Below are 57,084 nucleotides of genomic sequence, written 5' to 3' on the forward strand. Positions count from 1 at the left end.
GCGCGCGGCATTCAGGCAACGGCAACGTCAAAAGCTGCAGGGTTGCTGGGTCGGCGGGGCGGGGTGGCTGTGCAGGACACGCCGTGAATCCGTCCATGGCGGCTCGCTTTTCGCATCCCTGCGAAAAGACGGTCCTGCACAGCCACCCCGCCCCACCTTCGACAGGTCTGCGGGGGCCTTGGTAGCGCCGACCCATGGTCGGCGGAATGTTTCCGCCAACGGCCCGCTGCGCTCGCCGACCATGGCTATGCCGGTCGTCCTGACCGGCACCCTGCGGGCCGTCGCAAGCGACGTTGGCAGCGGCTCCTGCCGCTGCCTTCGGCGCTACCAGGGCGCCGTGCCATTTCGGGTGGAGGGAGCGCCTGAGTCAGGGGCGGCCGCGAACCGGCGGGGTGTGGGTGATGGTGAGACGGGGCCCGCGGTTTGCGCAGCAAAGCGTGGGAGCGGCAGCGCGAATGCGATGGCGTGGACCCGCCATGGATGGCGCGAAACGAGGCCCGCAGGAGCGGCTCTTGCCGTCCCCCGCACAGCCCCACCGGCCGGCCCAGACCAAGCCTGCTGTTGGAAGCCACCCGCGAGGGGGTCTCACCCGTTCGACCCCACCTCACGCCCCGCCGGCGAACCCGTGCTGGCGCCATGCCTCGTACATCACCACTGCCACCGTGTTGGACAGGTTGAGGCTGCGGTTGCCGGGCCGCATGGGCAGGCGCAGGCGGCGGCCATCGGGCAGCGTATCCAGTACGTCCTGCGGCAGGCCGCGGCTCTCCGGGCCGAACAGGAACGCATCACCGTCTTCAAACGGCACGCTGTCATGGCGGACGCTGGCGCGGGTGCTCAGGGCAAACAACCGGTTCGGTGCGATGCGGGCCAATGCCGTTTCCAGGTCCGGATGAACCTGCAGGCGGGAATACTCGTGGTAGTCCAGGCCGGCGCGCTTGAGCTGCTTGTCGTCCAGTGCGAAACCCAAGGGTTCGACCAGGTGCAGCTGCGCGCCGGTGTTGGCGCAAAGACGTATGACATTGCCCGTGTTGGGCGGAATTTCGGGCTGGAACAGCACGACGTGGAACGTGGGAACCTGGCTCATCAACGCAGTGTAATGCGCGGCGCGGTGCTTGGCGGCCTGCCGGGTCCTTGCGGGTAAGGGGACCCGGCGTTCAGGGGTATGTCGAGGGGTGTATCACAACGATCAGCATGTGCAGCTCGCTCACGGACGCACCAGGACCGAAGCGGTTTCCAGCGCCAGTGCCTGCAGGTCGGCCTGGGTCGGACGCACATGCACCACCGGCAGGTTGACGATGACGTTGTTGGCAAACGCGGTGGCTGCGTTGGTCAGGGCAACGGTGTAGCGCTCGGTCTGCAGTTCGGCGGCCAGGGCGACCTTCTGCTCCAGGCTCGGGCGGACTTCAACGGCGGCCAGGGTGGTTACCGGCATCGCCGCAGAAGAGGCGATGGCCTGGCCGTTGATCCCGGCCAGCTGGTCGGCGCTGGGGCGTACCTGCACCGCAGCCAGCGTCGGGATGCGGCTGCTGCGCTCCCAGGCCTGCTGGGCCAGCTGTTCGGCGTCCGGGCGGACCTGCACGGTCTGCAGGGTGCTGATGGAAGGGGCGGCCTGCACCGGCGAAACAACCGCAGTACCGGCGATCAGGGCGATGGCGATGGCGAGGATCTTGGTGTTCATGGCAGGGCCTGTTTAGTGTGTGTGGGCGGTGGTGTGGTAGTAAGGTAGTACACCAAAACTGGGCTTGCAAGAACAATCTTCAGTTTCCCAGTTTGGTTCAGCGTGCAGTCAGTTTCATTTCGGTCGCTTCGGGTTGCGGGGTAAATGGAGCAATCGCCGTGCCAATTTTTAAAGCTTATGATTCAATGATTTAGAAAGACCCGCAGTGTCCGTGTCCGGACACTTGTCCGCGCCGATGCGACCGGACAAAAGCTGGCCATGCGGAAGATCCCGGGTTCGGTCGCTTTCAGCGCGTGACGCTTGGCCGATGCTGCCGTGCGGGCGCACACGGTAGGATCGGCCTCCACCTGGATGACCAAGGATCAGCAATGACCTCCCCTCTGCGCCCGCGCACTGCCCTGCTTGCACTGGCCCTCGCCACCGCGCTGGGCGGCCTGGCGCCCGCGCCCCTGCTGGCCAAGCCTGCCGCAGCGGCCAAGGTCGACATTCCTTTCGAGCAGTTCACCCTGCCCAATGGCCTGCGCGTGGTGGTGCACACCGACCGCAAGGCGCCGATCGTGGCGGTCAACGTCTGGTACCACGTGGGCAGCAAGGACGAACCCGCCGGCCGCACCGGATTCGCGCATCTGTTCGAACACCTGATGTTCCAGCGCAGCGAAAACCACGACGGCGAGTACTTCGAACCCTTCAAGCAGGTCGGTGCCACCGGCCAGAACGGCACCACCAATACCGACCGCACCAACTACTTCGAAAACGTGCCGACCACTGCGCTGGACATGGCGTTGTGGATGGAGTCCGACCGCATGGGTCACCTGCTCGGTGCGATCGACCAGGCCGCGCTGGATGAGCAGCGTGGCGTGGTGCAGAACGAAAAGCGCCAGGGCGAGAACCAGCCGTACGGGCAGGTGTGGACCCAGCTCAACCGCGCGCTGTATCCGAAGGGCCATCCGTACCACCACAGCGTGATCGGCTCGATGAACGACCTCAACGCGGCCTCGCTGGATGACGTCAAAACCTGGTTCCGGACCTGGTACGGCCCCAACAACGCGGTGCTGGTGCTGGCCGGCGACATCGACCTGGCCACGGCCAAGGAAAAGGCAGCGCAGTATTTCGGCAGCATCCCGGCCGGGCCGAGCATGGCGCAGCCGAAGGTGGACGTGGCGCAGCGCGCCGCCGACAGCCGCGAAGTGATGACCGACAAGGTGCCGCAGGTACGCATCTACCGCGCCTGGAACGTGGCCGAAGTCGGCACCCGCGACATCGACGAACTGCAGCTGCTGGGCCAGGTGCTGGGCGGGGCGAAGTCATCGCGCCTGGGCAAGCGCCTGGAGCACGAAGAGAAGCTGGTGGACAACATCAGCGCCGGCGCCTATGCCTCGCAGCTGGGCTCCAACTTCATGGTGATGGCCACGGTGAAGCAGGGCGTCGACCCGGCGCGCGTGGAAGCGATCATCGACGAAGAGATCGACCGCCTGGTCGCTGAAGGCCCGTCGGCCGACGAACTCAGCCGCGCCAAGACCGCCTTCCGTGCCAGCTTCATCCGCGGCATCGAGCGCATCGGCGGCTTCGGCGGCAAGGCCGACGCACTCGCGGAGTGCACCGTCTACACCGGCGACCCGGGCTGCTTCCGCGATTCGCTGAAGAACATCGATGGCGCCAGCGTCGCTGACCTGCGCGCGGTGGGCGGCAAGTGGCTGGGCACCGGCAGCCACACCCTGGTGGTGGAACCGGGCCCGCGCGTGGCGCTGGAAGAAGAAGCCTCGCAGAGCCCGAAGCCGTTTGAAGTGCCGGCCGTGGATCCGAAGTACACCACCCTGCCGGCCCAGGTGGACCGTGGCACCGGCGTGCCGCAGACCCGGCAGTTCCCTGAACTCAAGTTCCCCGAACTGCAGCGCGCCACGTTGAAGAACGGCACGCGGGTGATCTTGGCCGAGCGCCATGAAATCCCTGTGGTGCAGTTCAGCTATCAGTTCCCGGGCGGCTTCAGTGCAGACCAGGACCGCAAGCCGGGCACCGCCAACTTCGCGATGGGGCTGATGACCGAAGGCGCCGGCAAGCTCGGTTCGCTGGCCTTCGCCGACGCCGCCGACGCGCTGGGTGCGGACCTGAGTGCGTCGGCCGGGCTGGACTTCAGCACCGTGGACCTGTCCGCGCTGAAGGAGAACCTGGCGCCGTCGCTGGGCCTGTATGCCACGCTGCTACGCCAGCCGCGCTTTGACCAATCGGAGATCGACCGGGTCAAGGGCAGCTGGATCGCCGGCATCGCGCAGGAAAAGGCCAATCCCACTGCGTCGGCGATGCGCGTGCTGCCGCCGCTGCTGTACGGAAAGGGTCACCCGTATGCCATCCCGTTCACCGGCAGCGGTGACGAGGCGGCCATCGCGAGCCTGACCCGCGATGAGCTGGTCGATTTCCACCGCGACTGGCTGCGCCCGGAAGAGGGCACCCTGATCGTGGTCGGTGACACCACGCTGAAGGAAATCGTGCCGCTGTTGAACCGCCAGCTGGGCGACTGGAAGAGCGAAGGCCCGGCACCGAAGGTCAAGGCGGCCGTTGATGTTGCCGTGCCGACCAGCCCGCGCGTGTTCCTGATCGACCAGCCCGGTGCCGTGCAGGCGAACCTGTTCGCCGGCCAGGTGGTGCCGTCTTCGGTGGATCCGGGTTCGGTCCGCTTCGACATCGCCAACGGCGTACTGGGCGGCGACTTCACCTCGCGCCTGAACATGAACCTGCGCGAGGAAAAGCACTGGTCCTACGGCGCCCGCAGCAGCGCCAGCAGCACCGTCGGCCAGCGGCCGTGGATGGCCATGGCGCCGGTGCAGATCGACAAGACCGGTCCGGCGCTGGCGGAAATGCGCAAGGAAATCGCCGAGTTCGCCAGCGGTCAGAGACCGGCTACCGCCGCTGAAGTGCAGCGCATCCGCAACATCCAGACCCTGAGCCTGCCCGGTGCGTATGAAACGGCCAGTTCGGTGCTGGGTACGATCGGCAGCCTGGTGCAGTTCCAGCGTCCGGACGACTACGTGTTCCAGCGCAAGGCGGCCATCGAAGCGATGACCCCGGCGCAGGTGCAGCAGGCAGCCGCGGCGATCAAGCCGGAATCGTTGACCTGGGTGGTGGTCGGCGACCTGAAGCAGACCGAAGCACCGGTCCGCGCGCTGAACCTCGGCGAAGTCAGCATCATCGATGCCGACGGCAACCCGGTGAAGGCAGCCAAGTAAGGGCGCGCGCCCCGGTAGTGACGGCCGCTGGCCGTCACCCGGGACGACCCCGCACCTGGTGGGAGACGACCGTTGGTGGGGGTGGTGACGATCGTTGGTGTTGGTGGGTGACGACCGTTGGTGTTGGTGGGTGACGACCGTTGGTCGTCACGCTCTGCAGCAGGAAGCGTGACGACCAACGGTCGTCACCCACCTACGGTCACACACCGTTACTTCTTCGTCGGCTCGTTGACGATCGCTTCCAGGTCCTTCTGCAGGTCCGCGAACAGCGGCTGCATGCGCGCCTGGATGGCCACCATCACGTTCTGCATCAGCGCCGGGGTCTTGTCGAGCAGGCTCTGCCCGGCCGAACTCTCGTAGAACTCGGCCATCGCCAGCACGTCTTCCTTGCTGAAGGTCTGCTTGTACAGGTCCACGTACATCGGCCGCAGCTGCTGCCAGGACAATGCCTGGCGCAGGGTCTGCGCGGTGCGCGCCTGGATCCGCTGCAGCTGCTCCTGCTGCTGCGGGGTCAGCTGGCGTTGCTGGGTGACCTGTTCGAACTGCTGGCGCTGCATGGTCTCGATCTGCGGGAGCATCGAATCCAGCATGGCCTGCGCGCGCGAGGCCGAAAGCAGTCGGTTGATGTCGCCGTCGGTGGGCGGTGCGGCCAGCGCAGGAACGGACGCAAGGGCAAGCGCCAGCAGCAGGGCGGTGCGGTGCAGGCGGCGGGAAATGCGGATCATGCGGACGTCCTTTGGGGATGATGCCGCCAGCATACCGCCCGCGTTGGCGAAGGCGACGTGTTGGGGACCTGATCGTGGTGGAACGGCTCGCGATACCGACAGCCAACCGTCACCGGCTACCGTTACAATGGGCCCATGGGTATTGGTCCAGTGGTCATCTCCGCACAGCTTGTGATCCCCGACGATGAACTCGTCGAGCGGTTCGTGCGTGCCAGTGGCGCCGGCGGCCAGAACGTCAACAAGGTATCGACGGCGGTGGAGCTGCGTTTCGATCTGGCCGGCTCGCCGTCGCTGCCCGAGCCGTTGCGTGCGCGCCTGCTGGTGCGCCGCGACCGGCGCGTGACCGGCGAAGGCGTGCTGGTCATCGACGCGCAGCGTTTCCGTACCCAGGACCGCAATCGCGAGGATGCGCGCGAGCGGCTGGCCGAGTTCATCCGGGCAGGGCTGAGCGTGCCCAAGCCACGCAAGGCCACCAAACCAACCTACGGGTCGACCCTGCGTCGCCTGGACGCCAAGAAAGGCCGCGCGCAGGTCAAGCGCGGCCGCACAACCCGCAACTGGGAGTAAGCCTTGAACCATCCTTCGCCGCTGCTGCCACCCGTGCCGCCGAACATGCCGCAGGTCAAGCCGAATGCCTTCATCCGCTGGATCGCGCGCAGTGCGCTGCGCCTGCGCGGCTGGAAGGTGGTCGGCACCCTGCCCGACGTGCCCAAGGTGGTGATGATCATCGCCCCGCATTCGTCCAACTGGGATGGGTACTGGGGCATGGCGGTGAAGCTGGCGCTGGGCCTGGACGTGCGCGTGCTGGGCAAGGCCTCCCTGTTCTGGTGGCCGTTGGGCCCGCTGCTGCGCAAGCTGGGGGTGATCCCGCTGGACCGCAGCTCGCCGCAGGGCACGGTGGAACAGGCGGTGGCGGTGATCCGTCGCTCGGAAAAGATGTGGTACGCGATCACCCCGGAAGGCACCCGCAAGAAGGTGACCCACTGGAAGGCCGGCTTCCTGAAGATCGCGCGGATGGCCGACGTGCCGATCCTTGCCGCGTATTTCCATTACCCGGACAAGACCATCGGCTTCGGGCCGCTGTTCCATGCCACCGGCAACGACGCGGCCGACATGGCCAGCATCCGCGAGTACTACCGCCCGTGGATCGGCAAGACCCGCGGCACCGTCTGAGCGGCCACAGCGCGGCAGCGCAGGCGCCACGTCCGGCACATGCCGCCGCAGCGCCGTGGGAGTAGGCTGGAAGGCTGGCGGTCAGTCCTGATCGCCCCCCGAGGAGCCTTTTGCATGTCGCGTACCGTCATCCTGGCCGCCGCCATCAGCCTGGCGCTGGCTGCCTGTTCCGGCAAGGAGTCCACCCCCGTGTCCGAAGCCCAGAACGCCCCGGCCCAGCAGCCGGCCGATGCCTCCACCAACCCGCTGCTGAGTGCCAGCACGCTGCCGTTCCAGGCGCCACCGTTCGACAGGATCCAGGACAGCGATTACCTGCCGGCCTTCGAAGAAGGCATGCGCCAGCACCTGGCCGAAGTGCGCGCCATCGCCGGTTCCAGCGAGCCGGCCACCTTCGACAACACCATCGTGCCGATGGAGCGTGGCGGTGAAACGCTGACCCGCGTCTCGCGCATCTTCTTCGGCCTGGTGCAGGCCGATACCAACGATGCGCGGCAGAAGATCCAGGAAGAAGTGGCGCCGAAACTCGCCGCCCACCAGGACGAGATCAACCTGGACCCGAAGCTGTTCGCACGGGTGAAGTCGCTGTACGACCAGCGCGCCTCGCTCGGCCTGGATCCAGTGCAGACCCGCCTGGTGGAGCATTACTACGACGGCCTGGTGCGCGCAGGTGCGCAGCTCAACGACGCCGACAAGGCCAGCCTGCGCAAGCTCAACGTGGAAGAAACCACGCTGTCCACGCAGTTCCACACCCGCCTGGTCGCCGCCACTGCCGCCGCCGCCGTAGTGGTGGATGACAAGGCCAAGCTGGCCGGACTGAGCGAAGACGCCATCGCCACCGCCGCCGCCGATGCCACCGCGCGCAAGCTGGAAGGCAAGTTCCTGCTGCCCCTGCAGAACACCACCCAGCAGCCGGTGCTCGGTTCGCTGAGCAACCGCGAACAGCGCGCCGCCGTGCTGGAAGCATCGGAAACCCGTGCCCAGCGCGGCGATGCCAACGACACCCAGCAGACCGTGCAGCGCCTTGCCCAGCTGCGTGCGCAGAAGGCCAAGCTGCTCGGCTTCGCCACCTACGCCGATTACAACCTTGGCGACCAGATGGCCAAGACCCCGGCTGCCGCGCTGAAGCTGCTGACCGACACCGTGCCGGCCGCCACCGCCAAGGCACGCGCAGAAGCAGCGGACATCCAGAAGGTCATCGATGCGCAGCATCCTGATGCAAAGTCGGGCGGCTTCAAGCTGGCCGCTTCGGACTGGGACTTCTACGCCGAGCAGGTGCGCAAGGCCAAGTACGACCTGGACGAGTCGCAGATCAAGCCGTATTTCGAACTGGACAACGTGCTGCAGAACGGCGTCTTCTACGCCGCCACCCAGCTGTATGGCATCACCTTCAAGCCGCGCACCGACATCCCGACCTACCACGCGGACATGAAGGTGTATGAGGTGTTCGACAAGGACGGTACCTCGCTGGCGCTGTTCTACACCGACTACTTCAAGCGTGACAGCAAGTCCGGTGGCGCCTGGATGGATGTGTTCGTCGAACAGGACGGCCTGACCGGTGCCAAGCCGGTGGTCTACAACGTGTGCAACTTCACCAAGCCGGCCGCGGGCCAGCCGGCGCTGCTGAGCTTCGACGACGTCACCACGCTGTTCCATGAGTTCGGCCACGCGCTGCACGGCATGTTCTCCAACGTGAAGTACCCCTCGATCGCCGGCACCGCCACCTCGCGCGATTTCGTCGAGTTCCCCTCGCAGTTCAACGAACACTGGGCGCTGGACCCGAAGGTCTTCGCCAACTACGCCAAGAACTACAAGACCGGCGAGCCGATGCCGCAGGAACTGGTCGACAAGATCCTCAAGGCACGCAGCTTCAACCAGGGCTACGCCACCACCGAATACCTGTCGGCGGCGCTGCTCGACCTGGCCTGGCACACCCAGAAGGCCGATGCACCGCTGCAGGACGTGGGCAAGTTCGAAGCAGCGGCGCTGAAGAAGTTCAACGTGGACCTGGCCCAGGTACCGCCGCGTTACCGCACCAGTTACTTCGATCACATCTGGGGTGGCGGTTATTCGGCCGGTTACTACGCCTACTTCTGGGCTGAAGTGCTGGACCACGATGCGTTCCAGTGGTTCAAGGAGAACGGTGGCCTGACCGCCGCCAACGGCCAGCAGTTCCGCGACAAGGTGCTGTCGCGCGGCAACAGCGTGGAGCTGAGCCAGCTCTACCGCGATTTCCGCGGCAAGGACCCGTCGGTGGAACCGCTGCTCGAGTTCCGCGGCCTGAAGTGAGTTGAACGAACGGCGGGGGAAACCCCGCCGTTCTGCTTTCCGTTCCGGCACCGCGGTGCCTGACGCAGGCCGCGCTTGGCGCTCGCCGAGCATGGCTCGGCGCTACCGGTTTCCGTGCTGGCACTGTGATTCGGTGCCGGCTCTGGTAGCGCCGAGCCGTGCTCGGCGGCTTTCCGTTCCGGCACCGCGGTGCCTGACGCAGGCCGCGCTTGGCGCTCGCCGAGCATGGCTCGGCGCTACCGGTTTGCGTGCTGGCACTGTGATTCGGTGCCGGCTCTGGTAGCGCCGAGCCGTGCTCGGCGGCTTTCCGTTCCGGCACCGCGGTGCCTGACACAGGCCGCGCTTCGCGCTCGCCGCGCATGGCTCGGCGCTACCGGTTTCCGCGCTGGCACTGTGATTCGGTGCCGGCTCTGGTAGCGCCGAGCCGTGCTCGGCGGCTTTCCGTCCCGGCACCGCGATGCCTGACGCAGGCCGCGCTTGGCGCTCGCCGCGCATGGCTCGGCGCTACCGGTTTCCGTGCTGGCTCAAGTTCCTACGTGCACGCGCTCGGCGCGCTCGGCCAGGCCCAGGTGATCCAGCGCGATGTCCAGCGCAAGCACGTAGCTCTGTGCCCCGTACCCGGCTGCGATTCCCAGCCGCTGGCCTATGCCATCGGGCAACCACGGCTCCGCCACAGCGCCGTCGTCGTGCACTTCCACATATGCGTTATGCAGGTGCGGCAGCAGCCGCTGCAGCCGCATGCTGTGCGCGCACGCACCCGGATCCAGCAGCGTCACCTCGCCGCGTGCATGGTCGGCCACGCGCAGCGCATCCAGCAGTTCCTGCTCGGACCCGCAGGCACGGATCGCCACGCTGGTACCGGCATCCACCGCGCGGTGCACCAGCGTTTTAAGCACCAGTGCGGGCAGCGGCTCGGCGGTGCGGATCAAGGCACCGGATGCTTCCGGGCCACGAATGATGAAGATCGACATGGCGCAGCAACCACAAGCAAGCGCCCGAGGCGCGGTAGGCACACGATGCGCGCACCGCCCGTAAAGCCTCCATGGCGTGCGCCGCGACCGCACGTAAAATCTCCGTAGCGACCGTGAGGAACCGAACCGAACTTCCCACGGTCTTACTGCCCACACTTCCCGGAGCTTCGCCATGGATGCCATCGCCCGCCCTCCCGTTACCCAACGCGCGCTGCACTGGCTGAAGAAAGAAGCACTGCCGCTGCTGGTGATGCTCGGCCTGCTGGCCGCCGCGCGCGACACCCTGGCCAACCACTACGTGGTACCCAGCGGGTCGATGCAACCCACCCTGGAACCGGGTGACCGCGTGGTAGTGGACATGCGCGCCTATGGCCTGCGCCTGCCGTTCACCCAGCACCCGCTGCTGGACGTGGGCGCGCCGCAGCGTGGCGAAGTGGCGGTGTTCGACTCCCCCGCCGATGGCACCCGGCTGATCAAGCGCGTGGTGGCCGTGGCCGGCGACCGCGTGGACGTGCGCAACGGCCACCTCAGCATCAACGGCCAGCCGCTGCAGCAGGCCGGCAACCCGGCCGCCGAACAGTTCGGCAGCCGCGTCGCGCAGCTCGGCCTGGACATGGGCGGCGGCCCGGACGTGGACGGCGTGGTGGTGCCGCACGGCAAACTGCTGGTGATGGGCGACCATCGCGGCAACAGCTTCGACGGCCGCTTCTTCGGCTTCGTCGATGCTGACAAGGTCTATGGCAAAGCCGTGGCCGTGTACTACCGCCGCGGCGAAGGCCTGGAGTGGCTGAACCTGTAAGCACTGGTGGGTGACGACCGTTGGTCGTCACGCTCTCACTCCAGACTATCCATACGCCAAACATATCAATCCGTACCCATCAGGTTATGGATCGACTCGATGGAGGGGGCTAGCCTGACCCCATCCCCACACCCCGGCCGCCTCCCCCCGGCCCTCCCGATCCGATGAACGGCGATACCGCAGCCGCCCTCGAGCGCCGCATCCCCCCAGGCCCCCCGACCGCCACCCCAACCGCCGCAACCCACATCGAACAGGGCACGCCCGCGTTCCGGCGCACCGCGGTGGCGCTGTTCCTGGCCGGCTTCTCCACCTTCGGCCTGCTGTACACCGTGCAGCCGCTGCTGCCCGAGTTCAGCCGCCACTTCGGCGTGTCCGCCGCCAACAGCGCCCTGGCGCTTTCGCTCAGCACCGGCCTGCTGGCGGTGATGATGCTGATCGCCGGCCTGGTGTCCGACCGCGTCGGCCGCCGCAATGTGATGATCACCGCGCTGCTGGCGTCCACCGTGCTGTCCGCCGCCAGTGCGCTGGTGACCGACTGGACCACGATGCTGGTGCTGCGCGCGCTGCTCGGCGTGGCGCTGAGCGGCGTGCCGGCCGTGGCGATGACCTATCTGGTCGAAGAGATGGACAGCCGGGCGATGGGCCTGGCGATGGGCCTGTACATCGGCGGCAACGCGGTGGGCGGCATGAGCGGGCGCTTGATCGCCGGCATCATCGCCGACCACTGGGGCTGGCGCTGGGGCATCGGCGTGGTATCGCTGATCGCCGTTGCCAGCACCCTGCTGCTGTGGATGCAGCTGCCGCCCTCCCGGCACTTCCAGAGCCGTCGTGGCGGGCTGCGCCAACTGCCCTCGCGCTGGCGCCAGCTCTTCGCCGATCCCGGCCTGCCGTGGCTGTTCGCCACCGCGTTCCTGCTGATGGGCGTGTTCGTCACCACCTACAACTATCTGGGCTACCACCTGCTGGCACCGCCCTATCGGCTCAGCCAGACCGTGGTCGGATTGATCTTCAGCGTGTACCTGGTAGGCACCTTCAGTTCGGCCTGGATGGGCCAGCAGGCGATCCGCCATGGCCGCGGCCGCGTACTGTCGATCAGCTACGCCCTGATCATCGCCGGTATCGTGCTGCTGGTGATGCCGTGGCTGTGGACGATGGCGCTCGGCATCGCGCTGGTCACCTTCGGCTTCTTCGGCGGCCATTCGGTGGCCAGCAGCTGGGTTGGCAGCCGTGCCGGCGCGATCCGCGCCGAAGCATCGGCGTTGTATCTGTTCTCGTACTACCTCGGTTCCAGCGTGCTGGGTGCGGTGGGCGGATTGGCCTACACCGCGTGGGACTGGGCCGGCGTATGCGCGTTCACCGGCATGCTGACCATGATCGGTGCCGGCATCGCCTGGCGCCTGTGGCGCCGCTTGCCAGCCGTCACTACCGTTCAAACTCCGCCTGCAACAGCGCAGTGAAGTTGCGGATCAACGGCGTCACCCCTTCCCGCCGCCACACCAGCTGCACTTCCGAATGCGCGCCCTGATCCCCCAGCGCCACGAAGCACGCGCCCTCGATCTGGATGTGGTCACATGACGAGGGCAGGATCGCCGCACCCAATCCCGCCGCCGCCAGGCTGATGAGCGTGGACGCCTCACCGGCCTCCTGCACGATGCGCGGCGTGAACCCTGCCGCCGTACACAGCGCGATCATCTGGTCGTGGATGCCGGCGCCCACGCTGCGGTGGAAGCCCACGAACGGTTCGTGGGCGAACTGCTGCAACGGCAGCACCGTGCTGGCCGGATCACGCCCGCGCAGGGCAGGGTGGTCGCGGTGCAGCACCAGCGCCAGCGGATCGGTAAACAGGCTGTGCGCCACCAGTTCCGGCGGCAGCACGCGCTTGCGGATGATGCCCACGTCCAGCCGGTTTTCCAGCAGCGCATCGATCTGCTGCAGGGTGTTCATCTCGCGCAGCTGCAAGCGCACCTGCGGGAAGCGCTCGCGGTAACCAAAAATGGCGCGCGGAATCTGCGGCACCAGCGGCGTGGCGCGGGTCAGGCCGATGTGCAGCTCGCCCTGCTCGCCGCGCTGCACCCGCTGCACCTCGTCCACCGCTGCGTCCACCTGCTGCAGGATCGCGCGGGCCTTCGCCTGCAGCAGCGCACCGGCCTCGGTCAGCTGCACCCGCCGATGGCTGCGCACGAACAGCTGCGCGCCAAGCAGGTGTTCCAGCTGGCGGATCTGCTGGCTCAGCGGCGGCTGTGACATGCCGAGCCGCTCGGCGGCCTGGCCGAAGTGCAGCGTGTCGGCCACGGCGAGGAAGTAGCGGAGATGGCGGAGTTCGATCGACATGGGGGGATTGTAGAGAGGGACGAGAACAGCCAGGACGAAGGGTGTAATGACTTGACGGCCAGCGGCCGTCACTACCGTCAGCGTTCGGAGTGGCCGCTCTGGTCGTATTCGCGGGGCGAGAACAGTTCGGGCTGGATCATTTCGACGAAGGCGCGGGCCTGCGGGGACAGGGCTTTGCCGCGGCGTACGATCACCCCGTAGCTGCGCTCCGGGAACCATTCGCGCATGGAGCGCGCGACCAGCTTGCCGGGGTCGGCATCGTTGAGGCACAGCGCTGGCACGATGGAGATGCCCATGCCCATCGCCACGTACTGCTTGATCACTTCCCAGCCGCCCACTTCCAGTGCCACGGTGTAGGGCAGGCGGTGGCGCTGGAATACCTGGTCCACCAGCCGGTAGGTTATCTGGCGCTTCGGCGGCAGCACCAGCGGGTGCCTGGAGATCGCCTCCAGGCTCAGTGTGCCGCGCGCCAGCGGGTGGTCGTGCGGGGTGATCAGCATCTGCTCGAAGCGATAGGCCGGAGCGTAGCTCAGGTCGGCCGGCACGTCGGTCATCGATCCCACCGCCAGGTCGGCGGCGTCATCGCGCAGCAGGTCGGTGCCGTCGGCGCTGATGGCATTGTGCAGGGTCAGCCGCACGTCCGGGTGCAGCTGCCGGAAGCGCTCGATGATGCGCGGCAGCAGGTACAGGATGGTGGAACTGTTGGCCGCGATGTTCAGCTCGCCGGCGTCCATGCCGCTCACCTTGTCGCGGAAGCGTGCCTCCAGTCCGTCCAGGTCCTCCACCAGCGGCTGCGCCATCTCGAACAGCAGCTGGCCCTCGCGGCTGGGGACCAGGCGCCGCCCGCTGCGTTCGAACAGCACCACCCCCAGCTCCCGCTCCAGGGCCTGCAACTGCTGGCTGATGGCCGGCTGGCTGACAAAAAGTGCCTCCGCCGCACGTGAAACCGAGCCCAATCGCACCGTCTGGCAGAACGCCCGCAACGGCTTCAGCCGATCAGATTTGTAGGAAAAACGGGGACTTGGCGGCGGGCGTGTGGGCATGGTGTAACGAGTATAAGCAAAACTTATAAAATGCATTGAAATAACTGCTTTGTCAAATACCTGGGCCGGGAAGCACGGTAGGGTCGTCCCTCGCTGCTGGAGTGTCCCGATGTCCGCCGTTGCTTCCGCCATTCCTTCGCCGTCCGCCAAGCCCACCCCGGGGATCACCCTGACCACCCAGGTGGCCGGCCAGTCCGCGCTGCTGCCGGCCCCGCTGCTGGCCCTGCTGGTGTCCCTGCACCGTGCGGTGGAACCCGGCCGCCAGGCCCGCTTGGCGGCCCGCGTGCAGCGCCAGGCGTTCTTCGACCAGGGCGGGCTGCCGGACTTCCGCGCCGATACCGCGCCGATCCGCGCCGAGGACTGGAAAGTGGCGCCGCTGCCGGCGGCGCTGCTCGACCGCCGCGTGGAGATCACCGGCCCGACCGACCCGAAAATGGTCATCAACGCGCTGAACTCCGGGGCGAAGGTGTTCATGGCCGACTTCGAAGACGCCACCGCGCCGACCTGGCGCAACCTGCTGGCTGGCCAGCAGTCGCTGATCGGTGCGGTGCGTGGCGACCTGCAGTTCACCGCCCCGGCCAGCGGCAGCAAGCCGGCCAAGCACTACACGCTGCGTCCGTACGAAGAACGCGCCGTGCTGATCGTGCGCCCGCGCGGCTGGCACCTGGACGAAAAGCACGTGCTGGTGGATGGCCAGCGCCTGGCCGGCGGACTGTTCGACGCGGCGGTGTTCGCGTACCACAATGCCCGCACGCTGATGGCCAACGACCGTGGCCCGTACTTCTACCTGCCCAAGTTGCAGAGCATGGAAGAGGCGGCGCTGTGGGAAACCGCGCTGTCGCACATCGAGGGCATGCTCGGCCTGCCGCACGGCCAGATCAAGGTCACCGGGCTGATCGAAACGTTGCCGGCGGTGTTCGAGATGGACGAGATCCTGCACGCGCTGCGCGATCGCATCGTCGGGCTGAACTGCGGGCGCTGGGATTACATTTTCTCGTACCTGAAGACCTTCCGCCGGCATGCCGACAAGGTGCTGCCCGAGCGTGGCCAGGTGACCATGACCCAGCCGTTCCTGAAGGCCTATTCGGAACTGCTGATCCAGACCTGCCACCGCCGTGGCGCACATGCGATGGGTGGCATGGCGGCGCAGATCCCGATCGGCAACGATGCGGCCGCCAACGAACAGGCGATGGCGCGGGTGCGCGCGGACAAGCTGCGCGAAGTGACCGCCGGGCATGACGGCACCTGGGTCGCGCACCCGGCGCTGATCCCGGTGGCGATGGCGGTCTTCGACGAGCACATGCCCGGTGCGAACCAGCAGCACGTGCTGCGCCAGGACGTGCGCGTGGACCGCGACCAGCTGATCGCAAGGCCGCCGGGCAGCATCAGCCGCGCCGGCTTCGAAGGCAACGTGGAAGTCTGCGTGCGCTACCTGGCGGCATGGCTGGATGGCAACGGCTGCGTGCCGATCCACAACCTGATGGAAGACGCGGCCACCGCCGAGATCAGCCGTAGCCAGCTGTGGCAGTGGCTGCATACCCCCGGCCAGCAGCTGGACGACGGCACCGCCATCGATGCCGCGCTGCTGGACAACGCCCTGGCCCAGCTGCCGGCCCGCCTGGGCGACCGCGCTGCACTGCCCGGTGGCGGCCGCGTGGACGAAGCGATCGCCCTGCTGGCCGAGCTGAGCGGCGCCGACGAACTCAACGATTTCCTGACCCTGCCGGCCTACGCACGCATCGACTGACGCCTGCGCCGGCCCGCTTTTTCATCCTGCTGTAGTACTGACGAACTGGAGATAGACATGAGCACGCTGCCCACTGCCGAACAGATCCAGCACGACTGGGACACCAACCCCCGCTGGCAGGGGATTGAACGCAACTACACCGCTGCCGACGTGGTGCGCCTGCGCGGCACGGTCCACGTGGAGCACTCGCTGGCCCGGCTGGGCGCGGAAAAGCTGTGGACCTACCTGCAGGAAAAGGACTTCGTGAATGCGCTGGGCGCGTTGACCGGCAACCAGGCCATGCAGCAGGTGAAGGCCGGCTTGAACGCCATCTACCTGTCCGGCTGGCAGGTCGCCGCCGATGCCAACCTGGCCGGCCAGATGTACCCGGACCAGTCGCTGTACCCGGCCGATTCGGTGCCGGCGGTGGTCAAGCGCATCAACAACACCCTGCTGCGCGCCGACCAGCTGCACCATGCCGAAGGCAAGGACGAGATCGACTTCCTGCAGCCGATCGTGGCCGATGCCGAGGCGGGCTTCGGCGGCGTGCTGAACGCCTTCGAGTTGATGAAGGCGATGATCGAAGCCGGTGCGGCCGGGGTGCACTTCGAAGACCAGCTGGCCTCGGTGAAGAAGTGCGGCCACATGGGCGGCAAGGTGCTGGTGCCCACCCGCGAAGCCATCGAGAAGTTGAACGCGGCCCGGCTGGCGGCCGACGTGCTGGGCGTGCCGACCCTGCTGGTGGCGCGTACCGATGCCGAGGCGGCCGACCTGCTGACCAGCGACATCGATGCCAACGACCAGCCGTTCGCCACCGGCGAGCGCACCACCGAAGGCTTCTACAAGACCCGCAATGGCCTGGACCAGGCGATCAGCCGCGGCCTGGCCTACGCCCCCTACGCCGACCTGGTGTGGTGCGAGACCGGCAAGCCGGACCTGGAGTTCGCGCGCAGGTTCGCCGAGGCCATCCACGCGAAGTTCCCGGGCAAGCTGCTGGCCTACAACTGCTCGCCCAGCTTCAACTGGAAGAAGAACCTGGACGACGCCACCATCGCCAGATTCCAGACCGAGATCGCCAAGTACGGCTACAAGTTCCAGTTCATCACCCTGGCCGGCTTCCACGCGTTGAACTACTCGATGTTCAACCTGGCCCACGGCTATGCGCGCCGGCAGATGAGCGCCTTCGTGGAGCTGCAGGAAGCCGAGTTCGCCGCCGCCGACCGCGGCTTCACGGCGGTCAAGCACCAGCGCGAGGTGGGCACCGGCTACTTCGATGCGGTGACCCAGGCGATCCAGCAGGGCCAGTCCTCCACCACCGCCCTGACCGGGTCCACCGAGGAAGAGCAGTTCAGCGCCGGCCGCGCGGCCTGATGTGAAAGGGGGACGGGCACCGACCCTGCCCCGGTGGGGGACGACCCTCGCTTTTGGTAGGTGACGACCGTTGGTCGTCACGCCCTCGCCCGGAGCGGCCGCCCCCTGGCCGCCCGCCGCCGCAGGCCGCGTTCAACCCCCTGATATTTCACGCACGGATGCAGGAAAATGGGACGCAGCGCACAGTTGCAAGCGGTGATATGCTCCGCACCTCAGGATGGGAAGTCTGATCGGCAGGGCAGGGGAATGACTGGCAGGGGTGCGGTCGTAGACGTGGTGGAACGATCAGGCATTGCCACCACGGCGATGGCTGAGATCGTGCACGCCGTCCTCAGCCCGGAAGAGTTCGACCTGTTCGCCCGCTTCGCCCACCGTCGCACCCTGCGCGCAGGCGATTGCCTGTTTCGTCGCGGCCACCGCGGCAGCAGCATGTTCGTCATCGCCGAAGGCGAGATCGAACTGGATTTCGGCGAAGACCTGGTGCTCAAGCGCCTGGCGGGCAGCGAGTTCTTCGGCGAGCTCGGCCTGCTGATCGGTGACCACCTGCGCAGCGCCGATGCGCGCGCCACCTGCGATACCGACGTGCTGGAACTGGGCCATGTCGATTTCCATCGGCTGGTGGAAACCGAGCCCGGCCTGATCGCCTATTTCCTGCGCCGTACCATCATGCGCGTGGTGGGCAACGAACAGGCGCTGATCAGCCAGCTGCGTCGCCGCAACCATGACCTGGAAACCGCGCTGGACAACCTGTACGTCACCACCCACCAGCTCCGCGATACGCGCGAACTGGTGCGCACCGATGAACTGACCGGCTTGCACAACCGGCGCGGACTGGCGCTGTACCTGCAGGAATGCCGGGCGCACGAAGACGGTCCGGCGCAGGGCCTGCTGCTGATCGACTGCGACCGCTTCAAGCAGATCAACGACGAGTTCGGCCACCAGGCCGGCGACCGCGTGCTGCAGAGCGTGGCCAACATCCTGCGCTCGATGGCCGGCGCCGATGACCTGGCCTGCCGGCTGGGCGGTGATGAGTTCTGCCTGCTGCTGCGCCGTGCCAACACGGAGATCGTGCAGCATGCCGCCGAGTTCGTGCTGACGGCCGTGCACGGGCTGATGGAACGCAGCCACGGCACCCCGCACGTGTGCTTGCTGAGCATCGGCGCCAGCCTGGTGCATCCCACCGCCGACTGGAGCGAGTGGTACGCCAACGCGGACCGTGCGCTGTACCAGGCCAAGCGGGATGGCGGCGACCGGCTGTGCTGGCCGCACGACGTCGTCGAAACCGGCTGAGCGGAGATTCCCATGAACGGTGGCACGGAAGCGACCTCCCACGTCCCGCAGCTGCGCGCGCTGCTGTTCACCGACCTGTGTGATTCCACCACGCTGGTGGAGCGTATCGGCGATGCAGCCGCCGCCGAACTGTTCCAGCAGCACGACCGCCTGGTGCTGGCGATGCAGCAGCGCTGGCGCGGCCAGCAGATCGACCGCTCCGACGGCTTGTTCGTGCTGTTCGAGCGGCCGGTGGATGCGCTGGGCTTCGCGCTGGATTACCAGCAGGCGCTGCGCCAGCTCGGCCAGGCCAACAAGGTGCCACTGCTGGCGCGCGCTGGCCTGCACGTTGGCGAAGTGATCCTGTGGAACAACAGTGCCGAAGCGATCGCGCTGGGGTCCAAGCCGGTCGAGGTGGAGGGCCTTGCCAAGCCGATGGCCGCGCGCCTGATGCAGCTGGCGCGGCCGGGACAGGTGCTGTTGTCGGCCACCGCCGAATCGATGGTGCGCCGGGTTGCCGACAGCCTTGGGGAGGTCGGCAAGGGGCTGAAGTGGAAGTCGTTCGGGCGCTGGCGCTTCAAGGGCGTGGCGCAGCCGATGGACGTATATGGGGTCGTTTCCGAGGACGTCCCGGCGGTGGGCCGCCCGCGCCCCACGCCCAAGGCGATCCGCGATATCCCGTTCTGGCGCCGGCCGATGGCGATGGCCGCCGAAGCGATGTTCGCGGTGATGCTGGTGCTGGGGGGCTGGCTGCTGCTGCGGCCGCAGCCGGCGATCGCCTTCGCCGAGCGCGACTGGGTGGTGCTGGCCGACGTACGCAACATGACCGGCAACAGCCTGCTGGATGATTCGATGGACCTTGCCCTGCGGGTCAGCCTTGAACAATCCCGCTACGTCAACGTGCTCAGCGACCTGAAGGTGCGTGACACCGAAGCACGCATGCGCCGCAATCCCGATGCTCCGCTGGACAGGAGGGCGGCAGTGGAAGTGGCGATCCGCGAGGGCGCCCGTGCCGTGCTGATTCCTTCCATCGCCGAGGTCAACGGACGCCTGCGCGTGGCGGTGGAAGTGGTGCAACCGCGCGATGGGGTCACGGTGTTCACCGAGTATGCGGACGGACGTGGCCTGGAGTCCGCACTGCGTTCCACCGATACCGTCGTCGCCTCGTTGCGCACGCGCCTGGGTGAAGCCCTTTCCGACGTGCACAGCAATGCCCGGCCGCTGCCGCAGGTCATCACGCCGGACCTGGATGCACTTCGTGCCTACGCCGAAGGCAGCAACGCACTGGCAGACCGGCGTTACAGCGAGGCACTGCAGTTCTTCGAGCAGGCGCTCAAGCTCGACCCGGAATTCGCCTTCGCCCACGTCGGCAGGATGCGGATCCACATGGCGCGCGGCGAGGTCAACCAGGCCATGGCGTCGTACCGCAGCGCAGTGGCGCTGCGCGAACGGCTGCCCCCGCGCGACGCGTTGTACCTGGAAGCCTGGGGAAAGCAGCTCGACGGTGCGCCGATCAGCGAGGTTGCCGCGAAATGGAAAATGCTGACCGATCTGTACCCGGACTACTACGCCGGGTATATGAATCGCGCGCGCGCACTGTACTCGCTGGGCGACTACACCAATGCCCTGAACGCGGCCCGTCGCCTGCTGGCCACGCAGAATCCGATGCGATCGGTGGCCCATGATTTCGTCGGCCGGATCGAACTGGCTATCGGCCGCCACGACACCGCGCGGCGGCATTTCCGCACGGCCAATACGCTGGCCGGACGTACCGCAAGCACCCGCCTGGGGATCGTGTACGCGGTGGAGGGTGACATGCCCGCCGCGCTGGCCAACATCAAGGACGTGCAGCCCTCCAACATGGGCCAGCAGCTCGAACGCGCTGCGGTGCTGGTGGACGCCAACGATGCGTCCAGTGCGATAGCGGGCCTGCAGACCCTGCGCGATGGCTGCGGCGAAGAGGTCATGTGCACCCTGGTCGACGTGGTGGTGAAGAACCTGCAGGGCATAAGCGGGGTGCAGCACCGCGGGTATCGGCAGGACATCCTGAAGCTGCTGCACGAACTGGATGGCGAGGTGGCCGTTCCGGACCAGCAGGAAGTGGCGTTCATCGTGGCGGCAACCGCCTACGTGGCACAGCGAGGCGACCACTCACCCGGCAACCTGCTGCCGCTCATCAAGCGGCAGATCGCCGCGCGCGGCGGTGATCGCTCGGCGCAGATGCTGGTGATCGTCGAAGCAACGCAGGCCCGCCTTGATGGCCATCCGGAGCGCGCGCTGGCGATGCTCAAGCCGATGGTCGACGGACGCGAGCTCTACCAGGTGCATGCCGCGTTGCGCGACGCCTACCTTGCGATGGACGATGCCGCCAGCGCGCTGGTCGAACAGAAATGGCTCGCGCGCCATCGTGGCCTGGCCTATGCCGAAGACAACGGCAACTACATCCTGCAGGCACTGAACGTGCGCGACAGTCACGACCCACGCGGACAGCCGGCCCGTGGGCCGGCCGCGCTGGCCGTGGCGGCTCAGCCTTCCAATGCTTCCTGGACCTTGCCGGCTTCGAAGCAGTAAGGCACATCGAACGAGCCGCGCAGGGCGACGTGTGCCTGCAGCTGCTGCGATACCGAAGCGAACTCTTCCTTGCTGGCCAGCGCCTGCACCGGATCGCACACCGGTCCGGTGAGGTCGGCGACAACACCGAGGCCAGCAAGTGCCTCGGTCGGGCTTGCCGCGAACGCGGAACGGAACGCGTCATCGTTCTGCAGGCGGTCCAGCAGCGTGGCGGCCTGTGCCGGCGTGAGCGGGGTACGTGCGGGGGGAGTTGCCATGGTCGTCGTCCTGGTTGGGTTGGCTCAAGTAGGCTATAGCGGCATATCCGTGCAGAGGTTTAGCAGAGGATGGCTGCATCGGCGCGATGCGTTGCAGCCTAGAATTGTGCAAGCCTCCTGCTGGACATCTTCATGCGCTTCCGCCGCTGTTCCATCCTCATGATGCAGGTCAAGGAAGACCGTGGACTGGATCTGCAGGCCGTGCTGCAAGGGCGCGCCGAACTGCAGACCTTCCTGGCCTGGCAGGCGTTGGCCGGCCACCTGGATGAGCCGGTCGTGCTGAGCGAAGAAGAGGTCAGCGCCTTGGGCAGGATTCCCCAAGGCGAGTGGAGCGAAGCCGATGCGTACGAAGGCTGCAACCAGATCCTGCACGGATTGATCCTCAAGGGCCTGGTGATCAGCGATGAACAAAGCGCCGCTGGGTTCGGCGACGCCGATGCGCGCGTGCGGGCCTTGAACGGGTGGCCGCTGACCGCGCTGGCACATCGCGCGGGGCGCTGGAGGGGCGTGGACAGCGCCCATGAAATGCGCAGCAACAACCTGGTCACTGCGGTGGAACTGCATGGCCGTTACGGCCCGCCCCCAGCGGCGGTCAGCCAGCACGAAGGCACGCCCATCCCGTTGCCGGTCGCCGCAGACGAGGACTTCGATGAACTGATGTCGCGCAGGGTCACCTGCCGCAATTTCGATCCGGACCGCCCCCTGCCGCTGCAGACCGCAGCGCGGATACTGAAGCGCACCATCATGGCGCACGCGGTGATACAGCCGGCCCAGGACATGCAGATCCTCAAGAAGAACATTCCCTCCGGCGGTGGCCTGCATCCGCTGGAAACCTATGCCGTGGTACGCAATGTGGAGGGCCTGGAAAACGGCATCCACCACTACGATCCGACCAGCCACTCACTGCGCCGCCTGCCCGACCAGCCGGACGACCTAGATGCCCGCGTCCGGGTGATGCTTGCGGGCCAGGACTGGTTCGTCGATGCCGCGTTGCACCTGATCCAGGTGGCGCGTTTTCCCAGGAATTTCTGGAAGTACCGCAGCCACCCCAAAGCGTACCGGGCGATCCTGCTCGATGCCGGCCACCTGTCGCAGCAGCTCGCGATAAGTGCGACCCTCGAGGGGGTCGCGTCCTACGTAACGGCCGCGATCAACGAGTTCGACATCGAGGACACGTTGAAACTGGACGGGATAGCGTCCAGCCCGGTGATGATGTGCGGCATCGGCTGGCGGGCGCAGCAGCTGACCACCACCGAATTCGATCCCGCAGAACGCATCTGGAACAACGGCAGGCAGCACCGGTAACCGTAGCGCCGAGCCATGCTCGGCGGCTCTCCTGCCGAAGGTGGGACGGGGTGGGTTGGCGGGGGCGTTGAGCGGCATGGATGGCGCGAAACGAGGCCCGCAGGAGCGGCTGTTGCCGTCCCCCGCCAACCCAGCCCGCCCCGCCAGCCCACAGCCCGCCAGCCCCCCACCCTGGCCGCAACGCTACGCCGCCTCGAAATCCACCAGCACCGCGCCGTCGCCCACCTGTTCCCCGGCCTTCGCGCGATAGCCATGCACGGTACCGTCGGCCGGCGCGGCCAGCGTGTGTTCCATCTTCATCGCCTCCAGCACCACCAGCGGCGTACCGCGGCTGACCTTGCTGCCCGGTTCCACCAGCGTGGCGACGATCCTGCCCGGCATCGGCGCCAGCAGGCTGCCAGCGTCCGCCGTGGCCTGCTCGGATTCGCCTACCGGGTCATGCACCGTGAAGCGCTGCTGCCCCTGCGCGGTGAACAGATATACCTGGCTGTCATCGCGCAGCACGCCTGCACGCCAGCGCTGCCCATCCAGCGTCACGTCCAGTTGGCCGTCGGCGAAGCGGCCACTGACCTGCTGCGCCGGTTCGGCATCACGCTGCACCTGCCAGCCATCCGGCTGCGTCCACACCCGCAGCGTGTGCTGGCGCTCGCCCTGCTGCAGCGGCAGCAGGCGCGAGGCTGAAGCCCCGATCCGCCAGCCATCCTGTGCCTGCCACGGTGAGCGCGGATCGCGCGCATCAACCGCTGCGCTCGCCGTGGTCACCGTGGCGGCAACCGCCGCCAGCGTCCACAGCGCTTCATCGCCCGCCGCCGGTGCGCCCAGCACGTCCTGCTCGCGCTCGATCAACGCGGTGTCCAGCTTCGCCTGCGAGAACGAAGCGGTGCCCACCAGCCGCCGCAGGAAGCCGGCATTGGTGGTCACGCCCACCACCTGGCAGGCGGCCAACGCCTGCTGCATGCGCCGCAACGCCGCCTCGCGGTCCACGTCCCAGACGATCAGCTTGGCAATCATCGGATCGTAGAAAGGCGTAATGGTGTCGCCCTGCTCAACGCCTGTATCCACGCGCACGTGCGCGCTTTCCAGCGGCAGGCGCAGGTGGCGCAGCGTGCCGGTGGAGGGCAGGAACCCCTTGTCGGCGTCCTCGGCATACAGCCGCGCTTCCAGCGCATGGCCGCTGATCGCCAGCTCGTCCTGGCGCTTGGGCAGCGGCTGGCCGGCAGCCACGCTCAGCTGCCATGCCACCAGGTCGGTGCCAGTGATGAACTCGGTCACCGGGTGTTCCACCTGCAGCCGGGTGTTCATTTCCATGAAGTAGAAATCGCCCTCCGGGGAGGCAATGAACTCCACCGTGCCGGCGCCCACGTAACCCACCGCGCGCGCGGCATCCACCGCGGCCTTGCCCATCGCAGCGCGACGCTCGGCGGTCATGCCCGGGGCCGGTGCTTCTTCCAGCACCTTCTGGTGGCGGCGCTGCACCGAGCAGTCGCGCTCGAACAGGTGCACCACGTTGCCGTGGCCGTCGCCGAACACCTGGATCTCGATGTGGCGCGGCCGCAGTACGTACTTTTCGACCAGCACGTGGTCATTGCCGAAGGCCGAACGCGCTTCGCGCTGGCAGCTGGCCAGCGCCTCGATGAAAGCCGCGCTGTCGTCCACCCGGCGCATGCCCTTGCCGCCGCCACCGGCGCTGGCCTTGATCAGCACCGGGTAGCCGATCGCATCGGCTTGTTCGCGCAGGAACTGCGGGTCCTGGTTGTCGCCGTGGTAGCCGGGGGTCAATGGCACGCCGGCCTGCTGCATCAGCGCCTTGGCCGCGCTCTTGTCACCCATCGCGCGGATGGCGCTGGCCGGCGGGCCGATGAACACCACGCCGACAGCCGCGCACGCGTCAGCGAAGGCCGCGTTCTCAGACAGGAAGCCGTAGCCGGGATGGATCGCCTGGGCCCCACTGCGGCGGGCCGCTTCCAGGATCACATCGGAACGCAGGTAGCTTTCCGCAGCCGGTGCCGGACCGATCGCGATGGCTTCGTCGGCCAGCCGCACATGGCGCGCGTTGCGGTCGGCATCGGAATACACCGCCACCGTGGCGATGCCGAGTCTGCGGCAGGTTGCAATGACGCGGCAGGCGATCTCGCCGCGGTTGGCGATCAGGATCTTGGTGAACATCAGGGAGGGCTCGGTCATGGCGCAGGTCACATGCGGAACACGCCGAAGCGTGTCTCGCGGGCCGGGGCGTTGAGGCTGGCCGACAAGGCCAGGGCCAGCACGCGGCGGGTGTCGGCAGGATCGATGATGCCGTCGTCCCACAGCCGCGCGCTTGCGTAGTAGGGGTGTCCCTGGCGTTCGAACTGGTCGCGGATCGGCGCCTTGAAGGCGTCTTCCTCTTCAGCGGCCCAGGCACCGCCCTTGGCTTGGATGCCATCGCGCTTGACCGTGGCCAGCACGCTGGCGGCCTGCTCGCCGCCCATCACCCCGATGCGTGCGTTCGGCCACATCCACAGGAAGTTGGGCGAGTAGGCGCGGCCGCACATGCCGTAGTTGCCGGCCCCGAACGAACCGCCGATCACCACCGTGAACTTCGGCACCTTCGCACACGCTACCGCCATCACCAGCTTGGCGCCGTCCTTGGCGATGCCGCCCTGTTCGTACTTGCGGCCCACCATGAAGCCGGTGATGTTCTGCAGGAACACCAGCGGTATGTTGCGCTGGGTGCACAGTTCGATGAAGTGCGCGCCCTTCAGCGCGGACTCGGAAAACAGGATGCCGTTGTTGGCGATGATGCCCACCGGATACCCATGCAGGTGGGCAAAGCCGGTGACCAGGGTGCTGCCGTAGCGCGGCTTGAATTCATCGAACCGCGATCCATCCACCAACCGGGCGATCACCTCGCGCACGTCGAACGGCTTGCGCGTATCGGCCGGGATCACGCCATACAGCTCATCTGCCGGGAACAACGGCGCTTCCACCGGCTGAAGCGCCATCGCCGGCTCCGGCTTGCGCCAGTTTAGCTGGGCGATGATCGCGCGCACCCGCGCCAGCGCCTGCAGGTCGTTGTCGGCCATGTGGTCGGCCACGCCGGAAAGCCGCGTGTGCACGTCGGCACCGCCGAGGTCTTCGGCGCTGACCACTTCACCGGTGGCGGCCTTCACCAGCGGCGGGCCGCCGAGGAAAATGGTGCCCTGCTCGCGCACGATCACTGTTTCATCGCTCATCGCCGGCACGTAGGCGCCGCCGGCGGTGCAGCTGCCCATCACGCAGGCGATCTGCGGGATGCCCTGCGCGGACAGGTTGGCCTGGTTGTAGAAGATGCGGCCGAAGTGGTCGCGGTCCGGGAACACCTCGTCCTGCAGCGGCAGGAAGGCGCCGCCGGAATCGACCAGGTAGATGCACGGCAGGCGGTTCTGCTCGGCGATCTCCTGCGCACGCAGATGCTTCTTCACCGTCATCGGGTAGTACGTGCCGCCCTTGACCGTGGCATCGTTGGCCACGATCACGCATTCCACCCCGCTCACCCGGCCGATGCCGGCCACCACGCCGGCGCAGGGCACGGCGTCTTCATACATGCCGTGCGCCGCCAGCGGGGCGATTTCCAGGAAAGCGCTGCCGGCATCGAGCAGCGCATCGATGCGCTCGCGCACCAGCAGCTTGCCGCGCGCGGTGTGCTTGTTGCGTGCCGCCTCGCTGCCGCCCAGCGCGGTACGCGCCAAGGTGGCATGCAGGTCATCGACCACCGCCTGCATGGCGCTGCGGTTGCTTTCGAAGGGTTCGCTGCCGGCGTGCAGCTGGGTGTTCAGAATGCTCATGGAAGGCCCTTACAGCGTGCGCTGGAACAGTTCACGACCGATCAGCATGCGGCGGATTTCCGAGGTGCCCGCGCCGATTTCATACAGCTTGGCATCGCGCCACAAGCGGCCGGTGGGGTATTCGTTGATGTAGCCGTTGCCGCCCAGGATCTGGATCGCCTGGCCGGTCAGCCAGGTGGCTTTCTCGGCCGCGTACAGGATGGCGCCGGCCGAATCCTGGCGGGTGGTGCGGCCCTGGTCGCAGGCGCGCGCCACCGCATAGACGTAGGCACGGCACGCGCCGAGGCCGACGTACATGTCGGCGATCTTGGCCTGGATCAGCTGGAAGCTGCCGATGGCTTCGCCGAACTGGTGGCGCTCGTGCACATAGGGCATCACCACGTCCATCGCCGCGGCCATCAGCCCCAGCGGGCCGCCGGACAGCACCACGCGCTCGTAATCCAGCCCGGACATCAGCACGCGCACGCCACTGCCTTCCTGGCCGAGCACGTTTTCCGCCGGTACTTCGCAATCCTGGAACACCAGTTCGCTGGTGGGCGATGAGCGCATGCCGAGCTTGTCCAGCTTCTGCGCGGTGCTGAATCCCTTCATGCCTTTTTCCACCAGGAAGGCGGTGATGCCCTTGGCGCCGGCGTCCGGATCGGTCTTGGCATACACCACCAGCACGTCGGCATCCGGGCCGTTGGTGATCCACATCTTGTTGCCATTGAGCACGTAGCGGTCGCCACGTTTCTCGGCCCGCAGCTTCATCGATACCACGTCCGAGCCTGCTCCCGGCTCGCTCATCGCCAGCGCGCCGACCAGCTCGCCGCTGCACAGGCCGGGCAGGAACCGCTGCTTCTGCGCTTCGGTCCCGTTCTTGCGCAGCTGGTTCACGCACAGGTTGGAGTGCGCGCCGTAGGAAAGGCCGATGCCGCCGGAGGCACGCGAGACTTCCTCCATCGCCACCACGTGGGCCAGATAACCCATGCCGGTGCCGCCGTATTGCTCTTCCACGGTCATGCCGAGCAGGCCCTGCTCGCCCAGTTTGCGCCACAGCGCGAGCGGGAACTGGTTGGTTTCATCGGCGTGCGCGGCCAACGGCGCGATCTCGGCGGCGGCGAACTGGGCCACGCTGTCGCGCAGCAGGTCGATGTCTTCGCCAAGGTCGAAATTCAGGGATGGAACGTGCATGCGGGCGACTCCACGGACAGGCGGCGGGTAGGGGGCGCACCGGAGGGGAGCAGGCAAGGCACCTGCGCGGGCGATGGCCCAGACTAGCCCGGATCGGGCAAAAAGTGAACACAAGTTCAAAAATTGAATCTACAATCACCCCATGGCTTACAAGCGCTCACCGCTGATGGAAGAACGGATGGCCGGAGCGCGCGAGCGGATCCTGCTGGCGGCCCGTGAACTGGTTGCGGCGGGCGGTTATCGCAATGCCCCGGTGACCGCCGTGGCGGCCCAGGCGGGGGTGTCCACCGGGCTGATCTACCGTCACTTTCCGTCCAAGGCCGAGCTGTTCGTGGAGGTGTTGAGCGCGGCGGTGGAGCACGAAGTCGAGATCCTGGAAGGCATCGCCGCCGGCCCCGAACCGGCACCGCAGCGGCTGCGGCTGGCGATCACCGCCTTCGTGCGGCGTGCGCTGGCCGGGCCCGGGCTGGCGCATGCCTTCATCGTCGAACCGGTCGACCCGGAAGTGGAAGCCGAGCGCATGCGCGGGCGGCGACGCTTCGGCGACGTGTTCCGCCGGCTGGTGCAGGACGGCATCGCAAGTGGGGCGTTCCCCGCGCAGGACGCAGACGTCACCGCCGCCTGCATCGTCGGTGCCTTCACCGAAGCCTTGGTCGGCCCGACCGCGCCCAGCCGCCAGGCCCATCGCGACGAGCACGCCCTGGCTGACTCGATCAGCGCGTTCTGCCTGCGCGCCGCCGGCGGCTGATCACCGTATGGCGGGTGACGACCTTCCTGGTGGGCAAGACCCTCTTGGCGGGCAAAGACCCTCTTGGTGGGCAAAGACCCTCTTGATGGGTGACGACCGTTGGTCGTCACATGCCTGCAAAGGGCACTGGCAGGAGCCGCGGCCCGGCCTCCGCTATCCATGCTGCACTGCGCTGTTGTCCCCGGCGAGGCCCGTTCTATACTCGGGCAGCAGGCTCATACGCTCAGCCGTGGTCCATCGACTATCAGCCAGGGGTAACGAAGAGTGCGGAATCACGATCTTGAGTTCCTGAAACGCTTTTCCATGGTCATCGGCCTGCTGGCCGTGATCACCTTGGGGTTGATCTTCCTGGCCGCCTGGCTGCACACCCGGATTCCCGCCGAGGTATCGCCCACGGCGGTGCTGCGGACCGGCCAGCGCATCGCCCCGTCCGGCGCGGTCTATGCCGGCAGCACCGGCGCGTCGGCGCAGGCGGCAGCCCAGGCGGCCGCGCTGGCGAAGGCCGCCTCGCAGGTGGCCTACGGCGGCACCACCGACGGCAAAGTGATCTACGACAACCTCTGCACCGCCTGCCACACCACCGGTGTCGGCCTGGCCCCCACGCTGGATCATTCGCACTGGGATGCGCGCATCGCGCAGGGCAAGGAAACCCTCTACAAGCATGCCATCGAGGGCTACACCGGCCCGGACGGCGGCATCATGCCCCCCAAGGGCGGCAACCCAGCGCTCAGCGAAGAGCAGATTCACGCCACGGTGGACTGGATGATCGGCAACCTGAAGTAAGGAGAAGGGCGCTGAGCCCTTCCTCTTTGCCGCTTGCGGCCACCGGCGGTGCGACGCATCAGGCTTTCATGATTTGTGGTTACAGTGGCGGCGTACCCCTTCCGTTGCCCCTGTAACCGTCTGGAGCCGTTGTCGATGCGTCGTTGCCTGCTTGCCTTTGCCGTGGCCCTGTCCGCTTCTCCCGCCTTTGCGCAGCCGCAGCCGCAGCCGCAGCCACAGGCCATGCCGGGCCAGCTGGCCAGCCCGCAGGGGGCCACCGTTACGTTGGCCCGTGCGCCCAGCGACTGGCGCGCGCTGGATGGCAAGTATGTCCGCATCGCCGCTCCGCTCACCCTGGCCGGTACCGACGGCCTGGAGCGCTTCGGCCAGCTCACCGTGGCCTTCGAAGGCCGCCTGTGGCAACCCACCGAAGTGGCCATGCCCGGCAGCGCCGGCTACAGCCAGGTGGCGGCGGACAACCAGCGCCGACGCTTGTTGCTTGACGATGGCAGTGATGCCCGCGATCCGCAGCAGGTGCCCTACCTGGCCACCGACGCGGTGTTGCGTACCGGCATGCAGCTGCGTGGCGTGGAAGGCCGCGTGCACGTGGATGCACAAGGCCGCCCCAGCCTGCAGCTGGGCCGCGCGCTGGCCCTGCCTTCGCTGCAGCGCCCGGCGGTGCCGCAGCTGGACGGTTCGTTGAGGGTGGCCGCCTTCAATCTCGAAAATTTCTTCAATGGCGACGGCAAGGGCGGCGGCTTCCCCACCCTGCGCGGCGCCAGGACGCTGGAAGAGCACCACGCGCAGCTGAAGAAGCTGATCGCCACCATCGCCCCGCTGGACGCTGACGTGGCCGCGCTGATGGAGCTGGAGAACGATGGCTACGGCCCGCAGTCGGCCATTGCCACGCTGGTGGATGCGATCAATGCCGCCCCCGGCAGCCACGCCGACTGGCGCTTCGTCGATGCCGGCAAGGGCCCGGGCGAGAATCCGATCCGGGTCGGCATCATCTACCGGTCCAGCCGGCTGACCGCGCTCGGCAAGCCGGCCACGCTGGAAGGCGGTACCTTCGTCGAACACAGCCGGGTGCCGCTGGCACAGGCCTTCCAGGCCAAGGGCGGTGCGCCCTTCATGGTGGTCGCCAATCATTTCAAGTCCAAGGGCTGCCGCGATGCCAGTGGCGCCGATGCCGACCACGAGGACGGGCAGGGCTGCTGGAATGCCACGCGGGTAACATCGGCCCAGCAGCTGGACACCTGGATGCAGGGCGATCCGACCGGCACCGGCACGCGGGATGCGGTGCTGCTGGGCGACTTCAACGCCTATGCGATGGAAGATCCGATCCGCGCGCTGCGCAGCGCCGGCTGGCAGGACGCTTTCGCGCTGGCCAAGGTGGAGCGTCCGTACAGCTATGTCTACAACGGCTACAGCGGCCGGCTGGACCACGCGCTGCTCAACGCCGGCATGGCCAAGCGACTGTCAGGCGCGGCCGAGTGGCACATCAATGCCGACGAAATGGATGCTGGCGGCTACCAGAAGCGCAACGCCGGCGGCCCGTGGCGCAGCTCGGACCACGACCCCCTGCTGCTCGGCTTCGATCGTTGAACCTGCACGCCGGCCGTTGACCGCATGCCTCAGCCGGCGGCGATCAAGCCGATCGCCAGCACCGCCAGCGCCAGGCCCGCACGGTTCCACGCGCTGGTGCGCTCGCCGAAACCGAACACGCCGACCAGCGCACCCAGCACCACCACGCCGATGTTCATGCCGGCGAAGACGGTGGCCGGACTATTGGGCAGGGCCTGGTGTGCGTGCACGTAGAACAGGATGTTGCCGCCGTTGAGCAGGCCCAGCAGCGCGCCTGCGCCGAGGTTGCGCCACGCCAGCCGGGTGCGGCCCCGCGCATGCCGCCATAGCTGCAGGGCCAGCATCAGGATGAAGGCCAGGCAGAAGCACAGCAGCAGCGCGGCCATCGACGGGGTGCCGGACAGGGCGACCTTCTTCAGCAGGATGTCCACCGCAGCAAAGCCGACCCACACGCCGAGCAGCCAGCGCCAGCCTCCTGTGGGGGCCTCCGCGGCCGGCCCGCGCGGGCGCACGCTGATGGCCAGCATCGCTACCAGCCCCAGCCCCAGCCCAACCAGCTTCCACGGCGTGGCGGTCTGGCCGAAGAACGCGAACGCGGCCAGCAGCGAAAGCAGCAGCGACAATCGCTGCGCCACGTCACTGCGTACGATGCCGGCCACCGCCACCGCGCGGCCCAGCACCAGGAAGATCGCCGGCAGGATCACCGCCAGCGCCAGCAGCGCGGCCCACGGGGCGTGGCTGGAGTGCAGCGAGGCCAGCGGTGGGCGCAGCACCAGCCCGGTCATCGCCGCGGCCACCAGGTAATTCCAGGTGACCATCTGGCCTACGTCCAGCTGCTGGCGACGTGCGAGCTTCAGCATCACCGACACCAGCACGCTGCAGATCACCGCGAAGACGAGGAAGTACATGGGGGCCGGGAGCAGGGGAGGGGTGGGGACGCTATCATGTTGCCATGCGCAATCCTCCTTTCCCCCTGCAGTCGGATACCCTCGTGCTTGCCGGACCGGTCGGTCCGCTGGACGCAGCGGTTGATCTGCCCAAGCCGGAGGTGCCGGCCCAGCCGGTGACCGCCATCGTCTGCCACCCGCTGTCCACCGAGGGCGGCACGATGCACAACAAGGTGGTCACCATGGCCGCCAACACGCTGCGCGACCTCGGCGTGGCGACGGTGCGTTTCAACTTCCGCAGTGTCGGCGAATCGGCCGGCCGCTTCGACCACGGCAACGGCGAACAGGACGACCTGAAGGCCGTGGTGGCCTGGGTGCGCGAACAGCGCCCGGACGATCAGGTGTGGTTGGTGGGCTTCAGCTTTGGTGCCTTCGTTTCGTTGAAAGTCACCGCCGAGGTGCAGCCGCAGGCGCTGGTGTCGATCGCCCCGCCGGCCGGCCGCTGGGACTTTGGCGGCATCCAGCCACCGGCGCAGTGGCTGGTGATCCAGGGCGACCAGGACGAGATCGTCGATCCGCAGGCGGTGTATGACTGGCTGGAGACCGTGGACGCGCCGCACGAGCTGGTGCGCATGCCCGACACAAGCCACTTCTTCCACCGCAAGCTGATCGACCTGCGCGGGGCGATCACCCACGGGGTGAAGCGCTGGCTGCCGCTGCAAGCGGATCCGGCGGCATGAGCGAGGCGGTGATGACCCCATCGCGGCGCTATGCCGAGGGCGTGGCGCGCGGCGAATGGCAGGACGACCCGGCCCAGCATGCCGCACTGGCCGAACTGGACCGCATCCACCTGGCGTTGCTGGAAGATGCCGACGACGGCTGGCTGGACCGGTTGTCGTCGTTCTTCAAGAAGCCCGAAGCGGTCAAGGGCCTGTATTTCTGGGGTGGTGTCGGCCGCGGCAAGACCTTCCTGGTGGACCTGTTCTACGACGGATTGCCGATCCAGCAGAAATACCGCACGCACTTCCACCGGTTCATGCGCGGCATCCATGAACGCCTGCGCGAACACCAGGGGCAGAGCGATCCGTTGGCGAAGATCGCCCAGGAGTGGCGCAGCAAGCTGCGCGTGCTGGTGCTCGACGAATTCTTCGTCACCGACATCGGCGATGCGATGCTGCTGGCGCGCCTGCTGGAGCGCCTGTTCGCCGAGGGCGTGACCTTGGTGACCACCTCCAACACGGCGGTGGAAAACCTGTACCTCAACGGCCTGCAGCGCGACAGCTTCCTGCCCGCCATCGACCTGCTGCAGCGCTACTGCGTGGAGTTGTACGCCGAAGGCACCGAGGACTACCGCATGCGCGCGCTCACGCGTTCGCCGGTGTACCGCGCGCCACTGGCCGCCGACAGCGATGAGTGGCTGGCCAGCCGTTGGATCGACCTCAGCGGTGGGCAGCCGGCGAAGGCCGGCAACATCGAGATCGAGGGCCGCAAGATCCCGGTGCGCGGGCGCGGCAAGAGCATCGCCTGGTTCGATTTTACGGCGCTGTGCGAAGGCCCGCGCGGGCCTTCGGACTACATCGAGATCGCGCAGGAGTTCAACACCGTGCTGCTGGGCGGCATCCCCGCGTTCGACCGCAACAACGAAGACGCCGCGCGGCGCTTCGTCAACCTGATCGACGAACTGTACGACCGCCACGTCAACCTGGTCTGCACCGCCACCACCTCGCCGATCGAGCTCTACACGGGCAACCGCCTGCAGGGCGCCTTCGAGCGCACCGCCTCGCGCCTGATCGAAATGCAGAGCGCCGAATACCTGGGCACCGCGCACAAAGCCTGAAAAAGGGGACGGAGGGGATTAAGGCGCAAACGACCCGAAGGCGGCCGTTTGCGCCTTAATCCCCTCCGTCCCCTTTTTGGCTGCCCAGCCAGCTTCGTGCAGGCCGCGTGAGGGTCAGTGTTGCGTTGATCGTGACCCGCTGTCACATCAAAAGAGTGCTCTGCGGCCTTGACTGCGCACCCGTTTCTGGCGGGTAGCGCCCCTGCGGGGCGGGGCAAAAACCGCTGGTCCTTGCGCCACAAGGGATTAGGAGAAATCCCTACATTTGGCGTTGACGGACCCCCTTACCCCCACTATCTTGTGGCCGTCGGTGTCTTCGACCACAAGTCGAGGGCACGGACGGGAAGCCTGGACCCCTGCATGCAGGGACTCCGGCACTGCCCCGCAACGGTACTTTCGGGAGCCTTTCCGTCTTGCCGACAGCCGCATGTGCACATGTGCGGCGCTGGCTGCGTGATCTCTGATCGGATGACAGGTTTTGCAGGGTGCGGTGTGCGGGCTTTCCGTCACTGTCGCGCCGTATGCGACACATCTCTTTCATCCTTGGATTGATCCGCACCGGAACGTGCCTGCCCAGGCGCGCCGTGCATCCCATCTCACGCCCAGAGGACCACCGCCGTGACCACCGAAAACAGTGCCACCATCGACAAGGAAAGCGAGTTCCTGCTTACGTCGCCGCCGACTGCCAACACCATGAGTGTGACCAAGCGCAACGGTACGACCGAGCTGGTGGACCTGAACAAGATCGTCCGCGCGGTGCAGCGTTCCTCGGAAGGCCTGCATTCGGTCGATCCGATGCGCGTGGCCACCCGCACCATTTCCGGCCTGTACAACGGCGCCACCACGCAGGAGCTGGACGAGCTGTCCATCCGCACCTCCGCCCTGCTGATCGGTGAAGAGCCCGAGTACGGCCGCCTGGCCGCGCGCCTGCTGGCCAACTTCATCGCCAAGGAAGTGTCCAACCAGGAGATCCACGCGTTCTCCCAGTCGGTCGGCCGTGGCCACGAAGTGGGCCTGATCAACGACCGCCTGCTGGGCTTTGTGCAGATCAACGCGCGCAAGCTCAACGATGCGATCGATCCCACGCTCGACCTGAACTTCGATTACTTCGGCCTGCGTACCCTGTACGACCGCTACCTGCTGCGCCATCCGCACACCCGCAAGGTGATCGAGACCCCGCAGCAGTTCTTCCTGCGCATCGCCAGCGCGCTGAGCGAAGACGTGGCCGAGACCCTGGCGCTGTACAAGCGCATGGGCAACCTGGATTACCTGCCGTCCTCGCCGACACTGTTCAACTCGGGCACCACCCACGAGCAGCTGTCGTCCTGCTTCCTGCTGGATTCGCCGCAGGATTCGCTGGAATCCATCTATTCCAAGTACGGCGACATCGCCCAGCTGTCCAAGTTCAGCGGCGGCATCGGCGTCAGCTACACCCGCGTGCGTTCGCGTGGCTCGCTGATCAAGTCCACCAACGGTCATTCCAACGGCATCGTGCCGTGGCTGAAGACCATGGATTCCTCGGTTGCCGCGGTGAACCAGGGCGGCAAGCGCAAGGGCGCGGCCTGTGTGTACCTGGAAAGCTGGCACGCCGACATCGAGGACTTCCTCGAGCTGCGTGACAACACCGGCGACGAATCGCGCCGTGCGCACAACCTGAACCTGGCCAACTGGATCCCGGACCTGTTCATGAAGCGCGTCGAGGCCGACCAGGAATGGTCGCTGTTCGATCCGCGGGTGGTCCCCGAGTTCACCGATCTGTTCGGCGACGCCTTCGAAGCGGCGTACCTGCAGGCCGAAGCGCAGGGCAAGGCCAACCGCACCATCTCCGCACGCAAGCTGTACTCGCGGATGATGCGCACCCTGGCCGAGACCGGCAACGGCTGGATGACCTTCAAGGACAAGTGCAACCGCGCCAGCAACCAGACCCTGCGTCCGGGCAACGTGATCCACCTGTCCAACCTGTGCACCGAAATCCTGGAAGTCACCTCGGCCGAAGAGACCGCGGTGTGCAACCTGGGCTCGATCAACCTGGGCAACCATTTCGATGCCCACGGCGAGTTCGATTTCGACAAGCTGGCCGACACCGTGCGCCTGGCGATCCGCCAGCTGGACCGCGTGATCGACCTGAACTTCTACCCGATCGAATCGGCACGCCGCGGCAACCTGCGCTGGCGTCCGGTCGGCCTGGGCTGCATGGGCCTGCAGGACGTGTTCTTCCGCAAGCGCCTGGCCTTCGACAGTGCCGAAGCCCGTGCGCTGTCGAAGAAGATCGCCGAAAGCATCTACTTCCATGCGCTGGAAACCTCGGTCGAACTGGCCCAGGAACGCGGCAAGCATCCGTCCTTCGCCGACACCCGTGCGGCCAGCGGCGAGCTGCAGTTCGATGCCTGGAACGTGGTGCCGGAAGACACCGCGCGTTGGGACGCCCTGCGTGAGCGCATCAAGGAACACGGCCTGCGCAACTCGCTGATGATCGCGATCGCCCCGACCGCCACCATCGCCTCCATCGCCGGCTGCTACGAGTGCGTGGAACCGCAGGTGTCCAACCTGTTCAAGCGCGAGACCCTGTCCGGCGACTTCCTGCAGATCAACCGTTACCTGGTGACCGAGCTGAAGAAGCTGGGCCACTGGACGCCGGAAATGCGCGATGCGATCAAGCTGGCCGACGGTTCCATCCAGGGCATCGCACAGATCCCGGAAACGCTGCGCCACGTGTACCGCACCGCATGGGAACTGCCGATGCGTTCGCTGATCGACATGGCCGCCGATCGTGGCGCCTTCATCGACCAGTCCGCCTCGCTCAACCTGTTCATGGAAAGCCCGAACATCGGCGCGATGTCGTCCATGTACATGTACGCCTGGAAGCAGGGCATCAAGACCACGTACTACCTGCGTTCGCGTCCGGCCACCAAGATCGCCAAGACCACCGTCAGCAGCCACGTGGCCGCCGTCGATCCGGTCGATGCCGTCGCCTGCTCGCTGGAAAATCCGGAAAGCTGCGAGGCGTGCCAGTAACACGCAGCAATGATGTAGCGCCGGGCCCTGCCCGGCGTTTTCACCCGTAAACCAGGAATCACCATGGCTGATAAACCCACCCAGATGCTGCTCGACCCAGGTTTTGAACTGACCCTGCGTCCGATGCGCTACTCGCAGTTCTACGAGATGTACCGGAACGCGATCAAGAACACCTGGACGGTGGAAGAGATCAACTTCCAGATCGACATCAGCGACCTGCATTCGAAGATGTCGCCGGCCGACCGCCACCTGATCCACCGCCTGGTCGCGTTCTTCGCCACCGGCGATTCGATCGTGTCCAACAACCTGGTGCTGAACCTGTACCAGCACCTCAATGCGCCCGAAGCGCGCATGTACCTGTCGCGCCAGCTGTATGAAGAAGCGCTGCACGTGCAGTTCTACCTGACCCTGCTGGACAACTACCTGCCGGATCCGGACGAGCGCGTCAAAGCCTTCGCCGCGGTGGAGAACATCGACTCGATCAAGAAGAAGGCCGACTTCTGCTTCAAGTGGATCGACTCCATCCAGGACCTGCGCCGCATCGAAACGCGCGACCAGCGTCGCCAGTTCCTGCTCAACCAGATCTGCTTCGCTGCCTGCATCGAAGGCCTGTTCTTCTTCGCCGCGTTCGCCTACGTGTACTACTTCCGTTCGCGTGGCCTGCTCAACGGCCTGGCGTCGGGTACCAACTGGGTGTTCCGCGATGAAAGCGCGCACATGGAGTTCGCCTTCGAGTGCGTGGACGTGATCCGCGAAGAAGAGCCGGACCTGTTCGACGATGCGATGAAGCAGCAGGTGTACGACATGCTGGCCGAAGCGATCGAGTGCGAAGTGCAGTTCGCCGAAGACGTGCTGTCCGGCGGCGTGGCGGGTATTTCCACCCGCGACATGCGCCAGTACCTGCAGCACTGCGCGGACAACCATTTCCACCGCCTGGGCATGGAAAAGAAGTACAACGTGCGCAACCCGCTGTCCTTCATGGAACTGCAGGACGTGCAGGAGCTGACCAACTTCTTCGAACGCCGCTCCTCGGCCTACCAGGTCGGCGTGAAGGGCGAAGTCGCCTTCGACATGTCCTTCTGATCGGGCAGTGACGGCCGCTGGCCGTCAACCCAACGTCAACGCGTGACACTGAAAAAGGGACGGATGCGACATAATCGCTCCGTCCCTTTCTCATGCCGGTACCCCCATGACCGACCAGCCCGAAACCGTGCCACTGAGTGCCCACGGTCGGTGACCTGCCGACGCCAGACCTTGTGCTAGATTCGCGAAAGTGGAACTGGTGCGAGAGGTGCATTCATGGATACATGGGTCGAGAGGTGCGCTTCTTCATCACCAGGCGGACGTCGGGGCCGCCCCTCGCAAGCCGCGTGTCGCTGCCTCACACTGGCGATTGCGGCGTTGGTACTGTCAGCGTGTTCGAGCGGTAGGCCCCCAACCCCCTCGCATCATTTGAACCAAGGACAGTCCGTCAAATCGGGGAGTGAAACGGGTATGGAGCGATTCAAGAACGACATCGAGCGTTTGTCCAGCGTGCGTTTTGATGATGTCGATGCATTGAGTAAACAGCTTCACACGCACCTGGGAGAACCGACGCGACAGGAGCTTATGCACGAGCGGACCGCAGAACGCGGAGTGTTGGGCGACCTTGAGCTCCGGAACATCAAGATGAGAAGTGCTGCTGACGATCCTGCGCATGCGAGGCTGATCTTTGAGGTCGCGCCACCGAGCATTGCGCTCGACGAGATCATCTGGGAGGACTCCACCATAGATCCACCTCACCCTGATGCGCCTGACTCCCGCGCCTCCTGGTCAGCGCGGGTGAATGGTGCCAAGGTCGTGCTCGGGCTCGCCGCTGACAACGTGACGCTGACTTACGTATCGATCAGCCAGCGCTGACCTTCTGTCATGGCCAGGGAGCCGCAGCATGGAGCGCACTGAAGCATTTGGACTGCCGCAGCAACAAGAGGATGGTCGCCCGGGAGACGCACGTCGTCCGGCTTTGCCACTGGTTGATTCCTCGTTGGCGCCACTTCTGGCGAAATCCCCAACTCTTCAAGCGGGTCTCTCGCAGGCGAGACGCGACGGTATAGTTATCGAGTGGGGGCCAGCCGGTAGAGGCACCTATCTTGTTCCCGGTGTGAAGATCGTTATTGACGAGAACGCGATCGGGCAAGGCCCCAGGAGACTCTCAGCAATGTCCAGGTCCAGCGCGAAATTGTCGCAGCTGGGGGCCCGGATATTGGCGTGTCGGGGACGGGGAGTCGGCCACAGCAGTATGGAGCCATTGCGGTGGAACTCCAGGCCGGGCGGATCAATCGTAGCCAAGCGCTCGAACAGATCGCCGAGGTGTTCAAGACGGAGGCTCCCTCTGTTGGTCCTCACGCGACATACGAGCTTTACTATGGCGCGTGCTATGACCAACACTTAGCACCTTCGCAGCGGGGGCGTAGGCCGGAGCCAGAATCTGACGCCGAGCGCACTGCGGTTGCTGAGCGAGTTGCCACTGTCACCGACGAGTCACCGTCGCTGCATCGCGTGTCCTCTCCAACAGCTGGACTTGGTGATGCTGACCGTGCTCTCTACATGCAGATAAGGGCTGGCGTGGAGCGCCTGGATGCCGAGCATGGCAAGCCGTGGGATGAGTCGAGCCAGCGCATGACGGCGAGCCTGTTGGTATTGGCGAAGGAGCAGGGACTTTTGCGGGTTGACCATATTGTGCTCAACAACCCGACCGAAACCCTGGCTCGTGGTGAGAGGGTCTTCATAGTGGAGGGAGCAATGGATGATCCCGCCCATCGCCGAGGACACATGAATACGATGGATGCGCTTCGTGCGACGGAAGCGGAGTCGCTGCATCGTGCTGATGCGTTGAGTCAATCGCAAGCAGCGAGCCTTGAACAACAGCCGGCACAGCACGTCCATACGCAGGACGGCCCATCGTTCTTGCGATAGGGGTATCGCTACGCCTGCACGCCCCCTGCCTTAGAATCCGCTTCCCCCCCCACCCGACCCGTCCCCATGATCCCCATCCCCGAAAACGTGCCACCCATCGAAGTGCGCATGGCGGAGATCGTCTTCCCCAACCACACCAACCACATGGGCACCCTGTTCGGTGGCCAGGCGCTGGCATGGATGGACAAGGCGGCATTCCTGGCCGCCGCGCGTTACTCGCGCCGCACCGTGGTCACCGCGCGCAGTGATCAGGTCGATTTCAAACTGCCGATCCGCATTGGCCAGATGGTTGAAACCATCGGCCGTATCGTGGAAGTTGGCCGCAGTTCGATGAAAGTGCAGGTGGAATTGATCGCCGAGGACCTGCACAACGGCGAGCGCAAGCTGTGCACCCGCGGCCACTTCGTGATGATCGCACTGGACGACGAAGGCCATCCCACTGCCGTCCCGGCATTGCCCGAGGCCACGCCGGACGCCTGAGCCGGCGCTTGCACGGTGGCCGGGTTGCCCCCATCTGAGCCGGTATGAGCCAGCCGCTGACCGATTTCATCGCGCGCGCCCGCCGCCTGTTCGTGCTGACCGGCGCCGGTTGCAGCACTGCCTCCGGCATTCCGGATTACCGCGATGCCGATGGCCAGTGGAAGCGCACCCCGCCGGTGACCTACCAGGCCTTCATGGCCGAACCGGCGACCCGCCAGCGCTACTGGGCACGCAGCCTGGTCGGCTGGCCGCGCTTCGGCCACGCCGTGCCCAATGGCACCCATCACGCGCTGGCCGCGCTGGAAGCCAGCGGCAAGCTGGAAGTGCTGCTGACCCAGAACGTGGACGTGCTGCACCAGCGTGCCGGCAGTGCCAACGTGATCGACCTGCATGGCCGTCTGGACCGCGTGCGCTGCATGGGCTGCGAGCAGCGCAGCGGCCGCGAGGACCTGCAGCAGCGCCTGATGGCGGCCAATCCCGGCTGGGACGCGCTGGATGCTGGCATCGCACCGGATGGTGACGCCGATCTGGAGACCGATTTCTCCGCCTTCAACGTGCCGGACTGCCTGCACTGCGGTGGCCTGCTGAAGCCGGACGTGGTGTTCTTCGGTGAAAACGTGCCGCGCGAACGTGTCGCGGCCGTGCATGACCACCTGCAGCGCGCCGATGCGGTGCTGGTGGTGGGCTCATCGCTGATGGTGTACTCCGGCTTCCGCTTCGTGCAGGCCGCGGCCAAGGCCGGGCTGCCGGTGGCCGCGCTGAACCGTGGCCGCACCCGCGCCGATGAACTGCTCGCCTTCAAGGACGAGCGAGACTGCGCCGAAGCGCTGGCACCGTGGCTGGCAAGGTAGCGCCGAGCCATGCTCGGCGGGCCGACGCGTGCGGACAGATTCCGCCGAGCGTGGCTCGGCGCTACCAGCACGATCCTGTGATCCAACACAGCGCTTGATCTCCAACCCCATCGGCGCTGCAATAGCCCCCTGTCTTTTCCCCTGCGAATCCCCCACGTGAGCCAGCTGCTGTCGCCCGTCACCTTCGGGCCCCTGACCCTGCCCAACCGCATCGTGATCGCGCCGATGTGCCAGTACTCCGCCGAAAACGGCCAGGCCACCGATTGGCACACCATCCACCTGGGCAACCTGTCCCAGTCCGGCGCCGGCCTGCTGATCCTGGAAGCCACCGCCGTGGAGCCACGCGGCCGCATCAGCCATGCCGACCTGGGCCTGTGGGACGACGCCACCGAAGCCGCGCTGGACAAGGTGCTGCAAACGGTGCGCCGCTGGTCGACGATGCCGATCGGCATCCAGCTCGGCCACGCCGGTCGCAAGGCCTCGGTGTCGCGTCCGTGGGAAGGCGGCAAGCAGATTCCTGCCGATGATGACAACGGCTGGACGCCGGTCGCGCCGTCGCCGCGCCCGTTCCACGCCGGCAACCCGGCCCCGCATGAACTGACCGAAGCGGAGATCGCCGGCATCGTCGAAGCCTTCGCCGAAAGCGCACGCCGTGCCGAGCGCCTGGGTATCCAGCTGATCGAACTGCATGCCGCGCACGGTTACCTGCTGCACCAGTTCCTGTCGCCGCTGAGCAACCAGCGTAGCGATGGCTACGGCGGGCCGCTGCCGAACCGCATGCGCCTGCTGATCGAGGTGTACGACGCGGTGCGTGCGGCGGTATCGCCGTCGATCGCCGTGGGCGTGCGTATTTCGGCCAGTGACTGGGTCGCCGGCGGCTGGGACATCACCCAGACCGAGACCGTGGCGATGATCCTGGAATCGCGCGGCTGCAACTTCCTGCATGTTTCCAGCGGTGGCCTGGACGAACGCCAGAAGATCGAGATCGGCCCGGGCTACCAGGTGCCTTTCGCTGCGGCGATCAAGGCCAAGGGCCGCATGCCGGTGATTGCCGTGGGCCTGATCACCGAGCCCGACCAGGCCGAGTCGATCCTGCGCCACAACCATGCCGATGCCATCGCCCTGGCACGCGGCATCCTGTACGACCCGCGCTGGCCGTGGCACGCCGCCGCCGCACTCGGCGACAGCGTGGTGCCGGCCCCGCAGTACCTGCGCTGCGAGCCGCGCGAAGCCCGCGGCGTCTTCGAAACGCGCTGATCCGGCAGTGACGGCCGCCGGCCGTCATACCCTAGCCCTGGCGCCTGGTGGGTGACGACCGTTGGTCGTCATGCCCTTGCCCTGGCGCCTGGTGGGTGACGACCGTTGGTCGTCACGCTCACCTTCCCGGTGACGGCCGCTGGCCGTCCGCCCGTTGACCCTCACCCCGCCGGCACCTGCCATGCCACCGGCAATCCCGCCTGCAGGTGCTCGAACAGCACGCGGATGCGCGCGGTGAAATCGCGCCGGTCGCTCAGGCAGAAGAACATCTCCATCGGCTCCGGCCGCCATGCCGGATCATCGGCCAGCACGGCCTGCAGGCGGCCGTCGCGCAGATAGGGCTCGGCGACGAACGCAGCCAGCCGGGTGATGCCGCCGCCGGCCGCGGCCAGTTCGGCCAGGGCATCGATGTCGTCGCAGATCATTCCGGGCTGCATCGTCGCCTCTACGCGACCGTGTTCGCCCACCAGCCCCCAGCGCAGTGGACGGCCGTCGGCGGGGAAGCGGAACAGCAGCGCGCGGTGACTTGCCAGCTGCTCCGGTGAGGTCGGGGTGCCCGCCCGTTCCAGATAGGAAGGGGCGGCGCAGAACACGAACGGGATGCGAGCCAGCGGGCGTGCCACCAGCCCATCCTGCAGCTGTGCGCCGATGCGGATGCTCACGTCCACCGACTCTTCGGCGTGGCGCACGGCGCGGTCGGACAGGCGCAGTTCCAGCTGCAGCTGCGGATACCGGCGCTGCAGCGCGGGCAGCATCGGCGCCAGCACGTGGCGCCCGAACGCGCGGCTGCAGCCGATGCGCAGCGGGCCGACCGGTTCGATGTCGCCGCTGCTGACCGCAGCCTGCGCGCCGGCCAGCTCCGCTTCGATGTGCTGCACCTTGGACAGGTACAGCGCGCCGGCTTCGCTGAGGGACAGCGACCGGGTGCTGCGGTTGAACAGGCGCACGCCCAGATGCGCCTCCAGCCGGCTGATGTTCTGGCCGACGGCCGTGGCGCTGATACCGAGTGCGCGCGCGGCGCCGGCGATGCTGCCGGCTTCGGCGGTGCGGGTGAAGGTGCGGATGAGCTGGAGCAGGTTCATGACCGCACAGCCTGCCATGGCCGGGGGCAAAGTTCTGCTTCGGACTGCCCCAAGCATGCAGGGGCTGCAGCCGGGATGCGCGTCGGGCATGCTGGAAGGCTGTTCCTGCACGCCCCCTTTCATGACTGATTCCACTGTATTGCCGGCCCGTCGCGGGCTGAAGTTCGGCCATCGCGCCACGCCCTATGTGTTTGCTTTTTTCATGGCCGGCATCATGGCGATGCTGATGTGCCTGGTGATCACCGCCGCGCACGCGGGGGTGGACGAGGCCTATCTGGGCCGGGTGCTGGAGGCCTATCTGCTGGCAATGCCGGTGGCATTCTGCTGCGTGCTGGTGGTGCGCCCGCTGGTGCTGCGGCTGGTAGCACTGACGGTGCATCCGCCGGGCTGAGGAAAGAGACGGCCGCTGGCTGTCATGTCGGGCGCAGCCAGTAGCGCCGAGCCGTGCTCGGCGAGCGCAGCGGAAGGCAGGAGCGTGACGACCAACGGTCGTCACCCACCGAAGGTCACCAACGGTCGTCACCCACCGAAGGTCACCAACGGTCGTCACCCACCGAAGGTCACCAACGGTCGTCACCCACCGAAGGTCACCACTGAAGGTCACCCACCTACGGAAGAGGCATGACGGCCAGCGGCCGTCACTACCGGTCGATGCAGTTGCATCTGAGAGCATTTATTCCGCAGCGCAGCAGGCTGGCCTAGACTTGGCCGGATGCGACCCGACTCCATCCTCACCCTGTCCTGCCCGGACCGCACCGGTATCGTCTACCGCGTGTCCGGCCTGTTGTACGACCACGGCTGCAACATCCTCGACGCCCAGCAGTTCGGCGACGAAGAGAGCGGGCGCTTCTTCCTGCGCGTGCATTTCGACCGTGATGCCGGCCTGCCACTGGACACGGTCCAGGCGTCGATGCAGGCGCTGGCAAGCGACTTCGGCATGGACTGGCAACTGCACGACGGCCGCCGCCGCGCCCGCCTGCTGGTGCTGGTCAGCAAACAGGGGCACTGCCTCAACGACCTGTTGTTCCGCGCCCACAGCGGCCAGTTGAAGGTGGATATCGCGGCGGTGGCCTCCAACCACGCCGACTTCGCACCGCTCGCAGCGTCGTACGGCATTGCGTTCCATCACCTGCCGGTGAGCGCGGAAACGCGCGGGGTGCAGGAACGCCAGATCATCGATCTGGTGGAGCGCGAGAAGATCGACCTGGTGGTGCTGGCGCGCTACATGCAGATTCTTTCGCCGACGCTGTGCCGCGCGCTGGCGGGCCGTGCGATCAACATCCACCACAGCTTCCTGCCCAGCTTCAAAGGGGCGCAGCCGTATCACCAGGCGCACGCACGCGGGGTCAAGATCATCGGTGCCACTGCGCATTACGTGACCGAAGACCTGGACGAAGGCCCGATCATCGAACAGGACGTGGCCCGCGTGGATCATGCGATGACCCCGCGCGAGCTGGTGCGTCTGGGCAGCGATACCGAATCGCAGGTGCTGGCGCGTGCGGTGCGCCGGCATGTGGAGCACCGCATCCTGCTCAACGGGCATCGTACGGTGGTGTTCCGTTAGCGCGGCGCGTGTGGCGCACATTGCGGTGCCGGGTGGAATCCGCCGAGCACGGCTCGGCGCTACCGGAACAGCACCCGGCGCGATCAGAGCAGCGCGATGCCTGCCGTTGCCAATGCCTGGCGCGTGGCGTCGTCGTTGTCGGCGCTGACCGGTCGGGTCAGGTCCCAGTGGAAGCCCACGGCGAAGCCGGCGCTGGCCGCGTCCTGTGCGGTCCACAGCACGCAGTAGTCGCGTGCCAGCCCACATACGTGCACTTCGCTGATGCCGCGTTCGCGCAGCCAGCCGGCCAGTCCGGTTGCCGGGCGCGACCCTTCCGGGCCGTGGTTCTCGCGGAACGCGCTGTACGAATCCACCCGCGGACGGGTGCCTTTGCGCAGCACCAGGTCAGCGGCATTCCAGTCCACGCCGGGATGCAGCACCGCGCCGGGTGATCCCTGCACGCAGTGGTCGGGCCACAGGGTCTGCGGATGGCCGTGCAGCTGGATCTGCGCGAACGGCTGCTGGCCGGCGTAGTGGCTGGCGAACGATGCATGGTTGGCCGGGTGCCAATCCTGGGTGGCGACCACGGTGCGGTAGCGGCGCTCGGCCAGCAGCGCGGCGATCGGGGCGACCAGCGCATCGCCATCGGCACAGGCCAACGCGCCGCCGGGCATGAAATCCGGTTGCAGGTCCACCACGATCAGGGCCACGTGGGCGGGCAGGGGCGTCATGGGAAAATCCGTACCGGGGGAACCTGCAGCGTAGCGGGGGACAGGGCGTAGCGTCGAGCCTGGTCGACGGCGCGGGAGGTGGTGTCGAGCAAGCTCGACACTACGGGAAGGCGGGGCATGTCGAGCAGTCGCGACACGACAAGGGCGGCGGCAGCGCGCCGCCGCCCGCCTTCCTGGTCAGGCGACGCTGGCCTCGTCAGGCGACGCTGGCCTCGGCGTGCTCGGCGCGCAGTTCGGCCGCGGCGGCCACCAGTGCTTCCAGCGCCGCGCGGGCTTCCGGCCAGCCGCGGGTCTTCAGGCCGCAATCCGGGTTCACCCACAGCTGTTGCGGCTTCAGCACCGCCAGCGCCTTGCGCAGCAGGTCCACCATCTCCGCCTTGTCCGGCACGCGCGGGGAGTGGATGTCATACACGCCCGGCCCGATCTCGTTGGGATAGTTGAAGCGCACGAAGGCATCCAGCAGCTCCATCCGCGAACGCGAGGTTTCGATCGAGATCACATCGGCATCCATGGCCGCCACCGAGTGGATGATGTCGTTGAACTCCGAGTAGCACATGTGGGTGTGGATCTGCGTGGCATCGCGCACCCCGCTGGTGCTGATCCGGAACGATTCCACCGCCCAGTCCAGGTAGTTGCGCCAGTGCGCGCGGCGTAGCGGCAGGCCTTCGCGGATCGCCGGTTCGTCAACCTGGATCACGCCGATGCCCGCCGCCTCCAGGTCATTCACCTCGTCGCGCAGTGCCAGCGCGATCTGCCGGCAGGTGGCGTCGCGCTCCTGGTCGTCGCGCACGAACGACCACTGCAGCACCGTCACCGGGCCGGTCAGCATGCCCTTCATCGGCTTGCGGGTAAGCGACTGGGCGTACTGCGACCAGCGCACCGTCATCGGCTGCGGGCGGCTGACATCGCCGAAGATCACCGGCGGTTTCACGCAGCGCGAGCCGTAGCTCTGCACCCAGCCATTGCCAGTGAAAGCGAAGCCTTCCAGCTGCTCGCCGAAGTACTCCACCATGTCGTTGCGCTCGAACTCGCCATGCACCAGCACGTCCAGTCCCAGTGCTTCCTGCACGCGCACGCACTGCGCGGTCTGCTGCTCCAGGAAGGCCTCGTAGTCGGCCAGCGACAACGTGCCGGACTTGTGCCGGGCGCGTGCTTGGCGAACGTCCAGGGTCTGCGGGAACGAGCCGATCGTGGTGGTGGGCAGCAGCGGTAACTGCAGCGCGGCGTGCTGGGCCAGGCGGCGCTGCGGATAGCTGCCATGGCGCCGGGCGTCGGCGGCGGACAGGCTGGCCAGGCGCGCGGCGACGGCCGGATTGTGCACGCGCGGCGAGCGACGACGGGCGTCCAGTGCCTCGCGGTTGGCGCTCAGCCCGGCGTCCGCGGACGGCTTGCCGTCCAGCGCATCGGCCAGCACGCGCAGCTCTTCGAGCTTCTGCCGTGAGAACGCCAGCCAGCTGCGCAGTTCCCCGTCCAGTTTCTTTTCCAGCGACAGGTCAACCGGCGAATGCAGCAGCGAACACGACGGGGCCAGCCACAGCAGGTCCGCACCGCGATCAGTCTGCGCATAGCGCGCCAGGATCAGCGCATTGTCCAGGTGGGTGCGCCAGATGTTGCGGCCGTTGACCAGCCCGGCCGACAGCACGCGGCCGGCGGGCAGCGCCTGCAGCACGGCATCCAGTTGTTCCGGCGCCCGCACCAGGTCCACGTGCAGGCCGTCCACCGGCAGGCTGGCGGCAAGGCCGAGGTTGTCATCCAGTGCGCCGAAGTAAGTGGCCAGCAGCAGCTTGGGTCGTGCGGCCGCCTTCGCGCCCAGCACGGCATAGGCGCGTTCGAATGCGGCGCGGGCGGCCGCGTCCAGATCCTGCACCAGCAGCGGCTCGTCCAGCTGCACCCAGTCCGCGCCAGCCGCTTCCAGCTGGGCCAGCAGGTCCACGTAGCACGGCAGCAGCGCATCCAGCAGGTCCAGCGCGGCCGAACCATCGGTGGTCTTGGACAGCAGCAGGAAGCTCACCGGCCCCAGCAGCACCGGGCGGGTGTGGATGCCCAGCGCCTTGGCTTCGCGGAATTCGGCCAGCGGCTTGTCACCGCGCAGCGCGAATGCCTGCCCGGCCTGCAGTTCCGGCACCAGGTAGTGGTAGTTGGTATCGAACCACTTGGTCATCTCCAGCGCATGCAGGTCGATGCCATCGCGCTGGAGGCCGCGGGCCATCGCAAAGTAGGCGGCCAGCGGCTCGACAGCGGCCAACTGCCGGTAACGTGCAGGAAGCGCATCGAACAGGAAGGCGGTATCCAGCACCTGGTCGTACAGGCTGAAATCATTGCTCGGCGGCACATCCACGCCGGCCTCGATCTGCAGCGTCCAGTGCCGTGCACGCAGCGCGGCGGCGCTGGCCTGCAGGGTGGCGATGTCATCCTCGCCACTCCAGTGGCGCTCAAGGGCCCGCTTCAGTTCGCGCTTGGCGCCGATGCGGGGAAAACCCAGGTTGGTAACGGTGGTCATTGCAGCGTGTCCTCATTGCATGTCGGCATTGAGGAACGAAGGAACTGCAGGGCGCCGCGCGCCGTTGCCGGCCCACGTCCCTCCTGCCAGCGACCTTCGCCCCCGCGGGCGAACCGGATGCCGTGGACAGGCGCACGTGCCGACGCATCCCGCTGGCGGCGGGACGGCATGGGCCGGGCAACCTCCCCGCGGAGATTCCAGGTCGAATCGAAGGACGCGCAGGTCCTCCGGCCGGGGCCGGTATTCGGGCTGTTGGACACGGGCGTTGCCGCCCACCTAGTGTCCGCCGCTTCCCAGGCCATGGCCCAGTGCTGTTGGCGGAGGTCGTTTCCATTCACCGCTGCGGGGCAGCTCCGGAATGCGTGCACGGGGCACGGTCACCGGATTCCCGTTTAAATCCATCCTTTCATTCGCATGAAGCGATGGATACCTTCGGCGAGCACAAGGTAGGCCCAAGCGCGGCATCAGTCAAGGGGCTGGCGGCGCACTGCATCCAATGCGCCGCCCGCTGCGTATCTGTCCATGAGCCCCCTGCGGACCCTGCCATGCGCTCCCTTTTGCTGCCCTGCCTGCTGTTGCTTGCCGCCGCTGCTTTGCCTGCCGGTGCCGCGGTGCTGCGCGTGGAAGGCGAGGCGCTGGCGCCGAAGGGGGGCCGCGCGCTGTACCGCGAAACCCATTATCTGCAGGACGTGGGCGCGCAGCAGGCGCGGCTGGTGCTTTACCGCTGCAATGACGGGCGCCCGTTCGCGCGCAAATGGATGCCGGCCGCCGCCAATGCGCAGGCGCCGGATTTCGAGTTCGTCGATGGCCGCGACGGACGCCGGGAAGCGGTGCAGGCGCAGGGTACGCAGCGCCGGGTCAGCATCCGCGCCGCCAGCGGTGCAGCCGATGCGGCCAAGACCCTGCAGATGCCTGGCGGCGGAGTGATCGACGCGGGATTCGATGCGGCCGTGCGCGCGCACTGGTCCACGCTGCTGCAGGGCGATACGGTGGCCTTGCCGTTCCTGCTCACCAGCCGCCAGCGTTGGGTGCCGGTGAAGCTGCGCCGGGTCGGTGCGGTGGACTGGCAGGGCCAGCCGGCTGAACAGCTGCAGATGCAGCTGGATGCCTGGTTCGGCTTCGCGGTGCCGGCGGTCAACCTGGTCTACGCACGTGCTGATCGGCGGCTGCTGCAGTTCGAAGGCACCGGCAACGTGCGCGATGCCGATGGCGGCTGGCCGCAGGTGCGCATCCGCTTCCCCGGCGCGCCGCGGCCCGTCAGCGAAGGCGAGCTTTCCGCCGCCCGCACGCAGCCCCTGGTGGCCTCATGCACGCGATGATGTACTTGCGGTTCGCGCGCCGAGCAAGGAGGATGCAGGTCTGCCCCTGTACCACGCGGAGCCTGCAATGCCCCAGCCGGACGCCCCCGACGGTGCCGACGCGCGCCGACTCGACGCCCTGCTCGAACAGGTGGCGACGCAGGATCGCGATGCCTTTGAAGCGCTGTACCAGCAAGCCGGGGGACGCCTTTTTGCGATCTGCCTGCGCCTGCTGCGTGACCGTGGCGAAGCCGAAGACGTGCTGCAGGAGGTCTTCGTGACCGTCTGGCACAAAGCCTCGCGCTTCGATCCCGGCAAGGCTTCGGCGATGACCTGGCTGTCGATGCTGGCCCGCAACCGGTCCATCGACCGCCTGCGCGCTGCACCGCCGCGGGCGCTCGACGATGTGTCCATCGCCGAGGAACTGCCCGATGGTGACCTGCAGCCGGCCCAGCTGGCCGAACGCAATGATGAAGACGCGCGGCTGCAGGATTGCATGCAGGCGCTGGAACCGCGCCGGCGCAGCCTGATCCGCGCCGCCTTCCTTGACGGTGCCAGCCACGATGAACTGGCGCGCCGCCTTGCCACTCCGCTGGGTACGGTGAAAAGCTGGATCCGCCGTGGCCTGACCCAGCTTCGGGTATGCCTGGAACCATGAACATCCGCGACCTCCACCACGAAGACGGGCAGCCGCCGAGCGCCGACCAGCAGGCCGGTGAGTACGTGCTGGGCGTGCTGGACGCCGCCCAACGCCGCGAGGCCGAGCAGCGCATCAGTTCCGACGCGGGTTTTGCGCGGCTGGTCGATCAGTGGGAACAACGACTGGCGCCGCTGCTGGAAGAAGTGGGCAGCGCCCCGGTGCCGGCCCATGTGTGGCTGCGCGTGCGTCGCGAACTGGGCTGGGCGACCTTCGACACCGCCCCGAACGCGCGTCCGTGGCAGCGTACCGGCTTCTGGCAGGGTGCCACCGCACTGGCTGCCGCGCTGGCGCTGGTCGCGGTGTTCACCCGTCCGGCACCGGATGCCCCCGTACCCACCCCGGTGGCCGTTACCCCGGCACCGACCCCGGCGGTCGAGCCGGAGCAGGCGACGCGCCCGGTTACCCCGCTGCTGCATGACGATGGCCGTGCCGGCTGGCTGGCCTCGGTCGATGCCACGCTGGGCAAGGTGCTGATGGTGCCGGTGCCGTCCGCGCCGGATGCCCAGGGCCGCGCGCCCGAGTTGTGGGTGATCCCGGCCGGTGGCGCACCGGTGTCGCTGGGCCTGGTCTCCAACGACCGCGCCCACACCGTGGACGTACCGGCCGCGCTGCGTTCGGCGCTGGTCAACGGTTCGGTACTGGCGATCACCCTGGAACCGTCGGCGGGCGCGCCGCATCCGGCGCCCAGTGGTCCGGTGGTCGCCAAGGGAGACATCGCCAACCTGTAACGGTCCGGAGAATTTATTTTCCGGAAGCTGCATCCACGGGGCCGCTGGCTCCGTATCTCCTGACAGTAGATCCAGGAGGGATGCACGATGTCGGCCACACCCGCAGTACCGCCGCCCCGCCCGCGGCGCTGGTCCACCCTGTTGCGCTGGTTCGATACCGCCGCCAGGGAACCTGGCGCTGTCGACGCCGCCGAAGCCGATGGCAAGCGCATCGACTGGCTGCGCGCGCTGCCGTTCGTGGGCCTGCACCTGGCCTGCGTGGCGGTGATCTGGGTGGGTGTTTCGTGGGTGGCGGTGGCCGTGGCCGCGCTGCTGTACGCGGTGCGGATGTTCGCCATCACCGGCTTCTACCACCGGTACTTCTCCCATCGGACCTTCCAGACCTCGCGTCCGGTGCAGTTCCTGTTCGCGGCCATCGGCGCGTCCAGCGTACAGCGGGGGCCGTTGTGGTGGGCTGCGCACCATCGCAGCCACCATCGCCATGCGGACCAGCCGCTGGACCCGCATTCGCCGCGGGAACACGGGTTCTGGTGGAGCCACATGGGCTGGTTCCTGACCCGCGAAGGGTTCCGCACCGACTGGGCGCGGATCCCCGACCTGGCCCGCTTCCCGGAACTGCGCTGGCTGGACCGCTTCGACACGCTGGTGCCGGTCGCGCTGGCCGCGGCGCTGTATGGCCTGGGCGCATTGTTGCAGCACGTGGCACCGTCGCTGGATACCAGCGGCCCGCAGATGCTGGTCTGGGGCTTCTTCGTCTCCACCGTGGTGCTGTTCCATGCCACGGTCACCATCAATTCCCTGGCCCACCGCTTCGGCCGGCAGCGCTATGACACCGGCGATGACAGCCGCAACAACCTGTGGCTGGCCCTGCTCACCTTCGGCGAAGGCTGGCACAACAATCATCACTTCTTCCCGGGCACCGCGCGCCAGGGCTTCCGCTGGTGGGAAGTGGACATCACCTGGTACGGCCTGCGGCTGATGCAGTCGCTGCGGCTGGTGCACGGGCTCAAGCCAGTGCCTGCCTGGGTGCTGGCCAAGGCAAGGGACTGACATGCGCATCGCCGTCATTGGTTCGGGCATTGCCGGACTGGCCAGCGCATGGTGGCTGGACCCGCAGCACGAGGTCACCCTGTTCGAGGCCAACGATTACCTGGGGGGCCACACCCACACCCACGCGCTGCAGGTGGATGGCCGCGCCGTCTCGGTGGACACCGGCTTCATCGTCTTCAACCCGCAGCACTATCCGCTGCTGAGCGGGCTGTTCGACGAGCTCGGTGTCGCCTCGCAGCCGACCACGATGAGTTTCTCCGCGCACAGCGAACGTAGCGGGGTGGAGTACAACGCCACCTCGTTGAATGGGCTGTTCTGCCAGCGCCGCAACCTGTTGTCGCCGCGCTTCTGGGGGATGCTGGCGGACCTGCGGCGCTTCTACCGCGAGGCGCCGGCCCTGTTGCAGGGCGACGAGGCCGGGCCGACGCTGGGCCAGTACCTCAACGACCATCATTACGGCGAGGCCTTCATCGAAGAGCATCTGCTGCCGATGGCATCGGCCCTCTGGTCCTCACCGGCCACCCGCGTGCGCGACTTCCCGGCGCGCTACCTGGTGCAGTTCATGGCCAACCACCAGATGCTCCAGCTGACCGGCCGCCCGCAATGGCGGGTGGTGCAGGGCGGATCGGCGCGTTACGTGGACGCGCTGCGCCAACGCTGGCACGTGCGCGAGCGGCTGGAGTGCCCGGTGCTGGCGGTGGAACGGCTGGCCGATGGCGTGCTGGTGCACACCGCAGCGGGCGCGGAAGGCTTCGACCACGTCGTGATGGCCTGCCACAGTGACCAGGCCCTGTGGCTGCTGCAGGATCCGGACATGCTGGAACGCAGCGTGCTCGGTGCCATCCGCTACCAGCCCAACGAGGTCGTGCTGCATACCGATGCCAGTCTGCTGCCACGCAACCGCGCGGCGTGGGCGGCCTGGAACGCGCACGTGCCGAGCGATCCGGCCCAGGCCTGTACGGTGACCTATTGCATGAACCTGCTGCAGGGCCTGGACACGCCGACCCCGCTGCTGGTGACGCTCAACCGCAGTGAGGCGATCGACCCGTCCAAGGTGCTGCGTCGCCTGCGTTACGCGCACCCGGTCCACGACCATGCCATGGTCCGTGCGCAGCGGCGCTGGCATGAGGTGCAGGGGCGCCGACATACCTGGTTCGCCGGTGCGTATTGGGGCTGGGGCTTCCACGAAGATGGCATCCGCAGTGCGCGGCGCGTGGTGGATGCGCTGCACTCGGTGAGCGTGCAAAGGCATTGGCCGCGTCACGAGGAAACCACCGCGTGAGCGGCAGTGCGATCTATCGTGGCGAGGTCGTGCACCGCAGGCACCTGCCGCACGCGCACGCCTTCCGTTATCCGATCGCGCAGCTGTTGTTGGACCTGGAAGAAGTGGACCGCGTGTTCGACCGGCGTTGGCTGTGGTCGGTGGGTCGCCGCAACCTGGTCGAGTTCCGCCGCAGCGATTACCTGGGTGATCCCGACCAACCGCTGGCCGAGGCCGTGCGCGACCGCGTGCAGGGCGCGCTTGGCCACCGTCCGCTGGGTCCGGTGCGCCTGCTCGCCCACCTGCGCCACGCCGGCCACGTGTTCAATCCGGTCAGCTTCTACTACTGCCATGCGGTTGACGAAACACTGGAATGCATCGTCGCCGAGATCACCAACACGCCATGGAAGCAACGCCATGCCTACGTGTTGCCGGTCGCCGATGCGCAGGCGCGTGGCCGCGCGCTGCGCTGGCGTTTCGACAAACAGTTCCATGTTTCGCCGTTCATGCAGATGGACTGCGGTTACGACTGGCGCTTCACCGTGCCCGGCGACGACCTGCGCGTGCACATGCAGGTATGGCGCGACGGCCAGCGCCAGTTCGATGCGACCCAGTCGATGCAGCGCCGCGCGCTCGACGGCCGCGGGTTGGCCATGGTGCTGGCCCGTCATCCGCTGATGACCCTGCAGGTGGTCGGCGCGATCCATTGGCAGGCGATGCGCCTGTGGCTGAAACGCAATCCGGTCCACGACCATCCTTCGCTTGCAGGAAAAAACCAATGAACGACATGAGCCACTGCATGGCCCTGCCACGGCCCGGGCGCCTGGATGCTTTCCTGCGACGCCAGCTGCTGGCCAAGCTGGCCGCGCTGCGTGAGGGCAGTCTGCGGGTCCGCGACGCACTGGGTGAGGTGGTGCTCGGCGCGCAGGGCAGCGGCCCGCTGGTGACGGTGACCATCGATGACCCGGCCTTCTATCGCGCGGTGGCGACCCAGGGCAGCGTCGGCGCCGGCGAAAGCTACATCCGTGGCCAGTGGCGCTGCGACGACCTGGTGGCGCTGGTGCAGCTGCTGGTGCGCAACCGCGAACTGCTCGACGGCGTGGAACGCGGTCCGGCGCGGATCGGTGGCTGGGCGCTGAAGGCCTGGGCACAGCTGCGCCGCAACACCCGTGAAGGCAGCCGACGCAACATCGCCGCGCACTACGACCTGGGTAATCCGTTCTTCTCGCTGTTCCTTTCCAAGGACCTGATGTATTCCTCGGCGCTGTTCGAAGACGGCGATACGCTGGAGGCGGCATCGCAGCGCAAGCTCGCGCGCATCTGCGAACAGCTGCAGCTCAAGCCCACCGACCACGTACTGGAAATCGGTACCGGTTGGGGCGGGTTCGCGCTGTACGCGGCACGCCACATCGGCTGCCGTGTCACCACCACCACCATATCGGTGGAGCAGCACGCGCTGGCCAGCCAGCGCATCGAGGCAGCGGGACTGCATGATCGGGTGACCTTGCTGCTGAAGGACTATCGCGACCTGGATGGCCAGTACGACAAGCTGGTGTCCATCGAGATGATCGAAGCGATCGGCGCGCAGTACCTGCAGACCTATTTCGCCACGCTGACCGGCCTGCTGAAGCCGGAAGGATTGGCGATGCTGCAGGCGATCACCATCGAAGACGAGCGCTACCAGCAGGCGCGGCGCAGCGTGGATTACATCAAGCGCTTCGTGTTCCCCGGCAGTTTCATCCCCTCGCTGAACGCCATGCTGGCGGCCAAAACCCGCAGCAGCGACCTGCAGCTGATCGGCCAGATGGACTTCGGACACTCCTACGCACTCACACTGCGCGCCTGGCGCGAGCGCTTCCTCGCCCAGCTGCCGGCGGTGCGTGCGCAAGGTTTCGATGAAGACTTCATCCGCCTGTGGGAGTTCTATCTGGCGTACTGCGAAGGCGGTTTCCTGGAGCGCTCGATCGGCGTGTCGCAGCTGTTGCTGGCGCGACCGGGCTACCGTCCCCCGCCGCTGGCCGGAGCCCACTGACATGCACTTCTGGGGCAACCTGATCGGCAACCAGCTGGTGTGGTTCTGCGCGGTGGCCGGTGCCGGACGCGGGCTGTACTGGCCGGCGCTGCTGGCGGCGGGGGCCTACGTGCTGAGCCAGCTGCTGCAGTCCCCGCACCCGGTGGTGGACCTGAAGCTGATCGCGTTGGCGATCGGTTGCGGGCTGGTGGTGGACGGCGTGGCGGGTGCTTCCGGACGGGTGGTGTATGCCGCAGGCAATGCCGAACGCGCGCTGGCGCCGGTCTGGATCCTTGCGTTGTGGGCATCGTTCGCGATGACCCTGACCGTCTCTTTCGCTGCCCTGCAGCGCCGGTGGCGGCTGGCCGTGCTGGTCGGCCTGCTGCTGGCCCCCCTGGCCTATGTGTCGGCCGCGCGGGGATTTTCTTCGGTGAGTTTCGCCACGCCGGCCTGGCAGGGCATCGCCTTGCTGGGTATCGGCTGGGCGCTCGCGCTGCCGCTGCTGGCGACCTGCGCGCGGCGCTGGCAGCCGGCACGCCGTGCCGACCCCATGGACACAGGAGAAGCACGATGAAGCTGTTGTGGTGGGTGTGGCTGTATGCCGCGGTGGTGATGTGCTGGGGCTGGTGGTGGCAGCGCCGGCACCAGAACATCGGCGTGGTGGATGTGTTGTGGGCCAAGAGCGTGGCCGCCGCCGCGCTGCTGCTGGCACTGCTGGGCGACGGCGCGCTGCTGCCGCGGCTGGCGCTGGGCGTGCTGGGCGGGTTGTGGGGAGCCCGTCTGGCACTGCACCTGTGGCGACGCGTGCGCAGCGAAGAAGAGGACGGTCGCTACCGCTACCTGCGCGATCACTGGCAGGGCCACCAGGGCAGGATCTTCGGCTTCTTCCAGGCCCAGGCGCTGCTGGTGGTGCTGTTCGCCCTGCCGTTCATCGCGGTGGCGCAGAACCCGCGCGGCGAGGGTATCGGCTGGGTGGTGGCAGCGGTGGCGATGTGGGTGCTGAGCGTGGGTGGGGAGAGCCTGGCCGACCGCCAGCTGGCACGCTTCCGCGCCGACCCGGCGAACAAGGGCCGTACCTGCCGCGAAGGCCTGTGGCGCTATTCGCGGCATCCCAACTACTTCTTCGAATGGCTGCACTGGTTCACCTATGTGCTGCTGGCCGTGGGTTCCCCGCTGTGGTGGCTGGCCTGCGCCGGCCCGGTGGTGATGTACGTGTTCCTGCGCTGGCTGAGCGGCGTGCCGTTCACTGAAAAACAGGCCCTGCGCAGCCGCGGTGAGGACTACCGCGAGTACCAGCGCAGCACCTCGATGATCTTTCCCTGGTTCCCCAGGAAATCCGCACACTCCAAGGAGCTGCCCCGATGAGCACCCACTTCCAGAGCCTGCCGCTGCCGGACCATGCGGCGGGGCTGACCGGCCTGGCCGAACGCGGGCTGCTGCCGGACGCGCTGCTGCGTTACGGTATCCGCCGCCAGTGCGCACAGCGCCTGCGCGAAGAGTTCGAAGGCGGCACCGAAGGCCAGGCAATGCGCTTTTCCGAGCGCATCACCGAACTGGCGGGAAGCCCGTTGGCCCTGCACGTGGATGCGGCCAACCGCCAGCACTACGAAGTACCGGCAGCGTTCTTCCAGGCCTGCCTTGGCAAGCGGTTGAAATACAGCAGTTGCTACTACCGCACCGGCACGGAGACGCTCGACCAGGCCGAAGAGGCGATGCTGGAACTATATGCGGAGCGTGCCGGGCTGGACGATGGACAGGACATCCTGGAACTCGGCTGTGGCTGGGGATCGCTGACCTTGTGGATGGCCGAACGCTATCCACACGCACGCATCACCGCGGTGTCCAATTCGCACGGGCAACGTGCGCACATCGAGGCGCAGTGCCAGGCACGCGGGCTGCGCAACGTGCAGGTACTGACCCGCGACGTCAACCAGCTGGACCTGCCCGCGAACTCCTTTGACCGCGCGGTGTCCATCGAGATGTTCGAACACATGCGCAACTACGACCGCCTGCTCGGCCGCATCGCCCGCTGGCTGCGCAGCGATGGGGCGTTGTTCGTGCATATCTTCGTGCATCGCACCGCGATGTATCCCTTTGAAACC

The 57,084-nt window shown here is 67.1% G+C and carries 49 protein-coding genes and 1 riboswitch (1 of these 50 running past the window's edge); of the genes, 35 read left to right on the forward strand and 14 right to left on the reverse strand.

The features are described from left to right. Positions 1-604: 604 nt before the first annotated feature. Together ACI2JH_RS07230 and ACI2JH_RS07235 are read right to left on the reverse strand one after the other, a co-directional pair. Entirely contained in the window at positions 605-1,084 is a 480-nt protein-coding gene (locus ACI2JH_RS07230; protein WP_101101511.1) for a tRNA (cytidine(34)-2'-O)-methyltransferase, read from the reverse strand. Positions 1,085-1,204: 120 nt separating this feature from the next. Beyond that, positions 1,205-1,678, reverse strand: a complete 474-nt coding sequence (locus ACI2JH_RS07235) for a hypothetical protein (RefSeq protein ID WP_101101509.1) — start codon at positions 1,676-1,678, stop codon at positions 1,205-1,207. A 368-nt stretch (positions 1,679-2,046) separates the two neighbouring features. Between ACI2JH_RS07235 and ACI2JH_RS07240 the strand changes: the two genes are divergently transcribed. Continuing rightward, positions 2,047-4,899 (forward strand): M16 family metallopeptidase, encoded by a 2,853-nt coding sequence (locus ACI2JH_RS07240; protein WP_404735811.1) that lies wholly within the window; start codon positions 2,047-2,049, stop codon positions 4,897-4,899. Positions 4,900-5,108: 209 nt separating this feature from the next. Here the strand turns inward: ACI2JH_RS07240 and ACI2JH_RS07245 are convergent, their stop codons facing one another. Beyond that, positions 5,109-5,624 carry a DUF2059 domain-containing protein gene (locus ACI2JH_RS07245; protein WP_101101505.1) on the reverse strand — a complete coding sequence of 172 codons (516 nt, stop codon included), beginning with the start codon at positions 5,622-5,624 and terminating at the stop codon, positions 5,109-5,111. Positions 5,625-5,759: 135 nt separating this feature from the next. On the opposite strand from ACI2JH_RS07245, the gene arfB reads away from it, so the two are divergent. The 3 genes from arfB to dcp all read left to right on the forward strand — a co-directional run bounded on the left by arfB (position 5,760) and on the right by dcp (position 9,083). Then, entirely contained in the window at positions 5,760-6,191 is a 432-nt protein-coding gene (gene arfB, locus ACI2JH_RS07250; protein WP_042614237.1) for an alternative ribosome rescue aminoacyl-tRNA hydrolase ArfB, read from the forward strand. A 3-nt stretch (positions 6,192-6,194) separates the two neighbouring features. Beyond that, complete coding sequence (locus tag ACI2JH_RS07255; RefSeq protein WP_101101503.1) at positions 6,195-6,797, forward strand: lysophospholipid acyltransferase family protein; 603 nt, start codon at positions 6,195-6,197, stop codon at positions 6,795-6,797. 114 nt (positions 6,798-6,911) lie between these two features. Then, positions 6,912-9,083, forward strand: coding sequence for a peptidyl-dipeptidase Dcp (gene dcp / locus ACI2JH_RS07260; RefSeq protein ID WP_404735812.1), 2,172 nt, complete (start codon positions 6,912-6,914; stop codon positions 9,081-9,083). Positions 9,084-9,607: 524 nt separating this feature from the next. Here dcp and ACI2JH_RS07265 read toward each other — a convergent pair. Further along, complete coding sequence (locus tag ACI2JH_RS07265) at positions 9,608-10,054, reverse strand: 3-dehydroquinate dehydratase (protein WP_101101501.1); 447 nt, start codon at positions 10,052-10,054, stop codon at positions 9,608-9,610. Between the two features lie 172 nt (positions 10,055-10,226). Here ACI2JH_RS07265 and lepB point away from each other — a divergent pair, with 172 nt between their 5' ends. Beyond that, positions 10,227-10,853 carry a signal peptidase I gene (gene lepB / locus ACI2JH_RS07270; RefSeq protein ID WP_350000105.1) on the forward strand — a complete coding sequence of 209 codons (627 nt, stop codon included), beginning with the start codon at positions 10,227-10,229 and terminating at the stop codon, positions 10,851-10,853. Between the two features lie 164 nt (positions 10,854-11,017). Continuing rightward, on the forward strand, positions 11,018-12,310 hold the full coding sequence (locus ACI2JH_RS07275) for an MFS transporter (RefSeq protein ID WP_404735813.1): 1,293 nt from the start codon (positions 11,018-11,020) through the stop codon (positions 12,308-12,310). Here ACI2JH_RS07275 and ACI2JH_RS07280 read toward each other — a convergent pair. Both ACI2JH_RS07280 and ACI2JH_RS07285 read right to left on the reverse strand, forming a co-directional pair. Beyond that, entirely contained in the window at positions 12,276-13,184 is a 909-nt protein-coding gene (locus tag ACI2JH_RS07280; RefSeq protein ID WP_101098325.1) for a LysR family transcriptional regulator, read from the reverse strand. The two genes, ACI2JH_RS07275 and ACI2JH_RS07280, sit on opposite strands and share 35 nt — an antisense overlap. Before the next feature lie 77 nt (positions 13,185-13,261). Next, on the reverse strand, positions 13,262-14,227 hold the full coding sequence (locus ACI2JH_RS07285) for a LysR family transcriptional regulator (protein WP_101098326.1): 966 nt from the start codon (positions 14,225-14,227) through the stop codon (positions 13,262-13,264). Positions 14,228-14,336: 109 nt separating this feature from the next. On the opposite strand from ACI2JH_RS07285, the gene aceB reads away from it, so the two are divergent. The 4 genes from aceB to ACI2JH_RS07305 all read left to right on the forward strand — a co-directional run bounded on the left by aceB (position 14,337) and on the right by ACI2JH_RS07305 (position 21,164). Continuing rightward, positions 14,337-15,974, forward strand: coding sequence for a malate synthase A (gene aceB, locus ACI2JH_RS07290; RefSeq protein WP_404735814.1), 1,638 nt, complete (start codon positions 14,337-14,339; stop codon positions 15,972-15,974). 57 nt (positions 15,975-16,031) lie between these two features. After that, positions 16,032-17,324, forward strand: coding sequence for an isocitrate lyase (aceA, locus tag ACI2JH_RS07295; protein WP_404735815.1), 1,293 nt, complete (start codon positions 16,032-16,034; stop codon positions 17,322-17,324). Between the two features lie 246 nt (positions 17,325-17,570). Beyond that, the gene (locus tag ACI2JH_RS07300) at positions 17,571-18,614 is read left to right on the forward strand and encodes a diguanylate cyclase domain-containing protein (RefSeq protein WP_404735816.1); all 1,044 of its coding nucleotides are present in this window, start codon (positions 17,571-17,573) and stop codon (positions 18,612-18,614) included. 12 nt (positions 18,615-18,626) lie between these two features. Further along, complete coding sequence (locus ACI2JH_RS07305) at positions 18,627-21,164, forward strand: putative peptide modification system cyclase (RefSeq protein ID WP_404735817.1); 2,538 nt, start codon at positions 18,627-18,629, stop codon at positions 21,162-21,164. Here ACI2JH_RS07305 and ACI2JH_RS07310 read toward each other — a convergent pair. After that, entirely contained in the window at positions 21,119-21,421 is a 303-nt protein-coding gene (locus ACI2JH_RS07310) for an NHLP-related RiPP peptide (protein WP_101098331.1), read from the reverse strand. The two genes, ACI2JH_RS07305 and ACI2JH_RS07310, sit on opposite strands and share 46 nt — an antisense overlap. Before the next feature lie 132 nt (positions 21,422-21,553). Between ACI2JH_RS07310 and ACI2JH_RS07315 the strand changes: the two genes are divergently transcribed. Further along, positions 21,554-22,726 carry a putative peptide maturation dehydrogenase gene (locus ACI2JH_RS07315; protein ID WP_404735818.1) on the forward strand — a complete coding sequence of 391 codons (1,173 nt, stop codon included), beginning with the start codon at positions 21,554-21,556 and terminating at the stop codon, positions 22,724-22,726. Between the two features lie 183 nt (positions 22,727-22,909). Here the strand turns inward: ACI2JH_RS07315 and ACI2JH_RS07320 are convergent, their stop codons facing one another. From ACI2JH_RS07320 to ACI2JH_RS07330, 3 genes are read right to left on the reverse strand one after another with little or no spacing between them, the layout of a single operon-like run. Continuing rightward, complete coding sequence (locus ACI2JH_RS07320; protein WP_404735898.1) at positions 22,910-24,892, reverse strand: acetyl-CoA carboxylase biotin carboxylase subunit; 1,983 nt, start codon at positions 24,890-24,892, stop codon at positions 22,910-22,912. A gap of 26 nt (positions 24,893-24,918) precedes the next feature. Further along, a complete protein-coding gene (locus ACI2JH_RS07325) occupies positions 24,919-26,529 on the reverse strand; it encodes a carboxyl transferase domain-containing protein (protein WP_101099585.1) in 1,611 nt (536 codons plus the stop codon). A 9-nt stretch (positions 26,530-26,538) separates the two neighbouring features. Next, positions 26,539-27,702: an isovaleryl-CoA dehydrogenase gene (locus tag ACI2JH_RS07330; RefSeq protein WP_101099584.1), complete on the reverse strand. Its 1,164-nt coding sequence runs from the start codon at positions 27,700-27,702 to the stop codon at positions 26,539-26,541. Positions 27,703-27,844: 142 nt separating this feature from the next. Between ACI2JH_RS07330 and ACI2JH_RS07335 the strand changes: the two genes are divergently transcribed. The 3 genes from ACI2JH_RS07335 (at position 27,845) to ACI2JH_RS07345 (ending at position 30,817) form a co-directional block, all read left to right on the forward strand. Further along, entirely contained in the window at positions 27,845-28,450 is a 606-nt protein-coding gene (locus ACI2JH_RS07335; RefSeq protein WP_182656496.1) for a TetR/AcrR family transcriptional regulator, read from the forward strand. Between the two features lie 264 nt (positions 28,451-28,714). Next, positions 28,715-29,233, forward strand: a complete 519-nt coding sequence (locus tag ACI2JH_RS07340; protein ID WP_042613709.1) for a cytochrome c5 family protein — start codon at positions 28,715-28,717, stop codon at positions 29,231-29,233. A gap of 135 nt (positions 29,234-29,368) precedes the next feature. Beyond that, entirely contained in the window at positions 29,369-30,817 is a 1,449-nt protein-coding gene (locus ACI2JH_RS07345; RefSeq protein ID WP_404735819.1) for an ExeM/NucH family extracellular endonuclease, read from the forward strand. Positions 30,818-30,846: 29 nt separating this feature from the next. Here the strand turns inward: ACI2JH_RS07345 and ACI2JH_RS07350 are convergent, their stop codons facing one another. Next, positions 30,847-31,704, reverse strand: coding sequence for an EamA/RhaT family transporter (locus ACI2JH_RS07350; protein WP_404735820.1), 858 nt, complete (start codon positions 31,702-31,704; stop codon positions 30,847-30,849). Positions 31,705-31,748: 44 nt separating this feature from the next. On the opposite strand from ACI2JH_RS07350, the gene ACI2JH_RS07355 reads away from it, so the two are divergent. From ACI2JH_RS07355 to ACI2JH_RS07395, 9 genes are all read left to right on the forward strand, one after another. After that, positions 31,749-32,423: an alpha/beta hydrolase gene (locus ACI2JH_RS07355; RefSeq protein WP_101099580.1), complete on the forward strand. Its 675-nt coding sequence runs from the start codon at positions 31,749-31,751 to the stop codon at positions 32,421-32,423. Further along, positions 32,420-33,520 carry a cell division protein ZapE gene (zapE, locus tag ACI2JH_RS07360; protein ID WP_101099579.1) on the forward strand — a complete coding sequence of 367 codons (1,101 nt, stop codon included), beginning with the start codon at positions 32,420-32,422 and terminating at the stop codon, positions 33,518-33,520. The genes ACI2JH_RS07355 and zapE overlap by 4 nt, the downstream gene beginning before the upstream one ends. Before the next feature lie 618 nt (positions 33,521-34,138). Continuing rightward, positions 34,139-36,535 carry a ribonucleoside-diphosphate reductase subunit alpha gene (locus tag ACI2JH_RS07365; protein WP_101099578.1) on the forward strand — a complete coding sequence of 799 codons (2,397 nt, stop codon included), beginning with the start codon at positions 34,139-34,141 and terminating at the stop codon, positions 36,533-36,535. 63 nt (positions 36,536-36,598) lie between these two features. Then, a complete protein-coding gene (locus ACI2JH_RS07370; RefSeq protein WP_042613716.1) occupies positions 36,599-37,618 on the forward strand; it encodes a ribonucleotide-diphosphate reductase subunit beta in 1,020 nt (339 codons plus the stop codon). Positions 37,619-38,029: 411 nt separating this feature from the next. Continuing rightward, positions 38,030-38,434: a hypothetical protein gene (locus tag ACI2JH_RS07375; protein ID WP_404735821.1), complete on the forward strand. Its 405-nt coding sequence runs from the start codon at positions 38,030-38,032 to the stop codon at positions 38,432-38,434. A gap of 393 nt (positions 38,435-38,827) precedes the next feature. Next, positions 38,828-39,490, forward strand: coding sequence for an XVIPCD domain-containing protein (locus tag ACI2JH_RS07380; protein WP_404735822.1), 663 nt, complete (start codon positions 38,828-38,830; stop codon positions 39,488-39,490). A 66-nt stretch (positions 39,491-39,556) separates the two neighbouring features. Then, entirely contained in the window at positions 39,557-39,970 is a 414-nt protein-coding gene (locus tag ACI2JH_RS07385; protein ID WP_182656490.1) for an acyl-CoA thioesterase, read from the forward strand. A gap of 44 nt (positions 39,971-40,014) precedes the next feature. Then, positions 40,015-40,821 (forward strand): NAD-dependent protein deacetylase, encoded by an 807-nt coding sequence (locus ACI2JH_RS07390; protein WP_349999491.1) that lies wholly within the window; start codon positions 40,015-40,017, stop codon positions 40,819-40,821. A 156-nt stretch (positions 40,822-40,977) separates the two neighbouring features. Further along, entirely contained in the window at positions 40,978-42,078 is a 1,101-nt protein-coding gene (locus ACI2JH_RS07395; protein WP_349999490.1) for an NADH:flavin oxidoreductase/NADH oxidase, read from the forward strand. Between the two features lie 161 nt (positions 42,079-42,239). On the opposite strand, the gene ACI2JH_RS07400 is transcribed toward ACI2JH_RS07395, so the two are convergent. Further along, positions 42,240-43,160 carry a LysR family transcriptional regulator gene (locus tag ACI2JH_RS07400; RefSeq protein WP_404735823.1) on the reverse strand — a complete coding sequence of 307 codons (921 nt, stop codon included), beginning with the start codon at positions 43,158-43,160 and terminating at the stop codon, positions 42,240-42,242. A gap of 55 nt (positions 43,161-43,215) precedes the next feature. On the opposite strand from ACI2JH_RS07400, the gene ACI2JH_RS07405 reads away from it, so the two are divergent. Both ACI2JH_RS07405 and purU read left to right on the forward strand, forming a co-directional pair. Continuing rightward, positions 43,216-43,551, forward strand: coding sequence for a DUF2798 domain-containing protein (locus ACI2JH_RS07405; protein ID WP_404735824.1), 336 nt, complete (start codon positions 43,216-43,218; stop codon positions 43,549-43,551). 321 nt (positions 43,552-43,872) lie between these two features. Continuing rightward, entirely contained in the window at positions 43,873-44,724 is an 852-nt protein-coding gene (purU, locus tag ACI2JH_RS07410; protein WP_319275236.1) for a formyltetrahydrofolate deformylase, read from the forward strand. An 83-nt stretch (positions 44,725-44,807) separates the two neighbouring features. Here the strand turns inward: purU and pncA are convergent, their stop codons facing one another. Together pncA and metE are read right to left on the reverse strand one after the other, a co-directional pair. After that, positions 44,808-45,434: a bifunctional nicotinamidase/pyrazinamidase gene (gene pncA / locus ACI2JH_RS07415; protein WP_042613724.1), complete on the reverse strand. Its 627-nt coding sequence runs from the start codon at positions 45,432-45,434 to the stop codon at positions 44,808-44,810. 196 nt (positions 45,435-45,630) lie between these two features. Next, positions 45,631-47,934, reverse strand: a complete 2,304-nt coding sequence (gene metE, locus ACI2JH_RS07420; RefSeq protein WP_404735825.1) for a 5-methyltetrahydropteroyltriglutamate--homocysteine S-methyltransferase — start codon at positions 47,932-47,934, stop codon at positions 45,631-45,633. Between the two features lie 217 nt (positions 47,935-48,151). Beyond that, positions 48,152-48,383: riboswitch (cobalamin riboswitch) on the reverse strand. 96 nt (positions 48,384-48,479) lie between these two features. On the opposite strand from metE, the gene ACI2JH_RS07425 reads away from it, so the two are divergent. The 10 genes from ACI2JH_RS07425 to ACI2JH_RS07470 form a co-directional block, all read left to right on the forward strand. Further along, positions 48,480-49,253: a hypothetical protein gene (locus ACI2JH_RS07425; RefSeq protein WP_404735826.1), complete on the forward strand. Its 774-nt coding sequence runs from the start codon at positions 48,480-48,482 to the stop codon at positions 49,251-49,253. 67 nt (positions 49,254-49,320) lie between these two features. Then, complete coding sequence (locus ACI2JH_RS07430) at positions 49,321-49,890, forward strand: sigma-70 family RNA polymerase sigma factor (RefSeq protein ID WP_101099567.1); 570 nt, start codon at positions 49,321-49,323, stop codon at positions 49,888-49,890. After that, positions 49,887-50,660 carry an anti-sigma factor domain-containing protein gene (locus tag ACI2JH_RS07435; protein WP_182656482.1) on the forward strand — a complete coding sequence of 258 codons (774 nt, stop codon included), beginning with the start codon at positions 49,887-49,889 and terminating at the stop codon, positions 50,658-50,660. The genes ACI2JH_RS07430 and ACI2JH_RS07435 overlap by 4 nt, the downstream gene beginning before the upstream one ends. An 87-nt stretch (positions 50,661-50,747) precedes the next feature. Further along, positions 50,748-51,710: an acyl-CoA desaturase gene (locus ACI2JH_RS07440; protein WP_182656481.1), complete on the forward strand. Its 963-nt coding sequence runs from the start codon at positions 50,748-50,750 to the stop codon at positions 51,708-51,710. Between the two features lies 1 nt (position 51,711). Then, complete coding sequence (locus ACI2JH_RS07445; RefSeq protein ID WP_404735827.1) at positions 51,712-52,992, forward strand: NAD(P)/FAD-dependent oxidoreductase; 1,281 nt, start codon at positions 51,712-51,714, stop codon at positions 52,990-52,992. Then, the gene (locus ACI2JH_RS07450) at positions 52,989-53,753 is read left to right on the forward strand and encodes a DUF1365 domain-containing protein (protein WP_182656479.1); all 765 of its coding nucleotides are present in this window, start codon (positions 52,989-52,991) and stop codon (positions 53,751-53,753) included. Before ACI2JH_RS07445 ends, ACI2JH_RS07450 begins: the two co-directional genes overlap by 4 nt. Then, positions 53,750-55,003: a class I SAM-dependent methyltransferase gene (locus ACI2JH_RS07455; RefSeq protein ID WP_404735828.1), complete on the forward strand. Its 1,254-nt coding sequence runs from the start codon at positions 53,750-53,752 to the stop codon at positions 55,001-55,003. The genes ACI2JH_RS07450 and ACI2JH_RS07455 overlap by 4 nt, the downstream gene beginning before the upstream one ends. Before the next feature lies 1 nt (position 55,004). Beyond that, complete coding sequence (locus ACI2JH_RS07460; protein WP_404735829.1) at positions 55,005-55,556, forward strand: DUF2878 domain-containing protein; 552 nt, start codon at positions 55,005-55,007, stop codon at positions 55,554-55,556. Then, positions 55,553-56,347: a DUF1295 domain-containing protein gene (locus ACI2JH_RS07465; RefSeq protein WP_404735830.1), complete on the forward strand. Its 795-nt coding sequence runs from the start codon at positions 55,553-55,555 to the stop codon at positions 56,345-56,347. The genes ACI2JH_RS07460 and ACI2JH_RS07465 overlap by 4 nt, the downstream gene beginning before the upstream one ends. Beyond that, a protein-coding gene (locus ACI2JH_RS07470) for a class I SAM-dependent methyltransferase (RefSeq protein ID WP_404735831.1) crosses the window boundary here: on the forward strand, positions 56,344-57,084 show its 5' portion. It continues 333 nt past the right edge of the window; 741 of the gene's 1,074 nt are visible here — the first part of the coding sequence; its start codon is at positions 56,344-56,346; its stop codon lies off the right edge, out of view. The genes ACI2JH_RS07465 and ACI2JH_RS07470 overlap by 4 nt, the downstream gene beginning before the upstream one ends.

This window comes from Stenotrophomonas sp. NPDC078853, assembly GCF_044901215.1.
GTDB classification, from domain to species: domain Bacteria; phylum Pseudomonadota; class Gammaproteobacteria; order Xanthomonadales; family Xanthomonadaceae; genus Stenotrophomonas; species Stenotrophomonas lacuserhaii.

Coding starts and splice junctions, on each gene's coding strand:
- ACI2JH_RS07230 (WP_101101511.1), bottom strand. CDS start 1,084: ATGAGCCAGGTTCCCACGTTCCACGTCGTGCTGTTCCAGCCCGAAATT.
- ACI2JH_RS07235 (WP_101101509.1), bottom strand. CDS start 1,678: ATGAACACCAAGATCCTCGCCATCGCCATCGCCCTGATCGCCGGTACT.
- ACI2JH_RS07240 (WP_404735811.1), top strand. CDS start 2,047: ATGACCTCCCCTCTGCGCCCGCGCACTGCCCTGCTTGCACTGGCCCTC.
- ACI2JH_RS07245 (WP_101101505.1), bottom strand. CDS start 5,624: ATGATCCGCATTTCCCGCCGCCTGCACCGCACCGCCCTGCTGCTGGCG.
- arfB (WP_042614237.1), top strand. CDS start 5,760: ATGGGTATTGGTCCAGTGGTCATCTCCGCACAGCTTGTGATCCCCGAC.
- dcp (WP_404735812.1), top strand. CDS start 6,912: ATGTCGCGTACCGTCATCCTGGCCGCCGCCATCAGCCTGGCGCTGGCT.
- ACI2JH_RS07265 (WP_101101501.1), bottom strand. CDS start 10,054: ATGTCGATCTTCATCATTCGTGGCCCGGAAGCATCCGGTGCCTTGATC.
- lepB (WP_350000105.1), top strand. CDS start 10,227: ATGGATGCCATCGCCCGCCCTCCCGTTACCCAACGCGCGCTGCACTGG.
- ACI2JH_RS07275 (WP_404735813.1), top strand. CDS start 11,018: ATGAACGGCGATACCGCAGCCGCCCTCGAGCGCCGCATCCCCCCAGGC.
- ACI2JH_RS07280 (WP_101098325.1), bottom strand. CDS start 13,184: ATGTCGATCGAACTCCGCCATCTCCGCTACTTCCTCGCCGTGGCCGAC.
- ACI2JH_RS07285 (WP_101098326.1), bottom strand. CDS start 14,227: ATGCCCACACGCCCGCCGCCAAGTCCCCGTTTTTCCTACAAATCTGAT.
- aceB (WP_404735814.1), top strand. CDS start 14,337: ATGTCCGCCGTTGCTTCCGCCATTCCTTCGCCGTCCGCCAAGCCCACC.
- aceA (WP_404735815.1), top strand. CDS start 16,032: ATGAGCACGCTGCCCACTGCCGAACAGATCCAGCACGACTGGGACACC.
- ACI2JH_RS07300 (WP_404735816.1), top strand. CDS start 17,571: ATGACTGGCAGGGGTGCGGTCGTAGACGTGGTGGAACGATCAGGCATT.
- ACI2JH_RS07305 (WP_404735817.1), top strand. CDS start 18,627: ATGAACGGTGGCACGGAAGCGACCTCCCACGTCCCGCAGCTGCGCGCG.
- ACI2JH_RS07310 (WP_101098331.1), bottom strand. CDS start 21,421: ATGGCAACTCCCCCCGCACGTACCCCGCTCACGCCGGCACAGGCCGCC.
- ACI2JH_RS07315 (WP_404735818.1), top strand. CDS start 21,554: ATGCGCTTCCGCCGCTGTTCCATCCTCATGATGCAGGTCAAGGAAGAC.
- ACI2JH_RS07320 (WP_404735898.1), bottom strand. CDS start 24,892: ATGTTCACCAAGATCCTGATCGCCAACCGCGGCGAGATCGCCTGCCGC.
- ACI2JH_RS07325 (WP_101099585.1), bottom strand. CDS start 26,529: ATGAGCATTCTGAACACCCAGCTGCACGCCGGCAGCGAACCCTTCGAA.
- ACI2JH_RS07330 (WP_101099584.1), bottom strand. CDS start 27,702: ATGCACGTTCCATCCCTGAATTTCGACCTTGGCGAAGACATCGACCTG.
- ACI2JH_RS07335 (WP_182656496.1), top strand. CDS start 27,845: ATGGCTTACAAGCGCTCACCGCTGATGGAAGAACGGATGGCCGGAGCG.
- ACI2JH_RS07345 (WP_404735819.1), top strand. CDS start 29,369: ATGCGTCGTTGCCTGCTTGCCTTTGCCGTGGCCCTGTCCGCTTCTCCC.
- ACI2JH_RS07350 (WP_404735820.1), bottom strand. CDS start 31,704: ATGTACTTCCTCGTCTTCGCGGTGATCTGCAGCGTGCTGGTGTCGGTG.
- ACI2JH_RS07355 (WP_101099580.1), top strand. CDS start 31,749: ATGCGCAATCCTCCTTTCCCCCTGCAGTCGGATACCCTCGTGCTTGCC.
- zapE (WP_101099579.1), top strand. CDS start 32,420: ATGAGCGAGGCGGTGATGACCCCATCGCGGCGCTATGCCGAGGGCGTG.
- ACI2JH_RS07370 (WP_042613716.1), top strand. CDS start 36,599: ATGGCTGATAAACCCACCCAGATGCTGCTCGACCCAGGTTTTGAACTG.
- ACI2JH_RS07375 (WP_404735821.1), top strand. CDS start 38,030: ATGGAGCGATTCAAGAACGACATCGAGCGTTTGTCCAGCGTGCGTTTT.
- ACI2JH_RS07385 (WP_182656490.1), top strand. CDS start 39,557: ATGATCCCCATCCCCGAAAACGTGCCACCCATCGAAGTGCGCATGGCG.
- ACI2JH_RS07390 (WP_349999491.1), top strand. CDS start 40,015: ATGAGCCAGCCGCTGACCGATTTCATCGCGCGCGCCCGCCGCCTGTTC.
- ACI2JH_RS07400 (WP_404735823.1), bottom strand. CDS start 43,160: ATGAACCTGCTCCAGCTCATCCGCACCTTCACCCGCACCGCCGAAGCC.
- ACI2JH_RS07405 (WP_404735824.1), top strand. CDS start 43,216: ATGCAGGGGCTGCAGCCGGGATGCGCGTCGGGCATGCTGGAAGGCTGT.
- purU (WP_319275236.1), top strand. CDS start 43,873: ATGCGACCCGACTCCATCCTCACCCTGTCCTGCCCGGACCGCACCGGT.
- pncA (WP_042613724.1), bottom strand. CDS start 45,434: ATGACGCCCCTGCCCGCCCACGTGGCCCTGATCGTGGTGGACCTGCAA.
- metE (WP_404735825.1), bottom strand. CDS start 47,934: ATGACCACCGTTACCAACCTGGGTTTTCCCCGCATCGGCGCCAAGCGC.
- ACI2JH_RS07425 (WP_404735826.1), top strand. CDS start 48,480: ATGCGCTCCCTTTTGCTGCCCTGCCTGCTGTTGCTTGCCGCCGCTGCT.
- ACI2JH_RS07430 (WP_101099567.1), top strand. CDS start 49,321: ATGCCCCAGCCGGACGCCCCCGACGGTGCCGACGCGCGCCGACTCGAC.
- ACI2JH_RS07435 (WP_182656482.1), top strand. CDS start 49,887: ATGAACATCCGCGACCTCCACCACGAAGACGGGCAGCCGCCGAGCGCC.
- ACI2JH_RS07440 (WP_182656481.1), top strand. CDS start 50,748: ATGTCGGCCACACCCGCAGTACCGCCGCCCCGCCCGCGGCGCTGGTCC.
- ACI2JH_RS07445 (WP_404735827.1), top strand. CDS start 51,712: ATGCGCATCGCCGTCATTGGTTCGGGCATTGCCGGACTGGCCAGCGCA.
- ACI2JH_RS07455 (WP_404735828.1), top strand. CDS start 53,750: ATGAACGACATGAGCCACTGCATGGCCCTGCCACGGCCCGGGCGCCTG.
- ACI2JH_RS07460 (WP_404735829.1), top strand. CDS start 55,005: ATGCACTTCTGGGGCAACCTGATCGGCAACCAGCTGGTGTGGTTCTGC.
- ACI2JH_RS07465 (WP_404735830.1), top strand. CDS start 55,553: ATGAAGCTGTTGTGGTGGGTGTGGCTGTATGCCGCGGTGGTGATGTGC.